This window comes from Streptomyces sp. AV19, assembly GCF_015999245.1.
GTDB lineage: Bacteria > Actinomycetota > Actinomycetes > Streptomycetales > Streptomycetaceae > Streptomyces.
The window spans coordinates 900,046-953,946 of record NZ_JAEAMR010000010.1; the positions used below are offsets into that span (position 1 = coordinate 900,046).

The 53,901-nt window shown below is 72.4% G+C and carries 44 protein-coding genes, 2 pseudogenes, 1 riboswitch and 1 other annotated feature (1 of these 48 only partly in view); of the genes and pseudogenes, 31 read left to right on the top strand and 15 right to left on the bottom strand.

Translation table 11 applies throughout. The features are described 5' to 3' along the window. Nucleotides 1-1,391, top strand: a sequence feature (most likely nonfunctional fraction of RNA operon) (it extends 3,098 nt beyond the left edge of the window). Between the two features lie 211 nt (nucleotides 1,392-1,602). The 10 genes from I5Q34_RS22525 (at nucleotide 1,603) to I5Q34_RS22570 (ending at nucleotide 11,719) form a co-directional block, all read left to right on the top strand. Then, a complete protein-coding gene (locus I5Q34_RS22525) occupies nucleotides 1,603-2,220 on the top strand; it encodes a CDP-alcohol phosphatidyltransferase family protein (RefSeq protein WP_199894105.1) in 618 nt (205 codons plus the stop codon). Between the two features lie 75 nt (nucleotides 2,221-2,295). Next, nucleotides 2,296-4,791: a mannose-1-phosphate guanyltransferase gene (locus I5Q34_RS22530; RefSeq protein ID WP_199894106.1), complete on the top strand. Its 2,496-nt coding sequence runs from the start codon at nucleotides 2,296-2,298 to the stop codon at nucleotides 4,789-4,791. A 98-nt stretch (nucleotides 4,792-4,889) separates the two neighbouring features. Further along, on the top strand, nucleotides 4,890-5,807 hold the full coding sequence (locus tag I5Q34_RS22535) for a DUF881 domain-containing protein (protein WP_199894107.1): 918 nt from the start codon (nucleotides 4,890-4,892) through the stop codon (nucleotides 5,805-5,807). Beyond that, complete coding sequence (locus I5Q34_RS22540; protein WP_049715989.1) at nucleotides 5,804-6,136, top strand: small basic family protein; 333 nt, start codon at nucleotides 5,804-5,806, stop codon at nucleotides 6,134-6,136. Before I5Q34_RS22535 ends, I5Q34_RS22540 begins: the two co-directional genes overlap by 4 nt. A gap of 5 nt (nucleotides 6,137-6,141) precedes the next feature. Further along, complete coding sequence (locus I5Q34_RS22545; RefSeq protein WP_199894108.1) at nucleotides 6,142-6,999, top strand: DUF881 domain-containing protein; 858 nt, start codon at nucleotides 6,142-6,144, stop codon at nucleotides 6,997-6,999. A 130-nt stretch (nucleotides 7,000-7,129) separates the two neighbouring features. Continuing rightward, nucleotides 7,130-7,942, top strand: a complete 813-nt coding sequence (locus tag I5Q34_RS22550; protein WP_374193046.1) for an FHA domain-containing protein — start codon at nucleotides 7,130-7,132, stop codon at nucleotides 7,940-7,942. Between the two features lie 18 nt (nucleotides 7,943-7,960). Beyond that, nucleotides 7,961-8,725 carry a MerR family transcriptional regulator gene (locus I5Q34_RS22555; RefSeq protein ID WP_199894109.1) on the top strand — a complete coding sequence of 255 codons (765 nt, stop codon included), beginning with the start codon at nucleotides 7,961-7,963 and terminating at the stop codon, nucleotides 8,723-8,725. 51 nt (nucleotides 8,726-8,776) lie between these two features. Then, nucleotides 8,777-9,250 (top strand): bifunctional nuclease family protein, encoded by a 474-nt coding sequence (locus I5Q34_RS22560; RefSeq protein ID WP_049715992.1) that lies wholly within the window; start codon nucleotides 8,777-8,779, stop codon nucleotides 9,248-9,250. A gap of 215 nt (nucleotides 9,251-9,465) precedes the next feature. Next, nucleotides 9,466-10,155, top strand: a complete 690-nt coding sequence (locus tag I5Q34_RS22565; protein ID WP_199894110.1) for a MerR family transcriptional regulator — start codon at nucleotides 9,466-9,468, stop codon at nucleotides 10,153-10,155. 79 nt (nucleotides 10,156-10,234) lie between these two features. After that, entirely contained in the window at nucleotides 10,235-11,719 is a 1,485-nt protein-coding gene (locus I5Q34_RS22570; RefSeq protein WP_199894111.1) for a DNA polymerase IV, read from the top strand. A gap of 453 nt (nucleotides 11,720-12,172) precedes the next feature. Here the strand turns inward: I5Q34_RS22570 and I5Q34_RS22575 are convergent, their stop codons facing one another. Next, nucleotides 12,173-12,520, bottom strand: a complete 348-nt coding sequence (locus I5Q34_RS22575; RefSeq protein WP_199894112.1) for a PRC-barrel domain-containing protein — start codon at nucleotides 12,518-12,520, stop codon at nucleotides 12,173-12,175. A 173-nt stretch (nucleotides 12,521-12,693) separates the two neighbouring features. Beyond that, nucleotides 12,694-12,816: riboswitch (glycine riboswitch) on the top strand. A gap of 187 nt (nucleotides 12,817-13,003) precedes the next feature. Between I5Q34_RS22575 and gcvP the strand changes: the two genes are divergently transcribed. Continuing rightward, entirely contained in the window at nucleotides 13,004-15,889 is a 2,886-nt protein-coding gene (gcvP, locus tag I5Q34_RS22580; RefSeq protein WP_199894113.1) for an aminomethyl-transferring glycine dehydrogenase, read from the top strand. An 86-nt stretch (nucleotides 15,890-15,975) separates the two neighbouring features. Here the strand turns inward: gcvP and I5Q34_RS22585 are convergent, their stop codons facing one another. Both I5Q34_RS22585 and I5Q34_RS22590 read right to left on the bottom strand, forming a co-directional pair. Continuing rightward, nucleotides 15,976-16,182 carry a DUF5999 family protein gene (locus I5Q34_RS22585; RefSeq protein WP_199894114.1) on the bottom strand — a complete coding sequence of 69 codons (207 nt, stop codon included), beginning with the start codon at nucleotides 16,180-16,182 and terminating at the stop codon, nucleotides 15,976-15,978. 304 nt (nucleotides 16,183-16,486) lie between these two features. Further along, on the bottom strand, nucleotides 16,487-17,074 hold the full coding sequence (locus tag I5Q34_RS22590) for a hypothetical protein (protein ID WP_199894115.1): 588 nt from the start codon (nucleotides 17,072-17,074) through the stop codon (nucleotides 16,487-16,489). Nucleotides 17,075-17,551: 477 nt separating this feature from the next. Between I5Q34_RS22590 and I5Q34_RS22595 the strand changes: the two genes are divergently transcribed. Next, on the top strand, nucleotides 17,552-19,048 hold the full coding sequence (locus I5Q34_RS22595) for a glutamate--cysteine ligase (RefSeq protein WP_199894116.1): 1,497 nt from the start codon (nucleotides 17,552-17,554) through the stop codon (nucleotides 19,046-19,048). A gap of 158 nt (nucleotides 19,049-19,206) precedes the next feature. Next, entirely contained in the window at nucleotides 19,207-19,959 is a 753-nt protein-coding gene (locus tag I5Q34_RS22600; protein ID WP_199894325.1) for a CPBP family intramembrane glutamic endopeptidase, read from the top strand. Nucleotides 19,960-20,118: 159 nt separating this feature from the next. On the opposite strand, the gene I5Q34_RS22605 is transcribed toward I5Q34_RS22600, so the two are convergent. Further along, nucleotides 20,119-20,934 (bottom strand): PhzF family phenazine biosynthesis protein, encoded by an 816-nt coding sequence (locus I5Q34_RS22605; protein ID WP_199894117.1) that lies wholly within the window; start codon nucleotides 20,932-20,934, stop codon nucleotides 20,119-20,121. 179 nt (nucleotides 20,935-21,113) lie between these two features. Between I5Q34_RS22605 and I5Q34_RS22610 the strand changes: the two genes are divergently transcribed. The 4 genes from I5Q34_RS22610 (at nucleotide 21,114) to I5Q34_RS22625 (ending at nucleotide 24,660) form a co-directional block, all read left to right on the top strand. Further along, nucleotides 21,114-21,698 (top strand): PadR family transcriptional regulator, encoded by a 585-nt coding sequence (locus tag I5Q34_RS22610; RefSeq protein WP_199894118.1) that lies wholly within the window; start codon nucleotides 21,114-21,116, stop codon nucleotides 21,696-21,698. A 178-nt stretch (nucleotides 21,699-21,876) separates the two neighbouring features. Beyond that, nucleotides 21,877-22,398, top strand: a complete 522-nt coding sequence (locus I5Q34_RS22615; RefSeq protein WP_199894119.1) for a Clp protease N-terminal domain-containing protein — start codon at nucleotides 21,877-21,879, stop codon at nucleotides 22,396-22,398. Between the two features lie 63 nt (nucleotides 22,399-22,461). Beyond that, the gene (locus I5Q34_RS22620) at nucleotides 22,462-23,463 is read left to right on the top strand and encodes a DMT family transporter (protein ID WP_199894120.1); all 1,002 of its coding nucleotides are present in this window, start codon (nucleotides 22,462-22,464) and stop codon (nucleotides 23,461-23,463) included. Between the two features lie 174 nt (nucleotides 23,464-23,637). Then, entirely contained in the window at nucleotides 23,638-24,660 is a 1,023-nt protein-coding gene (locus tag I5Q34_RS22625; protein WP_199894121.1) for a DMT family transporter, read from the top strand. Nucleotides 24,661-24,890: 230 nt separating this feature from the next. On the opposite strand, the gene I5Q34_RS22630 is transcribed toward I5Q34_RS22625, so the two are convergent. Next, entirely contained in the window at nucleotides 24,891-25,898 is a 1,008-nt protein-coding gene (locus tag I5Q34_RS22630) for a DMT family transporter (protein ID WP_199894122.1), read from the bottom strand. A gap of 94 nt (nucleotides 25,899-25,992) precedes the next feature. Between I5Q34_RS22630 and I5Q34_RS22635 the strand changes: the two are divergent. The 6 genes and pseudogenes from I5Q34_RS22635 (at nucleotide 25,993) to I5Q34_RS22660 (ending at nucleotide 30,796) form a co-directional block, all read left to right on the top strand. After that, a pseudogene (locus tag I5Q34_RS22635) lies at nucleotides 25,993-26,942 on the top strand (LysR substrate-binding domain-containing protein). A gap of 9 nt (nucleotides 26,943-26,951) precedes the next feature. Further along, nucleotides 26,952-27,776, top strand: coding sequence for a HipA family kinase (locus I5Q34_RS22640; RefSeq protein WP_199894123.1), 825 nt, complete (start codon nucleotides 26,952-26,954; stop codon nucleotides 27,774-27,776). A gap of 62 nt (nucleotides 27,777-27,838) precedes the next feature. Beyond that, nucleotides 27,839-28,228 (top strand): DUF3037 domain-containing protein, encoded by a 390-nt coding sequence (locus I5Q34_RS22645; protein WP_199894326.1) that lies wholly within the window; start codon nucleotides 27,839-27,841, stop codon nucleotides 28,226-28,228. A gap of 164 nt (nucleotides 28,229-28,392) precedes the next feature. Beyond that, nucleotides 28,393-29,154 carry a 3-oxoacyl-ACP reductase FabG gene (fabG, locus tag I5Q34_RS22650; protein WP_199894124.1) on the top strand — a complete coding sequence of 254 codons (762 nt, stop codon included), beginning with the start codon at nucleotides 28,393-28,395 and terminating at the stop codon, nucleotides 29,152-29,154. A gap of 28 nt (nucleotides 29,155-29,182) precedes the next feature. Beyond that, nucleotides 29,183-29,944, top strand: coding sequence for an SDR family oxidoreductase (locus I5Q34_RS22655; RefSeq protein WP_199894125.1), 762 nt, complete (start codon nucleotides 29,183-29,185; stop codon nucleotides 29,942-29,944). 123 nt (nucleotides 29,945-30,067) lie between these two features. Further along, a complete protein-coding gene (locus I5Q34_RS22660) occupies nucleotides 30,068-30,796 on the top strand; it encodes a uracil-DNA glycosylase (RefSeq protein ID WP_199894126.1) in 729 nt (242 codons plus the stop codon). Nucleotides 30,797-30,801: 5 nt separating this feature from the next. Here I5Q34_RS22660 and I5Q34_RS22665 read toward each other — a convergent pair whose 3' ends face one another. Continuing rightward, complete coding sequence (locus I5Q34_RS22665) at nucleotides 30,802-31,227, bottom strand: DUF3224 domain-containing protein (protein ID WP_307811718.1); 426 nt, start codon at nucleotides 31,225-31,227, stop codon at nucleotides 30,802-30,804. Between the two features lie 104 nt (nucleotides 31,228-31,331). Between I5Q34_RS22665 and I5Q34_RS22670 the strand changes: the two genes are divergently transcribed. Further along, entirely contained in the window at nucleotides 31,332-32,315 is a 984-nt protein-coding gene (locus I5Q34_RS22670; RefSeq protein WP_199894127.1) for a YafY family protein, read from the top strand. Here the strand turns inward: I5Q34_RS22670 and I5Q34_RS22675 are convergent. Further along, a complete protein-coding gene (locus I5Q34_RS22675; RefSeq protein ID WP_199894128.1) occupies nucleotides 32,297-32,989 on the bottom strand; it encodes a hypothetical protein in 693 nt (230 codons plus the stop codon). The genes I5Q34_RS22670 and I5Q34_RS22675 overlap by 19 nt on opposite strands. Nucleotides 32,990-34,272: 1,283 nt before the next feature. Between I5Q34_RS22675 and I5Q34_RS22680 the strand changes: the two genes are divergently transcribed. Next, nucleotides 34,273-35,178, top strand: a complete 906-nt coding sequence (locus I5Q34_RS22680; protein WP_199894129.1) for a Gfo/Idh/MocA family protein — start codon at nucleotides 34,273-34,275, stop codon at nucleotides 35,176-35,178. Here the strand turns inward: I5Q34_RS22680 and lnt are convergent. Beyond that, the gene (lnt, locus tag I5Q34_RS22685; protein ID WP_199894130.1) at nucleotides 35,150-36,694 is read right to left on the bottom strand and encodes an apolipoprotein N-acyltransferase; all 1,545 of its coding nucleotides are present in this window, start codon (nucleotides 36,692-36,694) and stop codon (nucleotides 35,150-35,152) included. The genes I5Q34_RS22680 and lnt overlap by 29 nt on opposite strands. 575 nt (nucleotides 36,695-37,269) lie before the next feature. Here lnt and I5Q34_RS22690 point away from each other — a divergent pair. Continuing rightward, nucleotides 37,270-38,178: a class I SAM-dependent methyltransferase gene (locus I5Q34_RS22690; protein ID WP_199894131.1), complete on the top strand. Its 909-nt coding sequence runs from the start codon at nucleotides 37,270-37,272 to the stop codon at nucleotides 38,176-38,178. Between the two features lie 277 nt (nucleotides 38,179-38,455). Then, nucleotides 38,456-39,076: pseudogene (locus I5Q34_RS34955) on the top strand (terpene synthase family protein); the annotation flags it as partial. Nucleotides 39,077-39,357: 281 nt separating this feature from the next. Here I5Q34_RS34955 and I5Q34_RS22695 read toward each other — a convergent pair. The 5 genes from I5Q34_RS22695 to I5Q34_RS22715 are packed head-to-tail and all read right to left on the bottom strand — an operon-like array spanning nucleotide 39,358 to nucleotide 43,659. Continuing rightward, nucleotides 39,358-40,809, bottom strand: a complete 1,452-nt coding sequence (locus I5Q34_RS22695; protein WP_199894132.1) for a cytochrome P450 — start codon at nucleotides 40,807-40,809, stop codon at nucleotides 39,358-39,360. Beyond that, nucleotides 40,806-41,429 carry an ATP/GTP-binding protein gene (locus tag I5Q34_RS22700; protein ID WP_199894133.1) on the bottom strand — a complete coding sequence of 208 codons (624 nt, stop codon included), beginning with the start codon at nucleotides 41,427-41,429 and terminating at the stop codon, nucleotides 40,806-40,808. Before I5Q34_RS22700 ends, I5Q34_RS22695 begins: the two co-directional genes overlap by 4 nt. After that, nucleotides 41,410-41,772, bottom strand: a complete 363-nt coding sequence (locus I5Q34_RS22705) for a DUF742 domain-containing protein (RefSeq protein ID WP_199894134.1) — start codon at nucleotides 41,770-41,772, stop codon at nucleotides 41,410-41,412. The genes I5Q34_RS22700 and I5Q34_RS22705 overlap by 20 nt, the downstream gene beginning before the upstream one ends. Beyond that, nucleotides 41,769-42,176 (bottom strand): roadblock/LC7 domain-containing protein, encoded by a 408-nt coding sequence (locus I5Q34_RS22710; protein WP_199894135.1) that lies wholly within the window; start codon nucleotides 42,174-42,176, stop codon nucleotides 41,769-41,771. Before I5Q34_RS22710 ends, I5Q34_RS22705 begins: the two co-directional genes overlap by 4 nt. 4 nt (nucleotides 42,177-42,180) lie before the next feature. Continuing rightward, a complete protein-coding gene (locus tag I5Q34_RS22715) occupies nucleotides 42,181-43,659 on the bottom strand; it encodes an ATP-binding protein (protein ID WP_234429198.1) in 1,479 nt (492 codons plus the stop codon). Nucleotides 43,660-44,114: 455 nt separating this feature from the next. Between I5Q34_RS22715 and I5Q34_RS22720 the strand changes: the two genes are divergently transcribed. The 3 genes from I5Q34_RS22720 to ligD all read left to right on the top strand — a co-directional run bounded on the left by I5Q34_RS22720 (nucleotide 44,115) and on the right by ligD (nucleotide 48,829). Next, nucleotides 44,115-46,808, top strand: a complete 2,694-nt coding sequence (locus I5Q34_RS22720; RefSeq protein WP_199894137.1) for an AAA family ATPase — start codon at nucleotides 44,115-44,117, stop codon at nucleotides 46,806-46,808. 123 nt (nucleotides 46,809-46,931) lie between these two features. Further along, nucleotides 46,932-47,912, top strand: a complete 981-nt coding sequence (locus tag I5Q34_RS22725; protein WP_199894138.1) for a Ku protein — start codon at nucleotides 46,932-46,934, stop codon at nucleotides 47,910-47,912. 29 nt (nucleotides 47,913-47,941) lie between these two features. Then, complete coding sequence (gene ligD / locus I5Q34_RS22730; RefSeq protein ID WP_277965401.1) at nucleotides 47,942-48,829, top strand: non-homologous end-joining DNA ligase; 888 nt, start codon at nucleotides 47,942-47,944, stop codon at nucleotides 48,827-48,829. A 381-nt stretch (nucleotides 48,830-49,210) separates the two neighbouring features. On the opposite strand, the gene I5Q34_RS22735 is transcribed toward ligD, so the two are convergent. Together I5Q34_RS22735 and I5Q34_RS22740 are read right to left on the bottom strand one after the other, a co-directional pair. Continuing rightward, nucleotides 49,211-50,221 carry a PHP domain-containing protein gene (locus I5Q34_RS22735; RefSeq protein ID WP_199894139.1) on the bottom strand — a complete coding sequence of 337 codons (1,011 nt, stop codon included), beginning with the start codon at nucleotides 50,219-50,221 and terminating at the stop codon, nucleotides 49,211-49,213. Further along, complete coding sequence (locus I5Q34_RS22740; protein ID WP_199894140.1) at nucleotides 50,221-51,651, bottom strand: lipase maturation factor family protein; 1,431 nt, start codon at nucleotides 51,649-51,651, stop codon at nucleotides 50,221-50,223. The genes I5Q34_RS22735 and I5Q34_RS22740 overlap by 1 nt, the downstream gene beginning before the upstream one ends. An 89-nt stretch (nucleotides 51,652-51,740) precedes the next feature. Here I5Q34_RS22740 and I5Q34_RS22745 point away from each other — a divergent pair, with 89 nt between their 5' ends. Then, a complete protein-coding gene (locus I5Q34_RS22745) occupies nucleotides 51,741-53,807 on the top strand; it encodes a SpoIIE family protein phosphatase (RefSeq protein ID WP_199894141.1) in 2,067 nt (688 codons plus the stop codon). The last annotated feature ends 94 nt before the right edge of the window (nucleotides 53,808-53,901 follow it).

Consider the following 53,901-nt stretch of genomic DNA (forward strand, 5'->3'; position numbering starts at 1 on the left):
TGAGACCTGATGCCGAGCCGATTGTGGTGAAGTGGATGATCCTATGCTGTCGAGAAAAGCCTCTAGCGAGTTTCATGGCGGCCCGTACCCTAAACCGACTCAGGTGGTCAGGTAGAGAATACCGAGGCGTTCGGGTGAACTATGGTTAAGGAACTCGGCAAAATGCCCCCGTAACTTCGGGAGAAGGGGGGCCATGTCCGGTGATGGAATTTACTTCCTGAGCTGGGTGTGGCCGCAGAGACCAGCGAGAAGCGACTGTTTACTAAAAACACAGGTCCGTGCGAAGCCGTAAGGCGATGTATACGGACTGACGCCTGCCCGGTGCTGGAACGTTAAGGGGACCGGTTAGCTCCATTTCGGTGGGGCGAAGCTGAGAACTTAAGCGCCAGTAAACGGCGGTGGTAACTATAACCATCCTAAGGTAGCGAAATTCCTTGTCGGGTAAGTTCCGACCTGCACGAATGGCGTAACGACTTCTCGACTGTCTCAACCATAGGCCCGGTGAAATTGCACTACGAGTAAAGATGCTCGTTTCGCGCAGCAGGACGGAAAGACCCCGGGACCTTTACTATAGCTTGATATTGGTGTTCGGTTCGGCTTGTGTAGGATAGGTGGGAGACTGTGAAGCATGCACGCCAGTGTGTGTGGAGTCGTCGTTGAAATACCACTCTGGTCGTGCTGGATGTCTAACCTGGGTCCGTGATCCGGATCAGGGACAGTGTCTGGTGGGTAGTTTAACTGGGGCGGTTGCCTCCTAAAGAGTAACGGAGGCGCCCAAAGGTTCCCTCAGCCTGGTTGGCAATCAGGTGTTGAGTGTAAGTGCACAAGGGAGCTTGACTGTGAGACCGACGGGTCGAGCAGGGACGAAAGTCGGGACTAGTGATCCGGCGGTGGCTTGTGGAAGCGCCGTCGCTCAACGGATAAAAGGTACCCCGGGGATAACAGGCTGATCTTCCCCAAGAGTCCATATCGACGGGATGGTTTGGCACCTCGATGTCGGCTCGTCGCATCCTGGGGCTGGAGTCGGTCCCAAGGGTTGGGCTGTTCGCCCATTAAAGCGGTACGCGAGCTGGGTTTAGAACGTCGTGAGACAGTTCGGTCCCTATCCGCTGTGCGCGTAGGAGTCTTGAGAAGGGCTGTCCCTAGTACGAGAGGACCGGGACGGACGAACCTCTGGTGTGCCAGTTGTTCTGCCAAGGGCATGGCTGGTTGGCTACGTTCGGGAGGGATAACCGCTGAAAGCATCTAAGCGGGAAGCCTGCTTCGAGATGAGGACTCCCACCCACTTGATGGGGTAAGGCTCCCAGTAGACGACTGGGTTGATAGGCCAGATATGGAAGACCGGTAACGGTTGGAGTTGACTGGTACTAATAGGCCGAGGGCTTGTCCTCAGTTGCTCGCGTCCACTGTGTTGGTACTGCATGGGGGACCGTGTGGGAGAGTAGGACGCCGCCGAACTATCATTCAGTAAGCCCTGGTGGGAATTCGTTCCCACCAGGGCTTATTTGCGTTTACCCACCCCCCCTCCGCACATCCCTTCCGGAGTTACCGGTAAGGTCAAGAGGGCATCAAACAAGTACGTTCCCCACAGGAGGCTCCCGGGTGGAGGTCCAGGAGACGCGCGTCCAGACCGACCGCGTCCTCACCATCCCCAACATCCTCAGCATGGCGCGCCTGGTCGGCGTACCCGTCTTCCTGTGGCTGATCCTCCAGCCCGTCTTCGGCGGACCGAAGAGCGACGGTTGGGCGCTGCTGGTACTGGCCCTGAGCGGGGTCAGCGACTACCTCGACGGCAAGCTGGCCAGGCGTTGGAACCAGATCAGCAGTCTCGGCCGGCTCCTCGACCCGGCCGCCGACCGGCTCTACATCCTCTCCACCCTGGCCGGCCTCACCTGGCGCGGGATCCTGCCGCTCTGGCTGACCGCGGCCCTGTTGGCCCGTGAGGCGATGCTCCTGGTCATGGTGTGGATTCTGAGGCGGCACGGCTATCCGCCGCCGCAGGTGAACTTCCTCGGCAAGGCCGCGACGTTCAACCTGATGTACGCCTTCCCGCTGCTGCTTCTCAGTGACAGCGGTACCTGGCTGGATACACCGGCCACCGTTTTCGGATGGGCGTTCGCCGGATGGGGTACAACCCTCTATTGGTGGGCAGGGATCCTCTACGTGGTTCAGGTCCGCCGACTGGTCAAGGCGGATACCGCGGATACCACGGCCGACTGATCCCCGTGTAAGTCCCACGTTCAACCGGGCGTTTTGGTCGGCGGTCCGTCATCTCTCGAGGAGGACGCTTCCGACATGAAGGCCGTCGTGATGGCCGGTGGCGAAGGCACTCGCCTTCGCCCCATGACCTCAAGCATGCCCAAGCCGCTCCTGCCGGTGGCCAATCGCCCGATCATGGAGCATGTCCTCCGGCTGCTCAAGCGGCACGGGCTCACCGAGACGGTGGTGACCGTCCAGTTCCTCGCCTCCCTGGTGAAAAACTACTTCGGCGACGGCGAGGAGCTCGGAATGGAGCTCACCTATGCCAACGAGGAAAAGCCACTCGGCACCGCCGGCAGCGTCAAGAATGCTGAAGAGGCCCTCAAGGACGACACCTTTTTGGTCATCTCCGGTGACGCCCTGACCGATTTCGACCTGACCGATCTGATCCGGTTCCACCGGGAAAAGGGTGCCTTGGTCACGGTCTGCCTCACCCGGGTCCCCAATCCGCTGGAATTCGGCATCACCATCGTGGACGAGGCGGGCCGGGTGGAGCGCTTCCTGGAGAAGCCCACCTGGGGCCAGGTCTTCTCCGACACCGTGAATACGGGCATCTACGTCATGGAGCCCGAGGTCTTCCAGTACGTCGCCCCCGACGTCCCCGTCGACTGGTCGGGGGACGTCTTCCCCCAGCTGATGAAGGAGGGCAAGCCGGTCTACGGCTATGTCGCCGAGGGCTACTGGGAGGACGTCGGCACCCACGAGAGCTACGTCAAGGCCCAGGCCGACGTCCTCGAACGCAAGGTGGACGTCGAGATGGACGGTTTCGAGATCTCACCCGGCGTCTGGGTCGCCGAGGGAGCCGAGGTCCACCCCGACGCCGTCCTCCGCGGCCCGCTCTACATCGGCGACTACGCGAAGGTCGAGGCCGCCGCGGAGATCCGCGAGCACACGGTCGTCGGCTCCAACGTCGTCGTCAAGAGCGGCGCCTTCCTCCACAAGGCCGTCGTCCACGACAACGTCTACATCGGCCAGCAGAGCAATCTGCGCGGCTGCGTCATCGGCAAGAACACCGACGTGATGCGTGCCTCCCGGATCGAGGACGGGGCCGTCATCGGCGACGAGTGTCTCATCGGTGAGGAATCGATCATCCAGGGGAACGTCCGGGTCTATCCCTTCAAGACCATCGAGGCCGGCGCCTTCGTCAACACCTCGGTGATCTGGGAGTCCCGCGGCCAGGCCCACCTCTTCGGCGCGCGGGGGGTGTCCGGCATCCTCAATGTGGAGATCACCCCCGAGCTGGCCGTACGGCTCGCGGGTGCGTATGCCACGACGCTCAAGAAGGGCGCGACCGTCACCACGGCGCGCGACCACTCGCGCGGCGCGCGCGCCCTCAAGCGGGCGGTGATCTCGGCCCTGCAGGCCAGCGCGATCGAGGTGCGCGACCTGGAGAACGTACCGCTGCCGGTGGCCCGTCAGCAGACCGCCCGGGGAAGCGCCGGCGGCATCATGATCCGTACCACTCCGGGTGTGCCGGACTCGGTCGACATCATGTTCTTCGACGAGCGCGGGGCGGACCTCTCGCAGGCGGGCCAGCGGAAGCTGGACCGGGTGTACGCCCGCCAGGAGTACCGGCGCGCGTTCCCCGGGGAGATCGGAGATCTCTCCTTCCCCTCCAGCGTCTACGACTCCTACTCGGGCGCGTTGCTGCGGTCCATCGACACTTCCGGCGTCGCCGAGGCCGGGCTCAAGGTCGTCGTCGACGCCTCCAACGGCAGCGCCGGCCTCGTGCTGCCCAGCCTCCTCGGCCGGCTCGGCGTGGAGGCGCTCACCATCAACTCCGGGCTCGACGAGGCGCGTCCGACCGAGACCGCCGACACCCGCCGTTCGGGGCTCGTGCGGCTCGGGGAGATCGTCGCCTCCGCGCGGGCGGCGTTCGGCGTGCGCTTCGACCCGGTGGGGGAGCGGATCTCCCTGGTGGACGAGCGCGGCCGCATCGTCGAGGACGACCGGGCCCTGCTGGTGCTGCTCGACCTGGTCGCCGCCGAGCGCCGCAGCGGCCGGGTGGCCCTGCCGGTGACCACCACCCGCATCGCCGAGCAGGTCGCGGCCTACCACGGTACGCAGGTGGAGTGGACGACGACGTCGCCGGACGACCTGACCCGGGTGGGCCGGGCCGATTCGACGATCTTCGGCGGGGACGGGCGGGGCGGGTTCATCGTGCCGGAGTCCAGCAGCGTGTTCGACGGTACGGCGGCCTTCGTCCGGCTGACCGGTCTGGTGGCCCGCACCCAGCTCACGCTCAGTCAGATCGACGCGCGCATTCCCCGGGCCCACGTCCTGCGCCGCGACCTGGCGACGCCCTGGGCGGTCAAGGGGCTGGTGATGCGGCAGGTGGTCGAGGCGGCCGGTGACCGCTTCGTCGACACGACCGACGGCGTGCGGGTGGTGGAGGCCGACGGGCGGTGGGTGATGGTGCTGCCCGACCCCGCGGAGGCGGTGACGCACCTGTGGGCCGAGGGGCCTGACGACGCGTCCGCCCAGGCCCTGCTGGACGAGTGGTCGGCGGTCGTGGACGGTGCCGGCCGCTGAGTCCGTACGCGCCGTGAGGCGCCGTCTTCCCGGTCCGGATCCGGCACGCCGGTGGGGCCATTGGGAGACGGCGCCTCCGACGTGCGACGATGTGCGGCATGTCGCAGCAGCCCCCCGTTCGGAGCACTTCCGCGCCGCCCCCGCGCCCCGATGCCTCCATGTCGCTGCTGACCAACGTGATGGACCACAGCCTGGACGAGGGGTACGCGGAGGCGGCGGCCCGGCGGGCCGAGGGCGGTACGGGGCTGCCGGGCCGGCTGCGGGCCAAGCTGGGGCTCGCCGCGGGGCTGTTGCTGGCCGCGGTCGTGGTGACGCTCGGGGCGGCGCAGGCGCGGATATCGGCACCGACGCTGGCCAAGGAGCGCGAGCAGCTCATCAACCGCATCGAGTCGGAGACCTCGGCGGCGGACTCGTTGCAGAAGAACGTCGACGCCCTGCGGGAGACCGTCGGCGACCGGCAGCGCGAGGCCCTGGAGGAACACGGCGGGGACAAGGCCGAGTTGGTCTCCCTGCTCGCCGGCGCGACTCCGGTGCGGGGCCAGGGGCTCAAGGTGGTCGTCGACGACGCCAAGCAGGCCAAGACCGGTGGCGGCGGCCCCCGGGAGAGCAGCGGCTTCTCGGACACCGGCCGGGTGCGCGACCGTGACATGCAACGCATCGTCAACGGGCTGTGGCAGGCGGGTGCGGAGGCCGTCGCCATCAACGATCAGCGCCTGACGTCGTTGTCGGCGATCCGGGCGGCCGGGGACGCCATACTGGTCGACAACAAGCCGCTGGTTCCGCCGTACACGGTGCTGGCGATCGGCGACGGCAAGCGGATGAGCACGGCGTTCCAGGACAGTGTGGACGGTCAGTACCTGCACGTCCTCCAGCAGAACTACGGGGTCAGGGCGAACATCTCCGTCGAGGAGGACGTCCGGCTGCCGGCCGCGCCGAGCCTGATCGTCCGTACCGCACGACCGCAGGATGGCGGTGCGGCCGGCCGCACCGCCGACACAGGGAAGGGCACATCGTGATCGCCGTATTGGGCCTCGTCGTGGGAGTGGTGGTGGGACTGGTCGTCCGCCCCGTGGTGCCGACGGCGGTCGAGCCCTACCTGCCCATCGCCGTGGTGGCCGCGCTGGACGCCGTGTTCGGCGGGTTGCGGGCGATGCTGGACGGGATCTTCGACGACAAGGTCTTCGTGGTGTCGTTCCTGTCCAACGTCGTCGTGGCGGCCCTGATCGTCTTCCTGGGCGACAAGCTGGGCGTCGGGGCGCAGCTGTCGACGGGTGTGGTGGTCGTCCTGGGCATCCGCATCTTCTCCAACGCCGCCGCGATCCGGCGGCACGTCTTCCGGGCGTGAGGCCGATGAGCACCGACGACACGCCCGAGGAGCCGAAGGGTTCCGGTCCCGGGCGCCCGGAAGAGCCGGAGGGGCCGAAGGGGCCTGAGGGGCCCGAGAAACCGGTGGAGGCGGCGCGGGAGGCGGAACCCCCGCCCCCGTCCGTGACGGGGCGTCAGCGGCTGCTGCACGCGCTCTGGCCGCCCCGGTTCACCCGGGCGCAGCTGACGATGGCGGTGCTGTTGTGTGTGCTGGGGCTGGCCCTGGCGATCCAGGTGCGGTCCAACAGCGAGAGCAGCGTGCTGCGCGGGGCGCGCCAGGAGGATCTGGTGCGGATCCTGGACGAGTTGGACAACCGCACCAAGCGTCTGGAGGATGAGAAGCGGCGGTTGGAGAGCCAGCGCACGGAGCTGGAGAGCAGTTCCAACCAGGCCGCCGAGGCCCGCAAGCAGACGGAGCAGAAGGAGCAGCAGCTCGGCGTGCTGGCGGGTACGGTGGCTGCCCAGGGGCCGGGCATCGTGCTCACGGTGAGCGACCCCAAGGGAGCGGTCGAGCCGGACTCGCTGCTGGACGCCATCCAGGAGCTGCGTGCCGCGGGGGCCGAGGCGATCCAGATCAACGATGTCCGCGTGGTCGCCGGCACATACTTCTCGGGTGGTGCGGGGAAGGTGGAGATCGACGGCAAGAAGATCTCCCAGCCGTACAAGTTCAAGGTCATCGGCAAGCCCGACGATCTGAGGCCGGCGCTCAACATCCCCGGCGGTGTGGTGCAGACTCTGCAGAAGGAACAGGCGGGGGTGGACATCTCCCGGTCTGAGAAGATCACTGTTGACGCCTTGCGTCCGGCGAAGCGGCCTGACTACGCTCGGTCGTCATCGCAGTGAGACAGGCGCACGCAGGAGCTCTGCGGGGAGGGCGGGAAGTTGCGGGGGGTCGGCGCACCAAGAACGGGGTGCGTGATGGAAACTGTCTGTTGGCCTTGGACGTTGTAAGGATGTCCAGGTCGGACGGTGTGTGCATCGAGGGTTTGTCCTGCCCCACGGGCGGGTCTGTTTCGGTCAAGGGGAATCGCCCGTGAAGTTGTTTGCGAAGTTGTTCGGCAAGAGCGCACGCCAGAGCGGCGGCAGTGGTGCCGCCCGCCACCGGGCCGCGGGTCCGGTGGAAGGCGAGGAGCGGGGCCAGGAAGGCCGCCCTCTGTTCCGCGACCAGACGGGCGGTCCGGGAGTCGCTCCCGAGGACCCCTCGGCGACGGGTCGCATAGGTTTCGGCACTCCGCCGGGAGCGGGGGAAGGCGCCGGGCAGGTCTGTACCAGGTGCGGCCACCGGAACGGTGAGAACAGCCGGTTCTGCTCCAACTGCGGCGCGCCGCTGCGGCCCGGTGCCGTGGCCGAGCGGGCCTCGGAGACCACCTCCACCATCTCGATCTCGGGTCTTGAGGCGTACGACTCGGAGACCACCGGGCAGACCCCCATCCCGTCGCTCTCCCCGGAGGCCCAGGCCGCGGTGGAGGCGCTGCCGGCGGGGTCGGCACTGCTGGTTGTCCGGCGCGGCCCGAACTCGGGCAGCCGCTTCCTGCTGGACGGCGAGGTGACCACCGCGGGCCGGCACCCGCAGAGCGACATCTTCCTCGACGACGTGACCGTCTCCCGGCGGCACGTGGAGTTCCGCCGCGGCCAGGACGGCAGCTTCACCGTCACGGACGTCGGCAGCCTCAACGGCACGTACGTGAACCGGGAGCAGATCGACTCCGTGGTGCTGGCGAACGGCGACGAGGTGCAGATCGGCAAGTATCGCCTGGTCTTCTTCGGCAGCCAGCGGGGCATCTGACCCACCCCAGGAAGGGCCATGCTTCAGACACCGTCGGGCGGCGCCGGATCCTCCGGCACCGCCGGTGCGGAGGGCCGGCCGGTGAGCATCGGCACGGTGCTCACCGTGCTGCGCGAGGAGTTCCCCGAGGTCACCATCTCCAAGATCCGTTTCCTGGAGGCGGAGGGCCTGGTGGAGCCGCAGCGCACGCCGTCCGGCTACCGGAAGTTCAGCCCGGCGGACGTGGAGCGGCTCGCCCAGGTGCTGCGGATGCAGCGCGACCACTATCTGCCGCTGAAGGTCATCCGGGAGCACCTGGACGCGCTGGAGCGGGGCGAGCGCGTACCGCTCCCGTCCCCGGGGCAGCCCCGGGACGCCCTCGATCTGCCCGAGGACGCTGTCGAGGCGGTGGAGGCCGGTGACGTTCCCGCGCCTTCTTCGCGAGTCGGCCGGGCCGAGCTGCTGACCGCCGCCGGGGCGACCGAGGCGGAGCTGGTGGAATGGGAGTCCTACGGGCTGGTCGCGCCCCACTCGGACGGCGCATTTGCCGCCGATTCCGTGGCTGTCGCCCGGCTCGTCGCCGACCTGGGGCGATTTGGTCTGGAGCCGCGTCACCTGCGGGCCATGAAGGCCGCCGCCGACCGCGAGGCCGGCCTGGTCGAACAGGTGGTCGCACCACTGCGCAGGCACCGCAACCCACAGACCAGGGCGCACGCCGAGGCGACCGCGCGGGAGCTGGCCGGACTTTCCGTACGGCTGCACGCGGCCTTGGTGCAGTCCGCGCTGCAGCAGCGCGGACAGTGAGCGGGACGTCCCGACTACCCAAACCCGGCGGGCACGTCCTAGGGTTGCTGTGTGAACGAGCTCGATGTCGTGGGTGTCCGGGTGGAAATGCCGTCCAACCAGCCGATCGTGCTCCTGCGCGAAGTGGGAGGCGACCGCTACCTCCCTATCTGGATCGGCCCGGGGGAGGCGACGGCCATTGCCTTCGCCCAGCAGGGCATGGCCCCGGCCCGGCCGCTGACCCATGACCTGTTCAAGGACGTGCTGGACGCGGTCGGCCAGCAGCTCGCCGAGGTCCGGATCACGGACCTGCGCGAGGGCGTGTTCTACGCGGAGCTCGTCTTCGCCAGCGGGGTGGAGGTCAGCGCGCGGCCGTCCGACGCCATAGCGCTGGCGCTGCGCACCGGTACGCCGATCTACGGCAGCGACGGTGTGCTGGACGACGCGGGCATCGCGATTCCGGACGAGCAGGAGGACGAGGTGGAGAAGTTCCGCGAGTTCCTCGACCAGATCTCGCCGGAGGACTTCGGCACCAGCAATCAGTGAGGGCCCGTCGAGCGGCGGCCGTGGGCGGCCGGCGAGGCGCGGTCCCGGGCCGGAAAAAGGGCGGTCCGGGCGCATTCGAGTAGCCTTTCCCCTTATGGGGATACGTAAAACCACTCTCAGGGTGATTATCACTCGGCGTGCCGAGTGTGGCGATCGTTGACGCACCCCGAGCGACTGCCTACCGTCGAGAAGGCAGGTCAAGGACGGAGGTCGGCGTGAGAAGCACGGGCGACGGTACAGCGGTCGGCAGTCCGTATCCGCTGCATGGGGGAACGGTCGAACCGGTGACCCGCCCCCACAGCCTCAACGGCATGGGGGGTACCCCCGTCCCCACCGCGGCGGCGGTCACCTCGCAGCGGGGGCACCGGGCCGGCACGGAGACGGAGACCGGGGGGGACGCCACGACCGGCACCGACACCATTGGTTACCGGGGGCCGACCGCGTGCGCGGCGGCCGGCATCACCTATCGACAGCTCGACTACTGGGCGCGCACCGGGCTGGTCGAGCCCAGCGTGCGGCCCGCCTACGGCTCGGGCAGCCAGCGGCTCTACAGCTTCCGGGACGTCGTCGTCCTGAAGATCGTCAAACGGCTGCTGGACACCGGGGTCTCCCTGCAGAACATCCGCACCGCCGTCCAGCACCTGCGCTCGCGCGGCATGGCCGACCTCGCGCAGATGACGCTGATGAGCGACGGGGCCACGGTGTACGAATGCTCCTCGCCCGACGAGGTCGTCGGGCTGCTCCAGGGCGGGCAGGGCGTCTTCGGCATCGCCGTCGGGGTGGTGTGGCGCGACGTCGAGAGCGCGCTGGCCCAGCTGCACGGGGAGCGGGTGGACACGGGGGAGACGCTCGTCGGGCACAACCCGGCAGACGAGCTGGCGCGCCGCCGCAACCGGGCCGGCTGAGGGGCTCGCGGGCGCCGCCACCGACACCCTGCGTCGCACATCGGTGCGATTGTCAGTGGTGTGCGGCACCATCTGTCATGTGAGAGGTTCGCCGACGATCCTGCATCTGGACATGGACGCCTTCTACGCCTCGGTGGAGCAGGCGGCCAAGCCCAGCCTGCGCGGAAAGCCGGTGGTGGTGGGCGGCGTGGGCCCCCGTGGCGTGGTGGCCACGGCCTCGTACGAGGCGCGGGTCTTCGGCGTCCACTCGGCCATGGCGACGGCCCAGGCACGCAGGCTCTGCCCCAACGCCGCGTATCTGCACCCGCGGTTCACCCTCTACCGGCAGATCAGCGACATCGTCATGGAGCTGCTCGGCCGGCTGTCGCCGCTGGTCGAGCCGCTCAGCCTCGACGAGGCGTTCGTGGACCTGGAGGCGGGCGGCGTCGAGTGCTCCTCGGCGGCGGTCCGGGCCGTGGGCGAGCAACTGCGCAGGGACATCCGGGCGGCGACCGGGGTCAGCGGATCGGTGGGGCTCGCCGGGTCCAAGATGCTCGCGAAGATCGCCTCGGAGCAGGCGAAGCCGGACGGTCTCGTCGTCATCGAGCCCGGTACGGAGCTGGAGCTGCTGGGGCCGATGCCGGTGCGGACCATCCCGGGCGTCGGGCCCGCCACGGCGGAGGCGCTGCGGCGGGCCGGCATCCACACCGTGGCCGAGACGGGCGAGGCCGGCGAGGCGGAGCTGGTACGGCTGCTCGGCAAGGCCCACGGGGCGTCCCTGCACGCGCTGGCGACCGGTCACGACGACCGTCCCGTGGTGGCGGAGCGGGACGCGAAGTCCGTCTCGGTGGAGGACACCTTCGCCGAGGACCTCACCGACCGGACCCGCGTGCAGCTGGAGCTCGCGCGCCTGGCGGACCGGTGCGTGCGGCGGCTGCGGGATGCCGGGCGGTCCGGGCGCACGGTCGTCATCAAGGTCCGCCGTTACGACTTCTCGACCCTGACCCGCTCGGAGACCTTGCGGGGGCCGACGGACGACCCCGCCGTCGTGCGGGAGGCCGCTGCCCGGCTGCTGGAGGGGGTGGACACCTCGGAGGGCGTCCGGCTGCTCGGCGTGGGGGTCAGCGGGCTGGCCGACTACACGCAGGAGGACCTTTTCGCGTTCGCGCGGGCGCGGGCGGAGGAGGAGGCGGGGGCGGGAGCGGATGTGGGGGCCAGGGCCGGGGAGGCTGAGGGGGACGATCGGGGGGAGGACGAGGAGCGGGCGGATGCCGGGGGGCGGCCGCGGCAGTGGTTCCCGGGGCTGGATGTGGTCCACGCGGAGTTCGGTCGGGGCTGGGTTCAGGGGAGTGGGCTCGGGCGGGTCACCGTGCGGTTCGAGGAGCCCTGGTCGGAGGTGCCGGGGCGGGTGCGGACGTTTGCTGCGGATGATGTGGCGTTGGAGCCGGCTGATCCTGTGCCGTTGTTGCGGCCGTCCTGTGTGGAGGGGGCGGAGGGGGAGTGTTCTGGTGGGGGCCGTGGGGGCGGTGGGGGTGCGCGGGCTTCGGCGGTGTTGGGGGGAGGAGGGGGCGTCAGTGCCGCCTGATTTTGGTTTGCCCCAGCCCCGCCCTTTCACCGTTTCTTCCGGGGCTCCGCCCCGGGGCCCGGGCGGGGCTTCGCCGCGCGCAGGGCGGGGGCTGCGCCCCCTGCACCCCGCCGGGGGCTTCGCCCCCTGGACCCCCGCCTGGGGCTCCGCCCTCGGACCCCTACCTGGGGCTCCGCCACTGGAACCCGTTTCGGGGCTCGCCCCGGACCCCGCAACCGCGCTTCGCGCGGTTGTCCTCAAACTCCCCGGAGGGGGCAACCCCCAGACGGGCTGGTGCGGGGCTCAGCACCCAAGGCCCGCGATGCGGCCGCGTCGTGTGCGCGGTGGAGGAGCAGCTGGACGGCGTCCGCGTTCGTCCTCAAGTGCCGGGCGGGCTGGGATCGCTCCCCGCGTTGGTGTCTGGATCCGGATATCGGGAGGTGAAGCCCGGGCGCACAGCTCGGCCTCGTCGGTTCAAGGCTCGTGGGTCGGGTCGATGGGGGATTCCGGTGGCAGGCTCAGGCGGTAGTGGTGGTAGAGCCGGAGTTCCTGTTCGGGGGAGAGATGGCGGCCTACGCCCAGGTCGGGGGCTTCCCTGATGAGTGAGCGCTCGTAGGGGATGCGCAGCACCCCGTCGACGACCTCGCTCGGCTTCAGCGGGACGAACGCGTCGCGGCCGAAGAGCCCGGTGCGCACCGCCGCCCACTCCGGCGTGCCCGTCGCGTCGTCCAGGTACACCTCGTCCACGGTGCCGATCCTCGCGCCGTCGCGGTCGTAGGCCCTGCGCCCGATGAGGCTCCGGGGGTCGATGTCGGTCTGCACGGTTCCTCCCGTGGGCTGCGCCCCCTGGGTCACGTCCGTCCCGCCGGGTTCCCCTGGAAGCTCATCACAAAGCCCATGAAAACCCGTGAGGGGCATGAAATGCCACATAGGAGGAAGGGGCTCTCGGGAGATCCTCCCGCGGCATCGCCGCTGGTAGTCTGGCGATTGGCCGCTGACCCCGCGCGGGAGAGTCCCTCAGGGACCCGGACAGGCATTGACCTGGAAGGGTTCGACGGGGGCGCCGAAGGAGCAAATCCTCCCCGGAATCTCTCAGGCACACGTACCGCGCGGACGAGGTCACTCTGGAAAGCAGGGCGGGCCCCGGTCCTCGTACCATGCCGAGCCCCCCTCACCGACGGTGAAAGCCGGGCTGCCCGCATGGGCCCGGTGAAGCTCTCAGGTCCAGTTGACAGAGGGGGAGGCCGTCCGGGTACCCGCGCCGTGGTACCCCTCGCAGGTCGTATGACCAGGAGGCCCCCGCAGATGACTGCCCACCGCATCGCCCTCTCCGACCTGGAGCGCGGCACTCCCTTCGCGAACCGCCACATAGGCCCCGACACCGGGGCCCAGGCGAAGATGCTGGCCCAGGTCGGCTTCGGCTCGCTCGACGAACTCACGGCCGCCGCCGTACCGGACGTGATCAAGAGCGCCGAGGCGCTCCGGCTGCCCGGGGCCCGCGGCGAGGCCGAGGTGATCGCCGAGCTGCGCTCGCTCGCCGACCGCAACCAGGTGCTCGTCCCCATGATCGGCCTGGGCTACCACGGCACGTTCACCCCGCCCGTGATCCTGCGCAATGTCCTGGAGAACCCGGCCTGGTACACGGCCTACACGCCGTACCAGCCGGAGATCTCCCAGGGCCGCCTGGAGGCCCTCCTCAACTTCCAGACCGCCGTCGCCGACCTCACCGGGCTGCCGACCTCCGGTGCCTCGCTCCTCGACGAGGGCACCGCGGCGGCCGAGGCGATGGCGCTCTCCCGCCGTATCGGCAAGGTCAAGGACGGCGTCTTCCTCGTCGACGCCGACGCCCTGCCGCAGACCGTGGCGGTCATCGAGACCCGCGCCGAGCCGACCGGGGTCGAGGTCGTCGTCGCCGACCTCTCCGCCGGCATCCCTGACGAGATCGCCGGGCGCGGCGTCTTCGGCGTGCTGCTCCAGTACCCCGGTGCCTCCGGTGAGGTCCGCGACCTGCGGCCGGTCATCGAGCGGGCGCACGAGCTGGGCGCGGTCGTCACCGTCGCCGCCGACCTGCTCGCGCTCACCCTGTTGACCCCGCCCGGCGAGCTCGGCGCGGACATCGCGGTCGGCACCACCCAGCGCTTCGGCGTCCCCATGGGCTTCGGCGGCCCGCACGCCGGATACATGGCCGTCCGCGAGAAGTTCGCCCGCAGCCTCCCCGGCCGTCTCGTCGGCGTCTCCGTGGACGCGGACGGCGACAAGGCGTACCGCCTGGCGCTGCAGACCCGTGAGCAGCACATCCGCCGCGAGAAGGCCACCAGCAACATCTGCACCGCGCAGGTCCTGCTCGCCGTGATGGCCGGCATGTACGCCGTCTACCACGGCCCCGAGGGCCTGACGGCCATCGCCCGCCGGGCCCACCGCTACGCCGCGCTGCTCGCCGCGGGGCTGCGCGCGGGCGGCGTCGAGGTCGTGCACGGCACGCACTTCGACACCGTGACCGCCCGCGTCCCCGGCCGGGCCGACGCGGTCCTCGCGGCCGCCCTGGAGCGCGGCGTCAACCTTCGCAAGGCGGACGCCGACACCGTCGGCATCGCCTGCGACGAGACCACCACCCGCGAGCACCTGGCCGCCGTGTGGGCCGCGTTCGGAGTGGACGCCGACGTGGAGGCGCTCGACACCACCACCCCCGACGCGCTCCCCGAGGAACTGCTGCGCCGCTCCGCCTTCCTCGCCCACCCGGTCTTCCACCAGCACCGCTCCGAGACGTCGATGCTGCGCTACCTGCGCCGTCTCGCCGACCGGGACTACGCGCTGGACCGGGGCATGATCCCGCTCGGGTCCTGCACGATGAAGCTCAACGCCACCACGGAGATGGAGCCCATCACCTGGCCCGAGTTCGGCGCGCTGCACCCCTTCGCCCCGGAGGAGCAGGCCGCGGGCTACCTCACGCTGATCCGCGAGCTGGAGGAGCGGCTGGCCGAGGTCACCGGCTACGACAAGGTCTCCCTCCAGCCCAACGCCGGTTCGCAGGGCGAGCTGGCGGGCCTGCTCGCCGTCCGGGCCTACCACCGTGCCAACGGGGACGAGCAGCGCACGGTGTGCCTCATCCCGTCCTCCGCGCACGGCACCAACGCGGCCAGCGCCGTGATGGCCGGCATGCGGGTGGTCGTCGTCAGGACCGGTGACGACGGCGAGGTCGACGCCGCGGACCTGCGCGCCAAGATCGAGCAGTACCGCGACGAGCTGGCCGTGCTGATGGTCACCTACCCGTCCACGCACGGCGTGTTCGAGGAGCACATCAGCGACATCTGCGCGCTGGTGCACGAGGCGGGCGGCCAGGTCTACGTGGACGGCGCCAACCTCAACGCCCTGGTGGGGGTGGCGAAGCCGGGCAAGTTCGGCGGCGACGTCTCGCACCTGAACCTGCACAAGACCTTCTGCATCCCGCACGGCGGCGGCGGTCCGGGCGTCGGCCCGGTCGGCGTCCGCGCGCACCTGGCGCCGTACCTGCCCAACCACCCGCTGCAGCCGTCGGCCGGACCGGAGACGGGCGTCGGCCCGGTCTCGGCGGCGCCCTGGGGCTCGGCCGGCATCCTGCCGATCTCCTGGGCGTACGTCCGGCTCATGGGCGGCGAGGGCCTCAAGAAGGCCACCCAGGTCGCGGTGCTGGGCGCCAACTACGTCGCCAAGCGCCTGGAGCCGCACTACCCCGTGCTCTACACGGGCCCGAACGGCCTGGTCGCGCACGAGTGCATCATCGACCTGCGGCCGCTCACCAAGGCGACCGGCGTGTCCGTGGACGACGTCGCCAAGCGCCTGATCGACTACGGCTTCCACGCGCCCACCATGTCGTTCCCGGTGGCCGGCACCCTGATGATCGAGCCGACCGAGAGCGAGGACCTCGTCGAGCTGGATCGTTTCTGTGAGGCGATGATCGCCATTCGCGCCGAGATCGAGAAGGTCGGCTCGGGCGAGTGGGACAAGGACGACAACCCGCTGCGCAACGCCCCGCACACCGCCGCCTCGGTCGCCGGCGAGTGGGAGCGCCCCTACAGCCGCGAGGAGGCGGTCTTCCCGGCCGGGGTCGTGGCCGCCGACAAGTACTGGCCGCCGGTGCGCCGGATCGACGGCGCGTTCGGCGACCGCAACCTGGTCTGCTCGTGCCCGCCGCTGGACGAGTACGAGGGCTAGTCGCACCTCGCACAGGAGAAGGGCCGGTCCGGCGGTGCGCCGGACCGGCCCCTTTCGCGTCGTCCTCCGGTGTGCCGGACGCCCCGTCAGGCGGCGGTCACGATCTGCTCGGTGCCGAGCGGCCGGTGCGGGGCGATGATCTGCCCGTCGGGCAGGAGCTCACCGGTGTCCTCGAAGACGAGGACGCCGTTGCACAGCAGGCTCCAGCCCTGCTGCGGGAAGTGGGCCACGAGATGCGCGGCTTCCCGGTCGGCTGAGTCGGCTGACGGGCACGCGGGCTGGTGCTGGCACATGGGAGGGTTCTTTCGCTGGGATGTCGGTGATGCTGATGCTGTGCTGCGGCTCGATGCGGTGGTCATGCCGCCCCCCGTTGCGATTCGGTCGGTCGGTCCCAGTGTTGCCCTACGGGCGTGATTCCGCAGGGATTTCATGGCAGCGGTCCTCTGTGGAGGAGGACGCGTCACCCATGCGGACGGTTGCTGTCAACAAGGCTGTCGCTTCGGTCGATTCGGGTCGGCGCCGGCGAGGTTCACCCGAGTGGGTGAGGGCTCGCGCGGCGCCCCGCGAGCCGGGCGCGGGGCGCCGCGAAGGGGCGCGTCAGGCGGACTTCTGCAGCAGCGGCGCGGCCGTCAGCCGGAGGGTGAGGACCGGCAGCAGGTCGGCGAAGCGGTGCGGGCGGTGCGCGGCGATGCCCGGTGGCGCGGGGGCGAGCGGCACCAGCAGGTCGCCGGGGGCCGGCAGGCCCGACTCGGCGTCGGCCGTGACGTCGCCGTGCAGCCAGAGGGTGCACATGTAGAGGCCGGGGACGGTCAGCAGCCGGGGCTGGTACGGGGCGGACAGCGACTCGGCCTGGCGCAGCGCCAGTTCGGTGGAGGCGACGTACGGCCCCTCGAAGAAGTGCGAGAACGCCCATCCGTCCGGGGTCAGCATCGTCTCGCCCGCGGCGATCGCGCGCTCGTCCTCCTTGATGAGGAAGCGCCAGCCCGTCAACCGGGTGCGCGGTGCGCCGCCGGCCGGCAGGACCGGCTCCAGCACGTGGACGGGCAGGGTGAGTTCGTAGCTGAGGGAGCCCTGCGCGGCCTTCAGGGACGGGGTACGGGTCTCGCGGACGGCGGTGGGGGAGCCGAGGGCCGTGCGGATGCTGCGGAGGGCAGGCGCGGGTGCTGGGGGGACATGCAGGGGCATGACGGTTCGCCTCTCACTTCGGAGACACGCGGTGCTGGGCAGTGACGACGCTGTCGGTGTGCGGGGTCAGAGGGGGAGCCGGGACCGACTGCCGGGGCCTACTCTCTGCCTCAACCCGAGTTTATACGACACGTGTTCACATGGTGTTTCGGGTAGCTGTCGCCGGTATTTCCGGCAAGGAGATATCAGGGCCGCCTGCGGGGTGGATTTCGGTGATTTCGTTCCGAGCCGCACACGCCTGACCTCGGTTTCTTTCCCGAGGACGGTAGGCCGAAACTCGCCGGTGTTTATGACCCGCGCAATCCCCGGTGCCGGGAGCTGCCGTCATGCCAAGGGAATGTGCCGGAGTGCACTCAGCCTCCAGCCTACCGGTTATGCGGTCGGCACGAGGCGTTTCGATCGCGCCGCCTGGGCATCATCGTCCGTGACGACGGCGGCCGGCGCCGCGGCGGCCCGCTTGAGGAGGGAAGGGCTTCCATGGGTGAGAAGGTCGCGGTCGTGGGGTTCGACCTGGCCGACCGGCAGCGCCACCGGGACAAGCTCCGGCAGTGTCTGCAAGCGCTGGCGAGGTTACTCGGGGAGCGGCGTTTCGACCGTCCCCGCAACCTTATGGGGCTGGAGATCGAGTTGAATCTGGCGGGCCCCGACGGCATGCCGAGCATGATGAATGCCAAGGTGCTGGAGCGGATCGCGAGCCATGATTTCCAGACCGAACTCGGGCAGTTCAACCTCGAAGTGAACATTGTCCCGCACCGGTTGTCTGGGGCCGTTCTCGACCAGCTCGCCGAGGAGTTGCGCACCGGCCTCTCCTATGCCGACCGAAAGGCCCGGGAAGTCGGTTCCCGAATAGTGATGATCGGCATTCTGCCGACGCTCGGCCAGGCCGACCTGGTCCCCGCGAACTTCTCCGCCGCCGACCGCTACGCCCTGCTCAACGCCCAGTTGGTGGCGGCGCGCGGCGAGGACTTCACCATCGACATCGACGGCGTCGAACGGCTGGCGTGCACCGCGGGCTCCATCTGTCCCGAGGCCGCCTGCACCTCCGTCCAGCTGCACCTCCAGGTCACCCCGGGCCGGTTCGCCGCCGTGTGGAACGCGGCCCAGGCCATCGCCGCCGCGCAGATCGCCGTGGGCGCCAACTCGCCCTTCCTCTTCGGCCGCGAGCTGTGGCGCGAGTCCCGGCCGCCGCTGTTCGTCCAGTCCACCGACACCCGCCCGCCGGAGCTCAAGGCGCAAGGGGTGCGGCCACGCACCTGGTTCGGCGAGCGCTGGATCGACTCCGCCTACGAACTCTTCGAGGAGAACCTGCGGTTCTACCCGCCGATCCTGCCCATCAGCGGCGACGAGGACCCGCTGCGCGTCCTGGACGAAGGCGGGGTGCCGCGGCTGGACGAACTCACGCTGCACAACGGCACGATCTACCGCTGGAACCGTCCCGTCTACGGCATCGCCGACGGCGTCCCCCACCTGCGGGTGGAGAACCGGGTGCTGCCCGCCGGTCCGACCGTCGCCGACGTCCTGGCCAACACCGCGTTCTACTACGGCCTGGTCCGGGCCCTCGCCGAGGAGCCGCGGCCGGTGTGGACGCGGCTGCCCTTCGCGGTGGCCGCCGACAACTTCGACACCGCCTGCCGGCACGGCATCGACGCCGTGCTGCGCTGGCCGAAGGCGGGCCGCGGCGGCGTCGCCCCGGTGCCGGCCGTCCGCCTGGTCCGCGAGGAACTGCTGCCGCTGGCCGCCGCCGGGCTGGACGCCTGGGGCGTCGAACCGGCCGACCGCGACCGCTACCTGGGGATCATCGAGGGCCGCTGCCGGTGGCGGGCCAACGGGGCGTCCTGGCAGGCGGCCACCTACCACGCGGCGCGGGACAAGGGCCTGGACCGGCACGCCGCGCTGGCCGCCACCACGCGCCGCTACTGCGAACTGATGGCCACCGGGGAGCCGGTGCACACCTGGCCCGTCGGCACCGGCTGACACGGCCGACCCCCTGTCGTCCGGCCACCGGGCCGTCGGGCAAGCTGTGACGGACCGAACGGCCGGACGACGGATGCGGGAGTGGTGGAGTGCGGCAGAACGCCCGGGACACGGCGAGGACCCCGGCGGCCGGGCCGGGACGGACGGCCGGGCCCGGGCTGTCGCGGCGCACGCTGGGCACCGAGACCCTGCTGGTGCTCGCCCTGTCGCTGGGCGCCAGCGCGGTCTCCGCGCTGATCAGCTTCATCGGTGCCGCGACCCGGCCGGGCGGGCTGAAGGACCAGGCCGCCCGGCTCAACGCCTCGCACGCGCCCGGCCGGCCCTGGCTGGACCTGGCCTGGCAGGTCTTCGGCATCGCCACCGCGCTGGTGCCCGTGTTCCTCGTCGTCCACCTGCTGCTGCGCGAGGGGGCCGGCCCGCGGACGATCGGCCTCGACCGCCGCCGGCCCGGCTCCGACCTGGCCCGCGGCACCGCCGTCGCGGCGGTGGTCGGCGGCACCGGCCTGCTCCTCTACCTCGGGGCCCGGGCCGCCGGCGGCAACCTGACCGTGGTGCCGGAGTCCCTGCCGGACGTCTGGTGGAAGTTCCCGGTGCTGATCGCCTCCGCCGTGCAGAACGCGGTCCTGGAGGAGGTCGTGGTCGTCGGCTACCTGCTGCGCCGGCTCGGGCAGCTGGGCTGGTCGCCGGCGGCCGCGCTGGCCGCGAGCGCGGTGCTGCGCGGCTCGTACCACCTCTACCAGGGCATCGGCGGCCTCGTCGGGAACATGGCGATGGGCGTGCTCTTCGTCCTCCTCTACCGGCGCTGGGGCCGGGTGGGCCCGCTGGTGGCCGCGCACGCCCTGATCGACGTCGTGGCCTTCGTCGGCTACGCGCTGCTCGCCGGACATGTGAGCTGGCTGCCGACGGGCTGACGGGCGTCCGGTTCAAGGCCTGTCCGACGGCTCTTGGACCGCCGCCAGGCAGGCCGCCCCTGCCGCGTGGCGCGACTCGTGAGCTGCCGACCGCCTTACAGGGAGCACCTGCACCTGCGAGGCGGCGGTCTCAAGAGCCGTCGGGCACGGCTTGGTGGCCTAGACGAGCAGCTCGCCGTCGATGACGGTGACGGCGTCGCCGGTCAGCAGGGCCCGCTCCCCGCGCAGGGATACCCGTACCCGGCCCTGCCGGGCCCCGCCCTGCAGCCCCGTCAGCTCCGTGCGCCCCAGGCGCGCGGACCAGAACGGGGCCAGCGCGGTGTGCGCGCTGCCGGTGACGGGGTCCTCGTCGATGCCCGCGTTCGGGAAGAAGCCGCGCGAGACGAAGTCGTAGCCGCGCGTGGGGTCCTCGGCGGGCGCGGTGACGATGACGCCGCGGCGGGACCGCTCGGCCAGGGCCCGCGGGTCGGGGGCCAGGGCATGGACGGTCTTCTCGTCGGCCAGCTCCACCAGCAGGTCGCCGAGGTGGCGGCTGGTGTCGTGCACGCCCAGCAGCCGGGCGCCCAGGATGCCGGCCAGCCCGTCCGGAGCGGCGACGGGGGTGAGCGGGGAGGTCGGGAAGTCCAGGGTGATCGAGCCGTCCCCGCCCGCCGTCGTGGTCAGGGCGCCGCAGCGGGCGGCGAACCGCACGGTTCCCGTGGCCGTCCCGGTGGTGTGCAGGACGTGCGCGGTGGCGAGCGTGGCGTGCCCGCACATGTCCACCTCGGTCGTCGGGGTGAACCAGCGCAGCGCCCAGTCCGCCTCCGCGGCGGCGCCCAGCGGGTGGGCGAACGCCGTCTCGGACAGGTTGACCTCGGTGGCGATCTTCTGGAGCCGCTCGTCGTCGGGGAAACCCTCGGGTCCGAAGAGCAGGACGCCCGCGGGGTTGCCGGCGAAGGGGCGGTCGGTGAAAGCGTCGACGATTCGGATGCGCATGGCGCGACCGTAGGCGCGGCGGCGGGTCGGCGTACACGGCCAATGGGGGAGAAGTGGACCCGGGGCCCGGGGCGGGTGCGCCCTTCCGGAGGGGAGGAATCGCAGTCGGGGTCTTGTCGTCCGAACGTTACCGATATATCGTCGAAGCATCGTGAACGATCGATGACTGGAGGAACGACATGTATACCCACCACGAACACGAGCACCAGGGCCCCCGTCGGCGCGGATGGGGCGAGCGCGGCGGGCGGCGCGCCTTCGGGCCGTTCGGTCCTCCGTTCGGCGGGCCGCCCTTCGGCGGGCGCGGGCGGGGCGGACGCGGCGGCCGGGCGCGCCGCGGCGACGTGCGGGCCTCGATCCTGGCGCTGCTCCTGGACCGGCCGATGCACGGCTACGAGATGATCCGCGAGATCGCCGAGCGCAGCGGCGGGGCCTGGAAGCCCAGCCCGGGGTCGGTGTACCCGACCCTGCAACTGCTGGAGGACGAGGGCCTGATCAGCAGCGCGAGCGAGGGCGGCAAGAAGCTGTTCACCCTCACCGACGAGGGGCGCGCCGAGGCCGAGGCGGGGTCGCCGGCCCCCTGGGAAGAGGTCGGCGGCGGCATCGACCTGGAGGCGATGCAGGAGATCCGCCGGGCCGGCTTCGGGCTCATGGAGGCCCTGGGCCAGGTCTGGCGCACCGGCAGCCCCGAGCAGCGGGAGGAGGCCCTCGCCGTCCTCAACGAATCCCGCAAGAAGCTCTACCTGATCCTCGCGGAGGAGCGGTGAGCCGTCGGGGAGGAGTAGGCCCTCGGAGGGGCCGGAACCGGGGCGCGACCCCGAGAGGGCGCGCTCCCGTCTCCTCCTCAAGGAGGAGCGCGTGTTCGAGCGCGCCCAACTCGCGTCGGATGCGCGAATGCTTCCCCCCGGGGATGCCGTCGAGGCCCGGGACTGATGGGGTGGGAGGGTGTACAGCCGGACACCTGACCACAGCGCCGCGGACGACAGACCGCTGAGCACGGAGCTGGCCGCGGCGGTCGCGGGCGCCCGCAGACGGGCGCAGCGCGACGGTGACCGGCAGATCGACACCGCCCACCTCCTGCACTCCCTGCTGGAGGCCGACCCCGACGCCCGTCACGCCCTGCCCGGGGGGCCGCCCCAGGTCGCCAGGCTCCTCGGCTACCTCGTCCAGCGCTCCATCGGCTACGGACTGCGCTGGTCCGCCACGGTGGAGGACTCCCAGGCCCTGCCCCGGCTGCCGGACGGCGGGGCGCCCGGCCGGTCGCCCGCCGCAGCCACCGCCCTGACCGCGGCCTCCGCCCGGGCGGCCGCCCGCGGCGCCCGCCGCGTCGAGGGCACCGATCTGCTCGCCGCCCTCGCCCACGACCCCCGGTGCCGCGCCGTGGACGTGCTGCGGCGGGCCGGGGTCGACCTCATGGCCCTGGACGCCCGGCTCGGGCCCGCGGTCCGCCATGCGCAAAGCGGTTGACGCTCCTGACGGTTTCTCCGGAATCGGCTTCTCGTCGTGGCGGTGCCTTGGCATGATGCAGCGATGCAGACGTCTCAGGGGAGGGGCGCGGGGCTGGGGCTCGCCCTGGTCTCCGCACTCGCGTTCGGCGGATCGGGAGTCGCGGCCAAGCCGCTGATCGAGGCGGGGCTGGATCCGCTGCACGTGGTCTGGCTGCGGGCGGCCGGCGCCGCGCTCGTCCTGCTGCCCGTCGCCTGGCGGCACCGCGCCCTGGTGCGCCGCCGTCCCGCCCTGCTCGCCGGCTTCGGGCTGCTGGCCGTCGCGGGCGTCCAGGCCTGCTACTTCGCGGCCATATCCCGGATTCCCGTCGGGGTCGCCCTGCTCGTCGAGTACCTCGGTCCCGCGCTGCTGCTCGGCTGGGTGCGGTTCGTACAGCGGCGGCCGGTGAGCCGGGCGGCCGCGGCCGGGGTGGTGCTGGCCGTCGGCGGGCTCGCCTGCGTCGTCGAGGTGTGGTCCGGGCTGCGCTTCGACGTCCTGGGCCTGGTCATCGCGCTGGGCGCGGCCTGCTGCCAGGCCGGTTACTTCGTCCTGGCCGATCACGGCTCCGACGGCCGGGACCCCGCGGACCCGGTGGGCGTCACCGCCTACGGGCTGCTCGTCGGGGCCCTTGTCCTCACCGCCGTCGCCCGGCCCTGGACCATGGACTGGCACCTGCTCGCCGGGCGCGCGCGGATGGACGGCACCGCCGTCCCCGCCGGGCTGCTGCTCGCCTGGCTCGTGCTGATCGCCACCGTCGCCGCCTACCTCACCGGGGTGGTCGCGGTGCGCCGGCTCTCCTCCCAGGTGGCCTGCGTCGTCGCCTTCCTGGAGGCGGTCGTCGCCGTCGTGCTGGCCTGGGTGCTGCTCGGCGAGGGGCTGTCCGCGCCGCAGGCGGCCGGCGGCGCCCTGGTGCTGGTCGGCGCCTTCATCGCCCAGACGTCCACGCCCCGGGCCGCCCGTCCGGAGCCGGTCGCCCAGGGAGGCGCCCAGGGGGACGGAACGGTGGACGGGCGACGGGAGTTGTCCGACGGGTCGCTCCAGGCATAGGGTCCGATCATGCCCACGACCGCTGTTCTTCCGCCTCCCGCCGCGTAACGCGGGCGGCCGCCGCTTTCCCTGAGAACGTGCCCCGGCACGCGCTGTGACGCGCCCCGGGGACGATCGCCGCTGCCCGCACAGAGGACCACGCGATCCCTTCACGTCTTCTGCGGGAGAACAGTCATGTCCGACTCCACCCTTGCCCCGTCCTGCCCCGCGCAGGACAACTCCGCGATATCCGCGGCCCCTTCCGCCGCACGCGGGCTGCTCTATGTCACCTTCACCGCCCTCACCTGGGGCACCACCGGTGCCACCGCCACCCTGGCCATCGCCAGCAGCGGGCTCGGGCCCGTCGCGCTCACCTTCTGGCGCGGCGCGGGCGGCTTCGCGCTGTTGCTGGCCGTACGGCTCCTCGCGCCCTCGCACCGGCGGGCGCGCCGCGGCCGTCGCCGGCAGGGTCCGCTGCGCGGGCGGATCGTGCCCGCCCTCGTCAACGGCGTGGGCCTGACCGTCTTCAACGCCGCCTTCTTCGCGGCGGTCGATGCCACCGGCACCGCCGTCGGCACGGTCGTCACCCTGGGGGCGGCGCCCGTGCTGGCGGCGGCCGGCGGGCGGCTGCTGCTGGGCGAACGGCTCGGCGCCGGCGGCCGGTTGGCGGTCGTCGGGGCGGTCGCCGGGCTGGCGGTCCTCGTCCTCGGCGGCGACGGCGACGGCGCGGGCGCGGTGCGGCCGGCGGGGGTGGCGCTCGCCCTGCTGTCGGGCGCGGGGTACGCGCTGTTCACCGTCTACACGCGGTACCTCGGCCGGACGGGCCGGGCCGCGGACCCGTTCGGCGCGACGCTGACGTCCTTCGGCGTGTGCACGGTGGCCCTCCTGCCGCTCGCCGCGGCGGACGGACTGCTGCCGCACACCCGTGAACTGGGCGTCACCCTGGGGCTGATGGCGTACCTGGTGACCGTGCCGACGGCGCTGGCGTACGCCCTCTTCTTCACCGGGCTGCAGTCGGTGCGGGCCACCACCGCCACGGTGATCACGCTCCTGGAGCCGGTCACGGCGGCGGTCATCGCCGTCACCCTGCTCGGGGAGCGGCTGACCGCGGCGACCGTGGCGGGCACGGGCGTGCTGATGGGGGCGGTGGGTGCGTTGGCGCTCGCGGAGGCTCGTGGGGCGGGGGCGTCTGCTTCCGCCGTGGGTGGTGGGCGGTGAGGCAGCCCGTTCCGGGGGGCCAGGTGGGGGAGTTCGCCCCTGGCCCTCCCCCGGAGGGGGCACCCCCCCAGTTCACCGTTTCTTCCGGGGCTCCGCCCCCTCGGCCCGGCACCGCGCTCCGCGCGGTGAGCGGGGGATCCGCCCCTGCACGCCGCCGGGGGGCTTCGCCCCCTGGACCCCTGAAGCGCCCTTCGGGCGCTGTCCTCAAACGCCGGACCGGCTGAATGGTGCTAGCGGACGAGGGGCTCGCCCTCCGGTCGTTTGCCGGTCGGCGCGGCGTTGGCCCGGGGCTTTGCGGAGCGGGGGCCCCGGGTCTGGGTGAGGGCCGCTCCGGCCAGTACCACGGCCGCGCCCACGGGGGTGTTCCAGCTGAGCTGTTCGTCCAGCAGGGCCGCCCCGGCCGCCGTCGCCACCACCGGGATGAAGTACGTGCTCAGCGCCGCGGTCGTGGGGCCGACCTCGGCCACCAGGCCGTACTGGACGAGCATGGCCAGACCCGTGCCCAGCGCGCCCAGCGCGGCGATCGCCAGCACCGGCACGAGGTGGAAGGAGGACGGCAGCGGTGCGGCCAGGGGCGCGACCACTGCCAGTTGGACGGTTCCTATCAGCAACTGGCCGGTGGACAGGGAGAGGTGGGATTCGCCCGTGCCCGAGAGCGTGCGTCTCACATAGATCCAGCCGACCGCGTAACTGGCGGAGGCCGTCAGCGCCATCGCGGTGCCCCGGGGGTCCTGCCCGGAGAACCCCTTCCAGGCGCCGAGCACGATGAGCACCCCGGCGAAGCCCAGGACGAGGCCCGCGAACCGGCGTCGCGTCGGCCGGTCCTCGGAGAGCGCCACGAGCGAGAGCACCATGCCCCACAGCGGGGTGGTGGCGTTGCAGATGCCCGCGAGCGAGGAGGGGATCGTCAGTTCCGAGTAGGCGAACAACGAGAAGGGCAGGGCGTTGAGCAGGAACGCCGCGACCGTCAGGTGCGCCCAGGTGCGCCGGGCCCGGGGCAGCCGCTCCCGGCGGAGGGCGAGGAACAGGGCGAGCACCGCCGTGCCGAAGAGCATGCGGCCGAGGGAGACGAAGAGCGGGGCGTAGCCGTCCGTCCCCAGCCTCATGAACAGGAAGCTGAAGCCCCAGACGAGGGCCAGCGCGCCGAAGCGGATGCGCCAGTCCACGGTGGACGAGCGCGGGGTGGTGGCGGAAGAGACAGATGGGGCGGTGGAGGAGCGTGGGGTGACGGTCGTCATGATCACACAAGATCTCGCGCCCATCCCCTTAGGACAAGCAAATAATGGTCGGGGCAATCGATTAGCATCGCTGAGGTGTTGAAGTATCGCTGAGGTGTTGAACCTCGAACGCCTGCGGACCCTCGACGCCGTCGCACGCTACGGCTCGGTCGGCAGGGCGGCCGACGGACTGCACGTCACCACCTCCGCCGTCTCCCGGCAACTGGCCGAGCTGGAACGGGAGACCGGCCAGAAGCTGCTGGCCAAGCAGGGCCGCGGGTGCGCCTCACCGACGCGGGACGGCTGCTCGCCGCCCATGCGGCGCGCATCCTCACCCAGGTCGGGTTCGCCCGGGCGGACCTGGAGGCGCAGCGCGGCCAGGCCATCGGCGAGCTGCTGCTCGGCGCCTTCCCGACGGCCGCCCGTGGGGTGCTGCCGACGGCACTCGCCCGGCTGCGCGCCGAACACCCCCGGCTGACCGTCGGCCTGGAGGAGATGCGGCCCGAGGAGGCCGTGCGCCGGGTGGAGCGCGGCGACCTCGACCTGGCCGTCGTCCTCGACTGGGACAACCGGCCGACGACCCTGCCCGCCGGGCTGTCGAAGGCCGCGATCCTCGACGACCCCGTCGACGTGGCGGTGCCGGACGGCCACCTGCTCGCCGACCGCGACGACGTCGTCCTGGAGGACTTCGCGGGCGGCGAGTGGGTCTCCTGGCCCAAGGGCGAGTTCTGCCACGACTGGCTGCTGTGCACCCTGCGGGGCAAGGGCATCGAGCCCCGGATCTCGCACATGGCCGACGAGCACCACACCCGGCTCGCCCTGGTCGCCGCCGGCTTCGGGGTCGTCGTCTCGCCCCGGCTGGGCCGCGGACCCGTCCCCGACGGGGTGCGCATGGTGCCCGTGCGGCACGCGATGTGCCGTCACGTCTTCGCCGTCTGGCGCACCGGCGCCGGTGACCGGCCCTCGGTGCGGGCCGCCGTCGCGGCGCTGTGCGAGGCCGGCCGGGCGGCCGCCGGGCAGGGCCCGCGGCCGGGGGCGCGCGGAACCCCCGCGCCCCCGCAGTAACCTGGGGCGATGCTCCCCGAAGTCACCGCCATCCGCTACGTCACGCCCTTGCGTGAGGGCGGCTCGCTGCCGGGCATCGTCGAGGCCGACGATCTCGGGACCTACGTCATGAAGTTCACCGGGGCCGGGCAGGGCCGCAAGACCCTCGTCGCCGAGGTGATCTGCGGACAACTGGCCAGGGCGCTCGGCCTGCGCGTCCCGGACCTGGTGGGCATCTGGCTGGACCCGGTCATCGGCCGCGCCGAGCCCGACCCGGAGGTGCAGGGGCTGCTCAAGGCGAGCGGCGGGCTCAACCTCGGCATGGACTACCTCCCCGGCGCCCTCGGTTTCGACCCGCTCGCCTTCGAGACGGACGCCGTCGAGGCCGGACGCGTGGTGTGGTTCGACGCGCTGGTGGGCAACGTCGACCGCTCCTGGCGCAACCCCAACCTCCTGGTGTGGCACGGCGCGCTGTGGCTCATCGACCACGGCGCGACGATGATCTGGCACCACAACTGGCCGTCCGCGCCGGCCACCGCGGCCAAGGCGTACGACGCCTCCGACCACGTCCTGGCCACCTTCGGCCCGGACCTCGCCGGGGCCGCCGCCGAGCTGGCCCCGCGGGTGACCGAGGAGCTGCTGACCGAGGTCGTCGCCGACGTCCCGGACGAATGGCTGGCCGACGAGCCGGGCTTCACCGGCCCGGACGCCGTGCGCCGGGCCTACGTCGAGGTGTTGCGGGACCGCGCCGCCACCATCGGCGAGCGGATCGCCATCGGTGAGCGCAGCGCGGACGGGCCCTCGCAGGCGCCCGAGTGGGTGCGGGTCAGGTTGGACAGGAAGGCCGGGAAGTGACGAACCGCATGAACCACCAGGGCAACGTGGGGCCCAAGGGCGGCATGGACCCCAAGGGCGGCATGGATCCCAAAGAACGTGAAGTCTTCGAGTACGCGCTGCTGCGCGTCGTCCCCCGCGTCGAGCGCGGGGAGCAGATCAACGCCGGCGTCGTCGTCTACTGCCAGGCGGAGTCCTTCGTCGAGGCCCGCGTCCATCTGGACGAGCGGCGCCTGCTCGCCCTCGACCCGACGGCCGACGTGGCGGGCGTCCGGGCCGCGCTGCACGCCGTCGAGGGGATCTGCGCCGGCGGGGAGCGCGCGGGCCAGGCCGCGTGCGACGACGCCGGACGGCGTTTCCGCTGGCTGATCGCGCCGCGCAGCACGGTCGTCCAGCCCGGTCCGGTGCACACCGGGCTGACCTGCGACCCCCGGGCGGAACCGGAGCGTCTGCTCGACCTGCTGGTGAGGTAGGACTCCCGTGGCGTACAGAGGCGTTGACAGCCGGTGGCCGGGCTTCTAGCGTCTGATCGGCCGAAGCTACTAAGCGGTTGCTCACCCGCTGTTCCCCGTGGTCCGTCCGTACGGACCCACCGGTCCCGGGCGGGGGAGCCGCCATCGAGGTGAGGAGAAACGGCATGACCACCACCGAGCGACGGGTGGCCGTCGTCACCGGCGCGGCCCGGGGCATCGGCGCCGCGACGGCCCTGCGCCTGGCCCGGGACGGGTACGCGGTCGCCGTCCTCGACCTCGACGAGGCGGCCTGCGCCGGCACCGTGGAGCGCATCACCGAGGCCGGCGGCACGGCCCTCGCCGTCGGCTGCGACGTCTCCGACGCCGACCAGGTCGCCGCCGCCGTCGCCCGGGTGGCGGACGGACTCGGCGCACCCGCCGTGCTCGTCAACAACGCCGGCGTGCTCCGCGACAACCTGCTGTTCAAGATGAGCGACAGCGACTGGGACACGGTCATGAACGTGCACCTGCGCGGCGCGTTCCTGATGGCGCGCGCCTGCCAGAAGCACATGGTGGACGCCGGCTGGGGCCGCATCGTCAACCTCTCCAGCAGTTCCGCCCTCGGCAACCGCGGCCAGGCCAACTACTCCGCCGCGAAGGCCGGTCTGCAGGGCTTCACCAAGACCCTCGCCAAGGAGCTCGGCAAGTTCGGCGTCACCGTCAACGCCGTCGCCCCCGGCTTCATCGCCACCGACATGACCGCCTCCACCGCGGCGCGCATCGGCGTGGGCTTCGAGGACCTCCAGGCCGCCGCGGCCAAGGAGATCCCGGTCGGCCGGGTGGGCCGGCCCGAGGACGTCGCCGAGGCCATCGCCTTCTTCGCCGGGGAGAGCGCCGGCTTCGTCTCCGGCCAGGTCCTGTACGTGGCCGGCGGGCCGCTCGACTGAATCTGCCCTACTGAACGGGAGCAGCAGCATGACCGCACAGGAGCCCGCCGGCACCGGCCGGGTGGCGCTGATCACCGGGGCGAGCCGCGGCATCGGCCACGCCATCGCCGAGGCCCTCGTCGCCCGCGGCGACAGCGTCGTCATCACCGGCCGCAACGAGGAGGCGCTGAAGGACGCCGTCGCCTCGCTCGGCGCCGGCCGGGCGCTCGGCGTGCCCGGCAAGGCGCACGACGAGGCCCATCAGGCCGCCGCGGTCGACGCCGCGATGGAACGCTTCGGCCGCGTCGACTACCTCGTCAACAACGCGGGGACGAACCCGGTGTTCGGCCCCATCGCCGACACCGACCTCGCCGTCGCCCGCAAGGTCTTCGAGACCAACGTCGTCTCCGCGCTCGGCTTCGCCCAGCGCACCTGGCACGCCTGGCAGAAGGAGAACGGCGGGGCGATCGTCAACGTCACCTCCATCGCCGGCCTCGCCGCCTCCCCCTTCGTCGGCGTCTACGGCATGAGCAAGGCCGCCATGGCCAACCTCACCCTCCAGCTCGCCCACGAGATGGCCCCGAAGGTGCGCGTCAACTCCATCGCGCCCGCCGTGGTGAAGACGAAGTTCGCCGCCGCCCTCTACGAGGGACGCGAGGCGGAGGCCACCGCGTCCTACCCGCTGGGCCGCCTCGGCGTCCCGGAGGACGTGGCCGGGGCGGCCGCGTTCCTGCTCTCGGACGCCGCCGGGTGGGTCACCGGACAGACGCTCGTCGTGGACGGGGGGCTGTTCCTGAACGCCGGGGTCTGAGGCCCTTCGTCCGGGCTTCTTCGTCCGAGCTTCTTCGTCCGAGCTTCTTCGCTTCTTGGTCCGAGCCTCTTGGTCCGAGCCTCTTCGTCGGGCGCGGGACCGTCGTTGTCAGTGGCCCCCGGTATGTTCTCCCCGAGTTCAAGAACAACCCCGGAGGTTGCTGACGTGACGGTCACCGACGTGCTGCCCGAGTCCTGGCGCGCAGTCCTCGGCGAGGAGCTGGAGAAGCCCTATTTCAGGGAGCTCACCGACTTCGTCGAGGAGGAGCGGACGAAGGCCCCGGTGTACCCGCCGCGCGGCGAGGTCTTCGCCGCGCTGGAGGCCACCCCCTACGAGCGGGTCAAGGTCCTCGTCCTCGGCCAGGACCCCTACCACGGCGCCGGCCAGGGGCACGGGCTGTCCTTCTCGGTCCGCCCCGGCGTCAGGACGCCGCCCTCCCTGCGCAACATCTACAAGGAGATGCGCGAGGAGCTCGGCTACGACATCCCCGACAACGGCTATCTGCTGCCCTGGGCCCAGCAGGGAGTCCTGCTGCTCAACGCGGTGCTGACGGTCCGTGGCGGGGAGCCCAACTCCCACAAGGGCAAGGGCTGGGAGAAGTTCACCGACGCGGTGATCCGCGCCGTCGTCTCCCGGCCCGACCCGGCCGTCTTCGTCCTCTGGGGCAACTACGCCCAGAAGAAGCTGCCGTTGATCGACGAGTCGCGGCACACCGTCGTCAAGGGCGCCCACCCCTCGCCGCTGTCGGCCAAGCGCTTCTTCGGCAGCCGCCCCTTCTCCCAGATCAACGAGGCGATCCAGGCCCAGGGCCACGAGCCGGTCGACTGGCGGATCCCGGACCTGGAGGTCTGAGCGGCTCAGGCCGGTGCGTGCGCGAAGCGGTAGGGCACGGCCTTGACGCCGTGCTCCGCCGTGAACTCCCCGCCGCCCGTCAGACCGGCCAGCTCGCCGCCGCCCGAGCCGGCCACCACCTCGAACGAGCAGCGCACCGCGCCCCGTTCGTCGAAGGTGCCGCTCTCGCGCACCACGAAGGAGCCGCGCCGGCCGCCGACCGAGCCGTCGAACTGCTGATGGCCGGTGAACGAGCCCGTCCCGTCCGGGTGGTAGACGATCGTGTACGCGCAGTGGGTGCCGGCCGCCTCGATGGCGCCGGTGTAGGTGTTGCGCACCGCGGCCCGGGCGAGGCGGGTTCCGTCCGGGGTCCGGGCGAGTTCCTCCTCGTCCCAGCCGTCGAAGGTGAAGGTACCGGTGGTGGCGGTGGCGGTGGTGGTGTGCATGGTCATGACGGGGCCTTTCGGTGGTGCCGGTTTGGCGACGCCCACCACCCTGTCGCCCGTACCTGACACCTTCTGTCAGGTACGGGCGGGGGATGCTGAAGAATGCCGGGGTGCGTGCCGACCGACTGCTCTCGTTGCTTCTGTTGCTTCAGAACCGGGGGCGCATGACCGCTCCCGAACTCGCGGCGGAGCTGGAGGTCTCCGTCCGCACGGTCTACCGGGACGTCGAGGCGCTCGGCGCCTCCGGCGTCCCCGTCCGCGCCGACCGAGGCCCCGACGGCGGGTACTCCCTGCTCGACGGTTACCGCACCCGGCTGACCGGCCTCACCGAGGACGAGGCCGGCTCCCTCGCCCTGGCCACCGTGCCCGGCGCCGCCGCCGAACTGGGGCTGGGCGCCGACCTCGCCGCCGCGCGCCTGAAGCTGGAAGCGGCGCTGCCCGCCGGGCTCGGCGACCGGGCCCGCCGGGTCCAGGAACGCTTCCACCTCGACGCCGACGCGTGGTTCCGGGACCCCGAGCCCGTACCGCACCTGGCGACCCTCGCCGAGGGGGTGTGGCGGCAGCGCGTGCTGCGCCTGCACTACCGGCGCTGGAAGGGCGAAGTGCGCAGGGAGCTGGAGCCGTTGGGGCTCGTGCTCAAGGGCGGCATCTGGTACCTCGTGGCCCGGTCGGGTTCGGGGGAGGACGTCGTCCGTACGTACCGGGTCGGCCGGGTCCTCGCCGCGGAACTGCTGGACGGGCGCTTCGAGCGGCCGGCCGGCTTCGAGCTCGCCGACCACTGGCGCCGGTCCGCGCGGCGGCTGGAGGACGCGCGCCTCCAGGGCGAGGCCCTGCTGCGCCTCGCCCCGGCCGGACTCGCGCTGCTGCCCATGAAGTTCGGGGCCGAGGGGAGGCGGGCCGTGGAAGGGGCGGGTGCGCCGGACGCGGAGGGGCGGGTGACGGTGACGCTGCCCGTCGAGACGCTGCGGGTGGCCGTCCACGACGTGCTGGGGCTCGGGGCGGAGGCGGAGGTGCTGGGGCCGGCGGAGTTGCGGGCGGCGGTCGGGGAGGCGGTCGCCGCGCTCGCCGGCCGGTATCAACGTCCGTACACCTGACGGCAGATGCGCGAGGCGTCGCTGCCCGGCTGCCAGCGGCCGTAGCGCTCGCCGAGCGCGCAGGTGCCGGAACGCGCCGGGGGCGGTGCGGGAGGGGCGGCGGGCGGTGCGGGTGCCGGGCGGCGCGGCGGGTCGGGGGCGGGGTGCCGGGGTTCCGGGGCGGGGTCGGCGTGGCGTGAGGGTGGGGGTGGGGGAGCGGGGGCTTCCCGTGGTGGGGGAGGGGGTGGTGGAGGTGGGGGTGCGGCCGAGGTAGGGGGTGGAGGGGCGTCCGAGTGGCGGTCGGGGGGTGGGGGGTGGCGAGGGCGGTGTGGTTCGTCGGGTGGGTCGGTGTCGGGGTCGGTGTCCGTGTCGGTGCTGGGGTTTGTGGTGGTGTCGGTGAAGTCCCGGGTGTGGGAGGGGTCGGTGGGGTCGGTGGGGGTGTCCGGGAAGGGGCCCGGGGACCGGTGGCCTTCCTCGGCGGGGGCCGGGGCGCCGGGGGCGGTCGGGTCGTGTGATGTCCCCGGGCCGGTGTCGACCAGGGATTCGCGGTTTCGTCCCGGGACGATGGCGTTCTGGTCGGCGGTGTGGGGTGTGCCGGGGCGGTGGGGCGGGTGGGGGGAGAGGGAGACACAGCCGGTGGTGGGGGTGAGGGTGGCCAGCGCCATGAGGAGGGTGGCTGCGGGGAGTTTGCGCATCCCACCAACGCTGGTCTTTGTGGGGGGTGTTGGGAACTCCCCGTGGGGGTGATGGTGGGGTGGGGGGTGGGTGGGGGCGCGGTGGGGTGCGCCTCTGCGCCGTGGTGCGGGTGGGGGAGTTTTCCCCAGCCCCGCCCTTTCACCGTTTCCGCAGGGGCTGCGCCCCTTCGTAACCCCGCGTGGCGCGGGCCGCGCCGATCCGCGCTCCGCGCGGTGGGCGGGGGCTCCGCCCCCTGCACCCCTGCGGGGCTCCGCCCCTGCACCCCACCGGGGCTTCGCCCCTGGCCCCCGGAGGGGGCGCGCCCGCGATCTCGACGGGCTGCACTTCGGACGCTCCGCCCCCGCACCTCGGGCGCTCCGCCCCTGGACCCCGGAGGGGGCCATGCCTGGCCTCCGGAGGGGGGCGTACCTGGGCCTCCGGAGAGGGGCGTACCTGGGCCTCCGGAGAGGGGCGTGCCTGGGCTCCGGAGGGGGCTGTGCCCGGGCTTCGGAGGGGGTCGTGTCCTTCACCCCCTGTGCCCCGGTTCGGGGCTCCGCCCCGGGCCCCGCAAAGCGGCTGCTGTTTTGTCCTCAGGCTCCCCGGAGGGCACCCCCGGACAGGCTGGTTGCGGGCTCCGCCCCGGATCCTGCAACCGCGCTTCGCGCGGTGGTCCTCAAACGCCGGACGGGCTGGATCGGGGATCCGCCCCGGCTTGTCAACGCCGCTGCGTTTCTTGGCAGTTCCCCATCGCGCAGGGGCAACGCGGCTTCGCCGCGAGGTCCTCAGGCTCTCCCGGAAGGAGGAGCAGCGGCGGGCCGGGCGGGCCCCCCCCCCCGCGCGGGGGGGCCCCCCCCCCCCCCCCCGGGGGGGGCGCCCGCCCCCCCCCCCGCCCCCCCCCCGCGCCCGGGGCCCCCCCCCCCCGCCCCGCCCCCCCCCCCAACGCCGCTGCGTTTCTTGGCAGTCCCCCATCGCGCAGGGGCAACGCGGCTTCGCCGCGAGGTCCTCAGGCTCTCCCGGAAGGAGGAGCAGCGCCGGACGGGCCGGACAGCCCGTCCGGCGCTTGAGGACCACCGCGCGAAGCGCGGTTGCGGCAGCCGGCCGGCACCGGAGCCTCGCAAGGGCGCAGGGGCCCACCGCGCGGAGCGCGTCCCCGCGTCCCCGCGTCCCCGCGTCCCCGCGTCCCCGCGGGTTCCGAAGGGGCGCAGCCCCTGCGGAAACGGCGAAAGGGCCGGGTCGGGGCTACAGCCGTCCCCGTCCCCACCCGCACGTATGCTGCACGGACGGACACCACCAAGGAGGACCCGTGAAGGTCGGCTGCATCGGACTCGGCGACATCGCGCAGAAGGCGTACCTGCCCGTGCTCGGCACCCGGCCCGGCGTCGAACTGCACCTGCAGACCCGTACGCAGAGCACCCTCACCCGCGTCGCGGACGCCCACCGCGTCCCCCCGGAGCGGCGGCACGCCGACCTGGACTCCCTCCTGTCCGCCGGCCTCGACGCGGCGTTCGTGCACGCCCCGACGGCCGCCCACCCGGAGATCGTCACCCGGCTGCTGGAGGCCGGGGTCCCGGTCCACGTGGACAAGCCCCTTGCCGCCGAACTGGCCGTGTGCGAGCGCCTGGTGCGGCTGGCCCGGGAGCGGGGCGTCCCGCTGGCCGTCGGGTTCAACCGCCGTCACGCGCCCGGCTACGTCCAGTGCCTGGACCACCCGCGCGACCTGATCCTCCTGCAGAAGAACCGGCTGGGGCTGGCGGAGGAGGCCCGGACCCTGGTCTACGACGACTTCATTCACGTCGTCGATACCCTGAGGTTCCTCGTTCCCGGGCCTGTCGAGCACGTGGACGTGCGCGGGCGGGGGCGCGACGGGCTCGTCGAGCACGTCGTCCTCCAGCTCTCCGGCGACGGCTTCACCGCCCTCGGCGTCATGAACCGGGCGAGCGGCTCGACCGAGGAGGTCCTGGAGGTCTCGGGGCAGGACTCCAAACGGCAGGTGGTCAACCTCGCCGAGGTCATCGACCACAAGGGACAGCCCACCGTGCGCCGACGCGGCGACTGGGTCCCCGTCGCCCGCCAGCGGGGGATCGAGCAGTGCGTCGACGTCTTCCTCGAAGCGGTGCGCACCGGCAAGACGCCCGACGTCGAGGACGCCCTGCGCACCCACGAGCTGTGCGAGCGCGTCGTCAACGCCCTGGAGGAGCAGGCTTCCTGAGTGCCAGGACGGGGGCGGAGAGGAGCAGCGTCGCCAGCGCGGCCCAGACCGGCCAGTCGCCGAATCGCGCGTACGGGCTCGTGCCCTCGGCCAGCGGCACGTCGTAGACGACCGCGGCGGAGCGGTCGGTGCCCACCCACCGGCCGACCGTGCGGCCGCGCGCGTCCGCGACCGCGCTGACGCCGGTCAGTGTCGCGTGCACCACCGGCCGCCAGGTCTCCGCGGCCCGCAGCGCGGCGAGGGAGGCGTGCTGCTCCGGGGCCCAGCTGTGCTGGAAGGTGGATGTCGCGGACTGCGCGACGATCAACTGGGCGCCGTCACGGGCCAGTTGACGGCTCATGTCGGGGAAGGCGGACTCGAAGCACACCAACGGGCCGACCCGCAGCCCGGCGCCCGCCCCCGACGGCAGCCGCATCACCACCGGCCGCTCGCCCCGCCCTCGGTCCTCGCCCGCCGCCTTGCCCACGGAGGTGGCCCAGCCGAGCAGCGAACGGAAGGGGACGTACTCGCCGAAGGGCACCAGCCGCATCTTGTCGTAGCGGTCGCCGGTGGGTCCGTCCGGACCGATCAGTACGGAGCTCTTGAAGATCCCGGGGTGGTCGGAGCGCCGCGCGTCCACGTTGACCAGCAGGTCGGCGCCGACGGTCCGGGAGAGCGCGGCGAGTCTGGCGCGCAGGCCGGCGTCCCGGGCCAGGTCCGTGCCGACGCTGCTCTCGCCCCACACCACCAGATCGACCCGCCGCCCGGCCAGTTCGCGGGTGAGCGCCTCCTCGCGGTCGAAGCGCCGCCACGCCCCGTCGCCGGCCGCCGGGACCACGCCCGGCTGCACGATCGCGACCCGTACCGACCCGGCCGTCCGCGGCACCGGCGCCCACCACCACACCCCCGCCACCAGCGCGGCGCACGCCAGCAGCCCCGCCCCGGCGGCCCGGCGGGCGCCGGGGGCCGAAACGAGTGCTGCCAGCGCGGTGTTGACGGCGACCACCAGCAGGCCGACCAGCCAGACGCCGCCCACCGACGCGAGCCGGAGCGCCGCCGGAACCTGCCACTGGCTCGCGCCCAGCAGCGCCCAGGGCCCGCCCAAGTACTCCCAGGAGCGGATGAGTTCGGCCAGCAGCCAGCCCGCCGGAACGACGACGAGCGCCGCAGCGGTACGACGGGGCCCCGGGGCCCCGCCCAGCAGCCGCCATACCAGCAGCCCCCAGGGAACCCACAACAGCCCCAGCAGCGCCGCCAGTACCAGAATGAAGATGTGCAGGTTCGGCAGCAGCCAGTGGTGGATGGCCAGCAGGAAACCGGCGCCTCCCAGCCATCCCTCCAGCGCGGCGCGGCGCGGGGAGCGCGCCGAACGCACCAGCAGCAGCCAGGGGACGAGGGCCCCGTACGCCAGCCACCACAGAGCGGGTTCGGGGAAGGTCAGTGCAGGCAGCGCGCCCGCGGCCACCGCCGCGGGGGCCCGCCAGCGGGGTGCGGCGGCGGTCGGCCCGGACACCTTCGCCGGTGACGTCGGCGTCATCACACTCTCCCTCGTCAGGTCCCTTCCGGGCCGCGGTCCGGCCGGATTCCAGTGTGCGCGAGGCCCCGGGACACGCCCGGACCGGTGCGGGTGCGACACACTGGGATGTGCTGGAAACAGGAGGACGCCGTGAAAGGGCGCATGGGCACAAGTGCTAGCGCCCCCTTCGATCGCCTGCACACCACACGCATGAGCGGGATCCGGCCATCCGCCGGGCGTCCGGTTATCGGTCTGCGCCGAGGCCAAAACCCCGACAACAGCGCGCAATTTTCAGCCTTTCTGGTCGCTACGCAGTGCAGAAACGGTTCTATGTGTTCCGAAACGAACGGAAGTGATCCATGGGTGGAGCGCCAGAAAGGCGCACAGCGGTACGTATCGCGGGTTATCGCTGTCCCGCCCTGGGCAGGTACCGGGCAAAACTGGACAGGAACGCTGGTTGCTTGTTGCTGGGGGGCGGCATGACTCGCGCATGTGATCGAATGGCAATCCAGTCGTCACCGGAGGAGAAGGAACCCTTCCGGGACACGGCTCCCCGTCCATCCATCCATCGACAGCCGATGTCTCGGAGGGGTCCCATGGACAATCTTGTTGCGGAAGTGACCGCTGCTGCTGATGCGGTGTGTGAAGAGACCCCGGTGCCCTCCTACTACTCCAGGAAGACCGCCGAGATCCTTCACAAGTACGGCCCCGGTCCCCGGATCCACTTCCATGTGGGCATGTTCGAGCCCGGCCTCAGTCCCAACACCACGGTCTCGCAGCGCGTCCTGCGCAACCGGCTCAAGGCCTCGCAGGAAGCCGCCCTCGACCACGCCGCCCGCGCCTGGGGGGTGGCGGAGAACCCGCCGGAGCAGCTCTTCGACATCGGCTGCGGCATCGGCGGCGGCTCCATCTACTGGGCCCAGGAGTACGGCTGCAACGTCACCGCGATCACGGTCACGGCCAAGCACGTGCCCGTGATGGCCGACCTCGTCCGCGAGGCCGGCGTGGAGGATCTGGTCACCCCCGTCCTCGGGGACATCCACGACCTGCGCGAGGAGACCGCCTACGACGCGGCCGTGGCGATCGAGAGCTCCGGGTACATGGACCGCGAGCGGCTCTTCGCCGTCGTGGCCAAGGCGCTCAGGCCCGGCGGCTGGTTCGGCATCCAGGAGCACTTCCTGTGCCGGCCCGAGTGGACCACGTTCATCGACGGCTACTACAAGACGCGCCTGGGCACCCTCGCCGAGTACATCGCGGCCGCCCGCGCCGCCGGCTTCGAGCTGGAGCAGGACGAGGACATCACCGACCGCGTCGCGGAGTTCTGGGTGCAGTCGATGGCCTGGACCACGGCCGAGCTGGACAAGGTGCACCGCACCGGCGCCCCATCCCCGATCGCCGCGGACCGGCTGCTCGAATCGGCGCTCACGCACGGCAAGTTGTTCCGCGCCTGGCGGGACCACGCGGTCGAGACCCGCATGCTGCTGTTCCGCATGGAGGGCGACTGAGATGGCCCTCACCACCCCCGAGACGCCCCTCACCACCCCCGGGACGCCCGTTGCCGCTCCGGAGACGTCCCTCCCCGCCGCCGGAGCGGCGTCCCGGGCCCCGGCCATCGGCTGGCGGCTGCCGCCCTTCTACTGCCCGATCGAACCGGCCGTCCACCCCCGCCGCGCGGAGCTGGAGCGGCGGGCGGTCGCCTGGCTGGACCGCAGCGGCATCTTCCGCGACGCCACCGACCGGGCCTGGAGCATCGCCACCCACAGCACCGACTTCAGCTGCCGGATGATCCCCCACGGGCACGACGAACCCCTGCTGCTGTTCATCGAGTGGAACCACTGGGCCTTCGCCCTCGACGACATCTGCCACGACACCGGCGCCGCCGACATCAACACGGCCCGGATCGTCGACCTCAACGCCCGGATATCCCGCTGCCTGGAGGCGCCGGGCTCCGCGATGCTCGGCACCTCCCCCTTCGACCGCGCGCTGGAGGACCTCGCGGCCCGGACCCGCGCCGTGGCCCGCCCCGTCCAGCTCCGCCGGGTGGCCGAGGGGATGCGCGACTGGCTCTTCGGCGCCGCGTGGCAGGTCAGCAACATCGAACGGGGCGTCATGCCCACGCTCTCCGACTACGTCGCCCTGCGTCCGTCGATCAACGGGACGCGCTTCTCGCTGGCCTGGAACGAGATCGCCAGCGGCGCCGAGGTCCCGGACGAGGAGCTCTCCGCGCCCGCCGTCCAGGCCCTCACCGAGGCCGCCGGCTTCATCGTGAGCTGCGACAACGACCTGTTCTCCTACGCCAAGGAGGACGACCACGAGACCACCGACCAGAACCTCGTCAACGTGCTCGCCCACCACAACGGCACCTCCACGGCCCGGGCCCTGGAGGAGGCCGTCGCCATACGGGACCGCGCCATGACCCTCTTCCTGACCCTGCGCGGCCGGATCGCCCGCACCGCCGGCCCCCGGCTGGCCCGCTACCTGGAGGCGCTGGGCCACTACATCGCCGGCTGCATCCGGTGGATGAACGACGCCCCGCGCTACGCCAGCCCCCGCAACCGCCACGCGCTGCCGGTCCCGGGGGCGACGTACGGGATCACCTGGCGGGACACCCCCAGCGATCCCCGGACCGACCCGCTGCCCATACCGTCCGCGGCGTGGTGGTGGGAGCAGCTCGATCCGCCGGTTCACTCACCGCGGAACCACCGGGTCAGCGACCGCCACCAGGAGGCGCGCGGGCGCGGCCCCGAGGGCGGGGGCGCCGGGACCGCGGCCGCCCGGTCGTCGGCCGGCGTCCGGGCGTCGTCGGCGTCCTCCGCGGGCGGGGCGGCGACGGCCGGCACCAGCGGCGCGGGCGGCTGCGGGGCGCCGGGGGTGAACGCCACCGGCAGCGCGATCAGATGACGTGACATCAGGGCCGAGACCCAGCGCAGCTCCGACTCGGCCACCGCCAGGCGGACGTCGGGGAGGCGGGTCATCAGCGCGTCGATGCCCGTGTCCGCGATGGCCCGGCCGATGTCCTGGCCGGGGCACTCGTGGGCGCCGCCGCTGAAGGCCAGGTGGGAGCGGTTGCCGTGGACGGGGGTGGTCGGGTCGGGGCGGACGGCGGTGTCCACGTTGGCCGCCGCGAGCCCGAGGACGAGCGCGTCCCCGGCCTTGATCTTCTGGCCGGCCAGCTCGGTGTCCTGGGTGGCCCAGCGGCCGAGGATGGTGGTGAACGGGGGCTCGTCCCACAGGGTCTGCTCGACCGCGTCGGGCAGGGTCATATGGCCGCCGGCCAGGTTGGCCCGGCACCGGGGGTCGGTCAGCACCATCCGCAGCGTGTTGGCGATGAGGTTGGCGGTGGTCTCGAAGGCGGCGATGAGCACCAGCCGCAGGTGCTGCTGGACCTCGTCGTCGGAGAGCTCGGACGGGTGCTCCAGCAGCCAGCTGGTGAAGTCCGGCCCGGGGTCCTTGTGCTTGCGGGCCACCGTCCTGGCCAGCGACTCCTGGACGAAGGCGTTGCTGGCGACCGCGGTCTCCGTGCCCTTGATCATGTCACGGGCGGCCTGCACGAGCCGGGGACTGTACTCCTCGTGCATGCCCAGGAGTTGGGTCATCACCATCATGGGCAGCGGCTCGGCGAAGGCGTGCACCAGGTCGGCGCCGCCGGAGGCGCAGAACTCGTCGACCAGCTGGTTGGCGAAGCGGGTGATGTGCCGGCGGACCCCGCGCCGGTCGAACCGGCCCATGGAGTCGTTGATGGCGCCGCGCCAGCGCTCGTGCGCGGCGCCGTCGGCCATCGAGCAGATCGGCTGCCAGGTGGAGATCGGCGCCAGCTGGTGGGTGGGGCCGATCTCGCCGTTCTGGATGGCGTGCCAGTTGCGCGAGTCGCGGGAGAAGCGCGAGGGGGTGCGGGTGACGTCCAGATTCTCCCGGTAGCCGAGGACCAGCCAGGCCGGGACGTCGCCGCTGAGCAGCACGGGGGCGACGGCGCCGTGCCGCTCGCGCAGCTGCTCGTACAGCCCCATGGGGTCGGCCTCCGCGGCCTGCCCGTACAGCCGGGCGACGCCGCCGGAACCGTAGGCGTGGGCCGGGCACTCGGGTGGGGGAGCGGCCTGCGCGGAGTCGGCGCGGGTGTGCTCGTCGGGTGGGGTCACTGTGGCTCCGGGGTGGTGTGTGCGAGGCGGTACAGGTAGCGCATGAGGGTCATCAGGGCGTCGCGGCAGGACGCGCGGTCCCGGGCGTCGCAGGCGAAGATGGGCACGGACTCGGGCAGGTCCATGGCGGCCCGCAGCTCCGGGATGGGGTGGACCGGGGCACCGGGGAAGGTGTTGACGGCGACGACGAAGGGCACGCCGCGCTCCTCCAGGATGCCCACGACCTCGTAACTGACCTCCAGGCGGCGGGTGTCGAGCAGCACCACCGCGCCCAGGGCGCCCTCGAAGAGACCGTCCCACAGGAACCAGAACCGCTCCTGCCCGGGGGTCCCGAACAGGTACAGCACCAACTGCTCGTTGATGCTGATGCGGCCGAAGTCCATGGCCACGGTGGTCTCGATCTTCTGCTCGATCCCGGCGATGTCGTCCACGCCGACGCCGGCCTGGGTCATCGTCTCCTCGGTGGTAAGCGGTCTGATCTCGCTCACCGTGCCGACCAGGGTGGTCTTGCCCACCCCGAACCCGCCCACGATGACGACCTTCACCGCCGCCGCGGCGGTGGCCGGGAGGATGTCCTCCCTCCTGGGACCGGTGTGGGGGTCAGAGGTTTTGTAGTCCATGCATCACCGCCTCCAGGAGGCTTACGTCAGGAAGGGCAGCGACCGGGACCGGAGGCCTGGCCTCCACGTGACCCCGCGAGAGCAGGTCGTCGAGCAGGACGGTCACGGTGCTGACGGGCAGCGTGAGATAAGCGGATATCTCGGCGACGGACAGCGGGTAGTCGCACATGCGGACGATCGTCCCGTGCTCGGGCTGGAGGCCGGGGTCGGTCTCCGTGCGGGCGACGATGAGGGTCACCAGGTCGAGCCCGGTGGTGCTCTTCTCCGCCTCCCCGCCGCCCTTGGTGACGATGTACAGCCGGTCCGGATTGCCGGGATCCCATGCCCGTTCGGGTTTGCTCATGCCACCGGCCCGCTGACGCGCGGCGGGCTGGTGAGGTGCTCGCCGATGCGCGCCACCAGGTCGCGCATCCGCTGGCCCATCAGCCCGGCGTCCACATCGTCGTCGGCCAGCACCGCCAGATACGCGCCGGCGCCGGCCGCCATGAGGTAGAAGAAGCCGCCGTCCACCTCGATCACGACCAGCCTCATCTGGCCGTCGCCGTGCGGGAATTCGGCGGCGATCGCGGTGGACAGGCTCTGCAGTCCCGCGCAGGCGGCGGCCAGCCGGTCCGCGGCGTCCGTGTCCGTGCCGTGCTGCGCCATGCGCAGGCCGTCCGAGGACAGCACGATCACGTGGCGGGTCTGAGGAACACTGGATGCCAGGTCCTTGAGCATCCAGTCCATGTTGAACCGCTGCTGCGTCACTTGACTACTCTTTCTCGTCTGACGGGTCATCAGTGGTCGGTCCCCGGTCGCCCGCCGGAGCGTCGCCCTTGAGGGCGTTGGTGAAGGCGGCCAGCCAGATGCCCGGCTGGGTGGGCTCGGCCTCCGGCTCGGGGGTCCGGGCGGCCTCGGCCGGGGCGACGGCCGCCGCCCGGGCGGCCATGCCCAGCGCGCGCCGCCGGCGCTGCGGAAGTCCCTGGGCGGTGTGCTCGGCCATGGACGGGGACGGCATCTGGGGCGGGTCCGGCAGCGGACGTCCGGGCTTCTTCCTGGCCTTGGGGGGCGGCAGGGTGGCGGCGCGGGCGATCTCGCCGCCGGGGGTGGCGCTGGCGGTCACCAGCCGGGACGGAATGATCAGTACGGCCCGCACGCCGCCGTAGGCCGAGGGGCGCAGCGACACCCGGAACTCGTAGGTCCGGGCGAGCCGGCTGACCACGGCCAGGCCCAGGCGGGGTGTCTCGCCCAGGTCGTTGAGGTCGAGGCCGCGGTCCGCCAGCTCCAGCACCTGCTCGGTGCGGCGCCGGGTCTCGTCGGTGAGCCCGACGCCCGCGTCCTCGATCTCGATGGCGACGCCGGACTGGATCTCCACCGCGGTCAGGTGCACCCGGGTCTCCGGCGGGGAGTAGCGGGTGGCGTTGTCCAGCAGCTCCGCGGCGGCGTGGATCACCGGCTCGACGCCGGGGCCGGTCACCGCGACGTCCGCGACCGAGTGGAGGTCGACCCTGCGGTAGTCCATGATCCGCGACATGGCGCCGCGCAGCACGTTGTAGAGCGGGATCGGGTTCTTCCACTGGCGGCCGGGCCGGGAGCCGCCGAGCACGGCGATGCTGTCGGCCAGGCGGCCGATCAGCGCGGTCCCGTGGTCCAGGTGCAGCAAGTCGCTGAAGACCTCGGGGTTGTTGCCGTGCCGGTCCTCCATCTCCCGCAGGTCGGTGGCCTGTTGGTGGACGATGGCCTGGACGCGGCGGGCGATGTTGACGAAGGCGCGGTGCGCGGAGTCGCGCAGGCCCTCCTCGGCCTGCACCGCCTCCACCACGTTCTGGAGCACGGAGCGGTGTTCCGCCGCGAACGAGGAGCCGTTCGAGGGGGACGGGGCGACTTCGCGGAGCACCTCGTCGGTGGACGCGCCCTGCTGGAGCATCCTGAACGCGGTGGGCAGCAGTTCGCGCGCCAACCGGCGGGTCTCCGCCTCCTGTTGGGCCAGCCGGTGCCGGAGCGCCGCCTCCTGCTGTTCGCACCGGTGGCGCAGCGCGTGGATCACACGGCCCCGGCGGGCCACCTCCGAGGTGGTGAGGGCGACGGTGGCGGTGGCCACCGTTCCGCACCAGAGCGCCGGGGTGCGGGCCTCGGGGGGTGCGAAGAAGGCGGCGGCGACGGTGCAGACCGCCAGCACCACAGGTGGAACCAGCCATATGAGGGAGGAGGCGGGCCGCCTGACGTGAGGTGACGATCCAGTACCAACCATCGAGTTCCTCGGGGCTTGGGGGATGAGGGGCTTGGGGACGGTTCGGGGGCGACGTGGGGGCGGGGCGCCGCCGGTGCGCGAAGGGAGATCGCGGCGCGGGGTTCCCGGACTTCCCCGGGGTGTCCCCGGGTTGGCCGGGAATCTCCGGTCGCGTCGGCGCGGCGGTGGGCGGCAGCGTGCCGCAGTCGCCACGACCCGCTGCGGGGAAGGAGCGTAGCCGGTCGCGCGCTCCTCCGGCGCGAAGTTGTCATATTCGCGAAAAGGGCTGACGAGCGAATTCGAAAGGCATCACAATGCCCCCGCGTCACGTTTATCGAAAAGATTTTTGAAGGCCCGGGTCGGGTTCGGGACGACCGACGGGTCATGCTCGCGGGTGGTCTGTCCGACGAACCCTTCCCCCGCCCTCCGCGCATGCGGCTAGGCTCGCCCCACCACACTCATACGGGAGACACGTCATGACGGGGCAACAGCACGAACGGCGCCCGTACACCGCCCTGTTCGAGCGCGAGCAGGAGGTCGCCGCGGCGGAGCGGGCCGTTGAGGCCCTGTGCGGCGGGGCCGACGGGAACGGCCCCGCGACCGGAGGGCTCCTGCTGTTCAGCGGCGAAGCGGGCGTCGGGAAAACGGCGTTGCTCGGCGAGGCGCGCCGCCTGGCCGCCGAGCGCGACGGCTGTACGGCGCTCTCCGCGCGCGGCAGCGAGCAGACCCGGTCCCTTCCCTTCCACGTCGTGCGGCAGTTGCTGCAACCCGCCCTGGCCCCCATGGCGGAGCAGGAGCGGCGACGGATGCTCGGCGACTGGTACGGCATCGCCGGTCCCGCCCTCGGCATCGCGCCGCCGTCCGGTCCGCAGGCCGACCCCCAGGGCGTCCGCGACGGAATCGACTGGCTCGTCATGCAGTTGGCGATGGCCCGCGGCCGGCTGCTCCTCGTCGTCGACGACGCGCACTGGGTGGACGCGGCGTCGCTGTCCTGGCTGACCTCCTTCGCGCTGCGCCTGGCCGACCTGCCGATCCTCCTCGTCGTCGCCTACCGGCCGGAGGAACTCCCCGATCACTCACCGGCGTTCCGCGACCTGGTCGGCAGCCGCGGCAACCGCCCGGTCACGCTCCACCCGCTGACCCCGGGCGCCGTCGCCGAGATGGTGCGCACCGCCATGGGCCGCGACGCCGACGACCCGTTCTGCCGCGAGGTCTGGGCCGTCACCGGAGGCAACCCCTACGAGGCGGTCGAGCTCGTCGCCAAGGCCCGGGACCGCAGCCTGGCCCCGCTGGAGGAGTCCGCCGCCCTGCTGCGCGAGCTCGGCGCCGCCGCGCGCGGCAGCGGCCTGGTCGCCCGGCTGGAGCGGCTGGGCAACGCCACCACCCGCTTCGCCTGGGGCGCCTCCGTGCTCGGCACCGAGATCGCGGTCCGGGTGGCCGCCATGCTCGCCGGGATGAGCCCGGCCGAGGGCGCCGTGTGCGCCGACCGGCTGCGCGAGGCCCGCATCCTCACCGGCGCCGCCGACCTCGAGTTCGTCCACCCGCTCATCGCCACCGCCATCTACCAGGCCGTCCCGTCCGCCGCCCGCACCGCCATGCACGGACTGGCCGCCTGGGCCGTCACCAACGCGGGCCAGGGGGCGGCCGCCGCCTCCCGGCACCTGCTGGAGGTGCACCCCGAGGGCGACGCCGACCTCGTACGGCAGTTGCGGGACGCCGCGCGCGAACACCTCGCCGTCGGCGCCCCGGAGGCCGCCCAGCGCTGTCTCGAACGGGCGCTGGCCGAGCCGCCCCCGGAGGAGGAGCGGGCCGCCGTCCTCTACGAGCTGGGCTGCTCGGCCCTGTTGACCTCGCCGCCCACCACCATCAACCATCTGCGCTCGGCCCTCTCCCTCACCGGGCTCCCCAAGGAGCTGCGGGTGGACGCCACCTACCGGCTCTCCCAGGCGTACGCGCACAACAGCCAGCTCAGCGAGGCCGCCAAGGTGGTCGCCGAGCACGCCGTCCGCACCCCGGACGGGCCCGGCCGGATGCGGCTCCAGGCCGCCCACTACCTCTGGAAGGGCATCCAGCTGGAGGAGGAGGGCGCCCACGAGCGGTACCGCGAGGTCGCCGAGCTCACCGAGCACCTCGCCGGGCGGGACAACGCCGAGCGCGCCCTGCTCGCCCTCCGCGCCTTCGACGCCATGATCCACGCCGAGGACGCCATCGAGGTCACCGAACTGGCCGACCGCGCCCTGGTGGACGGCCGCCTCGCCGGCGGCATGGGCTGGACCAACACCGAGTGGGGCTTCGAGCTGCCCAGCATCATCGGCATCACCTACGCCTACACCGACCGGCTCGACCGGGCCGAGGAGCTCTTCACCGAGGCCGTCCGGGAGTTCGAGGTCTCCGGCTGGCGCGGCGGACACCTCGCCTTCGCCCACGAGTTCCTCGGCCTCGTCCACCGCCGCCGCGGCGACCTCGAGCGCGCCGAGGGCTTCCTGCGCGAGGGGCTGCGGCTCGCCGACCGGCTGGGGCCGGGCGTGCCCATCCAGTGGGACGGCACCTGTCTGCTCATCGACACCCTGCTCGCCCGGGGCCGCCTCGACGAGGCCCAGGCCGTGGCCGAGAAATATTCCTTCGGCCCGCCCTATCCCCCGGCCATGGTCATGCCCGACGCCGCCTGCGTGGTCGGCCGGCTGCTGCTCGCCCTCGGCCGCACCAAGGAGGCCGTCGCCGAGCTGGAGGCCGCGGGCCACCGCCTGGAGGAGCGCGGCCGGCACAACACCCTCTGGGCGCCCTGGGCCCTGGACCTGGCCGCCGCCGTCGCCCCCGAGGAGCCCGGGCGCGCCCGCGAGCTCGCCGAGCGGGCCGTGCGCTACGCCCACCGGTTCGGTACCGAGACCGCCATCGGCGAGGCGCTGCGGCGTGCGGCGCCCCTCGCGGAGCCGGAGGAGGGGCTGTCCCGGCTGGAGCGGGCGGTCCGGCACCTGGCCGGCTCCCCGTGCCGCCACGAGTACGCCCTGGCGCTGGTCGACCGGGGGCAGGCCCTGGAGCGGGCCGGGCGCGGCGCCGAGGGCGTCGAGTCGCTGCGCGAGGGCCTGCGGATCGCCGGGGAGTGCGGCGCGGAGGGGCTCGCGGACCGGGCGCGCGAGACGTTGGCCCTGGTGGGCGCGGCCGGGGCCTGAGTGGGCGGGGCCTGAGCGGGCGGGTTCTGAGGGGGCGGACGCCGTCCGCGCCGGGGGCCGCTCCGGGATGCGATCTCCGCCGCACCGGGGTGCCATGGAAGGAACCACTGGGCGGAGGACGTCATGGCGCATGCGGTGTGGAGCGGTGCCCTCTCCTTCGGGCTGGTCACCCTTCCGGTGCAGATGTTCGCCGCGACGGAGAGCCACACGATCCGGTTCAACCAGCTCCAGCGCGGCACCTCGGACCGGGTGCGCAACCGGCGCGTCAACGAGCGCACGGGCGAGGAGGTCCCGCTCTCCGAGGTCGTCAAGGGCTACGACATGGGGGACGACTACGTCGTCGTCGAGCCGGGCGAGCTGGAGGACCTCGCACCGGGCCGATCCAAGTCGCTGGAGATCAGCGGGTTCGTGGACCTGGACGCCATCGACCCGATCTACTTCGACAAGACCTACTACCTCGGCCCGAAGAGCAAGGAGTACGCCAAGGTCTACGCCCTGCTGCACGAGGCCCTGACGCAGTCCCGCCGGGCCGGGATCGCCACCTTCGTGATGCGCAACCGGGAGTACCTCGTCGTGGTGAAGGCGGAGGGCGACATCCTGACGCTGCACACCCTGCACTGGGCCGACGAGATCCGCGATCCGCGCACCGAGGTCGGCACGCTGCCGGAGCGGAAGAAGGTCGCCGAGCGCGAACTGGCCACCGCCGTCCAGCTGGTGGAGGCGCTCAGCGTGGACTGGGACCCCGAGACCTACCACGACACGTTCCAGGAGAAGGTCCTCGACCTCGTCCAGGCCAAGCGGGCCGGGGGGACAGTCGAGAAGAGCGAGCCGGCGCCGCGGTCGACCAACGTCATCGATCTCATGGGGGCGTTGCAGGCGAGCATCGACAAGGCGAAGGGGAAAGGGAAGGCCGAGCCGTCGGGGAGGAAGGTGCGCCCCCCGACGCAGATCAGGGAAGCGGCCAAGAAGCGGGCGGCCAAGGCGGGCGAGCTGGAGGAGCTCACCAAGAACGAGCTCTACCGGCGGGCCACCGACGCGGGCGTCCCCGGCCGTTCCCACATGACCCGTGACGAGCTGGTCAAGGCGCTGAAGAGGGCGTCCTGAACGGGGGACCGGCGGGCGGCCGGCAGACCGTGGACATCGAGGGTCACCGGCTGTCGTTGTCCCACCTCGATCGGGTGCTCTTCCCGGGTTCCGGCCACACCAAGGCCCAAGTGCTGCACTACTACGCGCAGATCGCGCCCGTGATGCTGCCGCACGTCGCCGGCCGCCCCGCGTCCTTCGTGCGAGCGCCCGAGGGGCCGGCGGGCGAGAGCTGGATCGCCAAGAACCCGCCGGCCGGGGCGCCGGACTGGGTGCCGGTGGTGCCGGTCGAGCACCGCGACGGGGCGACCGAGCAGGTCGTCATCGATTCGACGGCCGCACTGATCGCGATGGTGAACCTGGGCGCGTATGAGGTGCACGTCCCGCAGTGGCCGGCCGCGGCCGGGCGGGACGCGCACGACCGCCTCGTCCTGGACCTCGACCCCGGGCCCGGCACGGACCTCGTCGTCTGCTGCCGCGTCGCGGAACGGCTGCGGCAGCTCCTGGACGAGGACGGGCTCACGGCCTGCCCGGTCCTCTCCGGCTCGAAGGGCCTGCACCTGTACGCCCCGATCCGTCCCGCGTCCGGGCGCGCGGTCAGCGCGTACGCGAAGGGGCTGGCGGAGCGGCTGACCGGGGAGCACCCGGGGCTGGTGGTGGCGTCGATGGCGAAGCTGGAGCGGCGGGGGCGGGTGCTGATCGACTGGAGCCAGAACGCGTCGGCGAAGACGACGGCGGCGCCTTATACCGTGCGGTTGCGGGAGAGGGCCCAGGGGCCGGGGGTGGCGGCCCCTGTGACCTGGGACGAGGTGGCGGCGTGCCGGTCGCCGGGAGATCTGGTGTTCACGCCGGAGGCGGTGGTGGAGCGGGCCGCTGATCGCGGGGATTTGCTGGGGGCGTTGCTGAGCGGGGACGGGGTGCGGGGGCCGGTGCCGTAGCCTGCGGCGGGCCGGTGCGGGGGAGGGTGCCCCCGGCCCGCCCTTTCTCCCCCAGAGGGGGTGCCCCCAGTTTCTTCCGGGGCTGCGCCCCTCGGCCCGGCACCGCGCTCCGCGCGGTGAGGCGGGGGCTGCGCCCCTTGCACCCCGCTTCGGGGCTCCGCCCCGGGCCCCGCAAAGCGGCTGCGCCGCTTTGGTCCTCAAGCGCCGGACAGGCTGAAGTGCGCGCCCGGGCACGAATCCAGCCCGTCCGGCGCTTGAGGACAGCGCCCGGAGGGCGCTTCGGGGGTGCAGGGGGCGCAGCCCCCGCCCATACCGCGCGGAGCGCGGTGCCGGGCCGAGGGGCGCAGCCCCGGAAGAAACGGTGAAAGGGCGGGGTAGGGCTCACTTCTCCGCGGTCCACGACCGCAACCGGTCCACCCCCCACGCCGTCACCACCCGCTCCACCGGCACCCCGCACTCCTCCGCCCGTGCGCAGCCCAGGAGCTGCCACTCCAGCTGGCCCGGCGCGTGCGCGTCGCTGTCGATCGCGAACAGCACCCCCGCCTCGACCGCCAGTCGCAGCAACCGCCGCGGCGGGTCCAGCCGGTCCGGCCGGCTGTTGATCTCCACGGCCGTGCCGAAGCGGGCGCACGCGGCGAAGACGAGTTCCGCGTCGAAGGCCGACTCCGGCCGCTTTCCGCCGACGAGGCGGCCGGTGCAGTGGCCGAGGACGTCCACCAGGGGGTTGGCGACCGCGGTGACCAGCCGCCGCGTCATGCTCTCCGCGTCCATGCGCAGCTTGGAGTGGACGGAGGCGACGACGACGTCGAGCCGTTCCAGGAGCGGCTCCTCCTGGTCGAGCGAGCCGTCCGGCAGGATGTCGCACTCGATGCCGGTGAGGAGCCGGAAGCCGTCCCCCAGCGCGGAGTCGACCTCGGCGACGACGTCGAGCTGCCGCCGCAGCCGGTCGGCCGACAGGCCGTTCGCGATGGTCAGCCGGGGGGAGTGGTCGGTGAGCACGGCCCACTCGTGGCCGAGCGACGCCGCCGCGCGGGCCATCGCCTCGATCGGGCTGCCGCCGTCCGACCAGTCGGAGTGCAGGTGGCAGTCGCCGCGCAGGGCGGCCCGCAGCTCGTGCCCGTCGTCCACCGGCGGCCAGTCGGAGGCGTCCTCCAGCCGTGCCAGATAGCCCGGCACCTCGCCCCGCAGCGCCTCGGCGATCACCGCCGCCGTCTTGGGCCCGATGCCCTTGCGGTCGGTGAGGGAGCCGGACTCCGAGCGGCGGCGCACCTCGTCCTCGGGCATCGCGGAGACGACGGAGGCAGCGGTGCGGAACGCCTGGACGCGGTAGGTGGGCGCCCGGTCGCGTTCGAGGAGGAAGGCGATGCGTTCCAGCGCGTCGACGGGATCCATCAGGGCCTCCGGAGGGCGGCCGGCGGCAGGTACTCGCGGACCAGGGTGCGGTGCCACCACGCCCCGGTGGCGCGCAGCTCCCGCCAGGTGGTGAAGCGGTAGAGGTAGAGCCGGGCGCGGACGTGGGCGGGCGGGGCGTCGGGGAAGGGGTTGTGGCGCAGCAGCCGCAGGGTGTCACGGTCGCCGAGGAGCAGGCGTTCGACGAAGGGGCCGAACCAGTCGCGCGCGTAGGCGGGGGAGATCCCGGCGAACCACATGAGCCAGTCCAGGCGCAGGTGCCAGGGGGCGAACTGGCGCGGCGTGCGCCGTACGTCGCCGGGCTTGCCCTTGAAGCCGTACTCCTTCCACACGGTCGCCGGGCCGATCACGGTGTCCTCGGTGCCCTCGACGACGACCTCGTAGCGGCTGCGGTTGACGCTGCCGAAGGCGCCGTAGGTGTTGACGAGGTGGAAGGCGTTGAAGGACATGTTCATGCGCTGGCCGCTGGAGAGCAGGTTGCGCACGGGCCACCAGCTGAGCGCGGCGACGAGGGCGGTCGCGGCGAGGACCAGGACGACGTACCACAGGGGCGCGGAGGGCGCGGAGGGGTGCGCGGGCAGGCCGAGGAGGGAGGCCATGGCGTCGCCGTCCACGGCGGAGAAGGCGAGGACGACGGTGAGCCAGTTGAGCCAGGCGAAGTTGCCGGAGGCGACCAGCCAGAGCTGGGTGACGATCACCAGCCCGGCGGCGACGCTCGCCACCGGCTGCGGGGCGAAGAGCCCGAAGGGGACGACGAGCTGGGCGAAGTGGTTGGCGGCGGTCTCCACCCGGTGCAGCGGCCGGGGCAGGCGGTGGAAGAACCAGCTGAGCGGGCCGGGCATGGGCTGGGTCTCGTGGTGGTAGTAGAGGCAGGTCAGATCGCGCCAGCAGGCGTCGCCGCGCATTTTGATCAGTCCGGCGCCGAATTCGACCCGGAAGAGCAGCCAGCGCATCAGGAAGAGCACCAGGACGGGCGGGCCGGTGCGCGCGTTGCCCAGGAAGACGGCGAGGAACCCGGCCTCCAGCAGCAGGGACTCCCAGCCGAAGCCGTACCAGGTCTGCCCCACGTTGACGATCGACAGGTAGAGCGCCCAGAGCACCGCCCACCAGGCCATGGCGACGCCCAGGGGCACCTCGTCGGCGGCCCCCGCCAGGATCCCCGCCGCGAGCAGCGCCCCCGACCAGGCGCACAGGGCGAAGAAGCGGTCCGAGTAGTGCAGCCGGAAGAGGGTCGGCGCCCGCCTGGCGGGGACGTACGCCAGGAAGCGGGGGACGGGCAGCATGCCGCGCTCCCCGATCAGGGCGCGGAACTGGAGGGCGGCGGAGAGGAACGCGACCAGGTAGAGGGCGGCCAGCCCGCGCTGGACGACCAGCCTGCTCAGCCAGTACCCGGAAGCCGTGAACCACTCCACCCGGGTATCTGTACCCCCAGTCGTCCCGGGGCCCCGCTGCTGTGGTGAAAGAAATCGAAGAAACGGGCAAAAGGTGGCAGAGTGGATCCGTGGTTGATCGGGGAGCGACGCCTGCCTCCGGAGCGCTGCCGGACGACTGGCCCGCTCGCCCGGAGCCCATCCTCGTCCGCAACCGGGTCGGGACCTTCGACTGGGACCTCATCAGCGGACGCCTGCACCTGGACGCCACGGCCCTGGGCATCCTCGGCATGCCGCCTGAGGAGTTCCGGGGGCGCATCGGCGACCTGGCGGGCCGGGTGCCGCGCTCCGACGGGGCGCGGCTCGACACCCTGGTCGCCCGGGCGCTGAAGGACGGCAGCGAGAGCTACGGCGCCTACCACCGGGTACGCCGCGAGGACGGCTCCCTGCACTGGGCCTACACCCAGGGCCACATCGAGCGTGACGGGGCCGGGCGGCCCTGCCGCATCCTCGGCCTGCTGCGGGACGCCGACGCGGAGCTCGCCCTCGCCGACCGGCCCGGCGAGAGCGACGGCGAGCGCCGCCACCAGACCACCGTGGTGGAGGCCATCACCGCCGCCCTGGCCCACGCCAGGACCGTTCAGGACGTGATCGACTTCTTCAAGGACGTCCGGGCCGTCGAGCACCTCGGCTCCGACCTGCTCGTCCTCGGCCTGATCGAGTCCGGCCGCATCCACCTGGTCGCGGAGGGCCCGTCCGAGCACTTCATCCCCGGCACCCGCTACACGCGGATCGACGACAACTTCCCCATGAGCGAGGTCATCCGCACCCTCACCCCCCGGTTCATCGAGTCCCGCGAGGAGTTCGCCCGCTGCTACCCCTGGCTGTGGGAGCACATCGAGGACATCGGCATCGCCTCCGCCGCCTACCTCCCGCTGATCGCCCAGGCCAAGCCCATCGGCGCGCTCGGCCTGCTCTACCGCGAGGCCCGCGGCTTCAGCCGGCAGGAGCGCAACCTCTTCATCGCGCTGGGCAGCAGCCTGGCGCAGAGCATCGCCCGAGCGATGCTCTTCGACCAGGAGCACGACCTCGCCGAGGGGCTCCAGCAGTCCATGCTCCCGCGGCGCATCCCCGACGTGCCCGGGGCGCAGATCGCCGTCCGCTACCGGTCCGCCCGCCTGGGCCGGGACATCGGCGGCGACTGGTACGACGTGATCCCGCTGCCCGGCGGCCGGGTCGGGGCCGTCATCGGCGACGTCCAGGGCCACGACACGCACGCCGCCGCCGTGATGGGGCAGCTGCGGATCGTCCTGCGCGCCTACGCGACCGAGGGCCACGCCCCGGCCACCGTCATGGCCCGCGCCTCGGCCTTCCTCCACGAGCTGGACACCGACCGCTTCGCCACCTGCTCCTACGCCGAGGCCGACCTGTCGACCGGCGTGGTGCAACTGGTCCGCGCCGGGCACATCGACCCCCTGCTGCGGCACACCGACGGCACTTCCCGCCGGCTGCCCGTGGCGGGCGGGCTCCCGCTGGGCCTGTCCGCCGAGTTCGGGCGGCTCGACTACCCGGTGACCAGCGTGGAACTGGACGCGGGGGAGACGCTGCTGCTGTTCACCGACGGCCTGGTGGAGCAGCCGGGCTCCGACCTGGACGAGGGTGTGGGGCAGCTCTCGGAGGTGATCGTCACGGGGCCGGAGGACCTGCACGAGCTCGCCGACCGGCTGTGCGACATGGTCACGGAGCGCGTCGGCGAGGACGACATGGCCGTCCTGCTGCTGCGCCGCCAGGGCGTGCCCACGCGCCCGGGCGGACGCCTCCAGCAGCACATCGCCCCCGCGGACCCCGAGGCCCTCTCCGCCGCCCGGCACATGATCCGCACCGCCGTGCGGGCCTGGGGCGCGCGCGAGCGCTCCGACGAAATCGAGCTGGCGGCCGACGAGTTGGCGACCAACGCGCTGCTGCACACCGACGGGGCGGCGGTGGTGACGATCCGGATGCTCGCCGGTCCCGAGCGGCGGCTGCGGGTGGAGGTGGAGGACCGTTCCAGCGCGCTGCCCCGGCGCAGGGAGCCGGGGGAGATGGGGGTGTCGGGGCGGGGGCTGCTGCTGGTGGACCGGCTGGCGGATGTGTGGGGGGTGGAGCCGCGGGGTGGGGGGAAGTCGGTGTGGTGCGAGTTTGTTCTGGGTGGGGAGTGAGCCCCGGTCCCGCCCCTTCACCGTTTCTTCCGGGCTCCGCCCGGGCCCGCAACGCGGCTTCGCCGCGTTGACCGGGGGCTTCGCCCCCTGGACC

Bases quoted from the DNA above. Each gene is read 5' to 3' on its own strand.
- I5Q34_RS22705 (WP_199894134.1), bottom strand. From the start codon at position 41,772: ATGAGCAAACCCGAACGGGCATGGGATCCCGGCAATCCGGACCGGCTG.
- I5Q34_RS22690 (WP_199894131.1), top strand. From the start codon at position 37,270: ATGGACAATCTTGTTGCGGAAGTGACCGCTGCTGCTGATGCGGTGTGT.
- I5Q34_RS22725 (WP_199894138.1), top strand. From the start codon at position 46,932: ATGGCGCATGCGGTGTGGAGCGGTGCCCTCTCCTTCGGGCTGGTCACC.
- I5Q34_RS22625 (WP_199894121.1), top strand. From the start codon at position 23,638: ATGTCCGACTCCACCCTTGCCCCGTCCTGCCCCGCGCAGGACAACTCC.
- I5Q34_RS22640 (WP_199894123.1), top strand. From the start codon at position 26,952: ATGCTCCCCGAAGTCACCGCCATCCGCTACGTCACGCCCTTGCGTGAG.
- I5Q34_RS22545 (WP_199894108.1), top strand. From the start codon at position 6,142: ATGAGCACCGACGACACGCCCGAGGAGCCGAAGGGTTCCGGTCCCGGG.
- I5Q34_RS22700 (WP_199894133.1), bottom strand. From the start codon at position 41,429: ATGGACTACAAAACCTCTGACCCCCACACCGGTCCCAGGAGGGAGGAC.
- I5Q34_RS22665 (WP_307811718.1), bottom strand. From the start codon at position 31,227: ATGACCATGCACACCACCACCGCCACCGCCACCACCGGTACCTTCACC.
- I5Q34_RS22675 (WP_199894128.1), bottom strand. From the start codon at position 32,989: ATGCGCAAACTCCCCGCAGCCACCCTCCTCATGGCGCTGGCCACCCTC.
- gcvP (WP_199894113.1), top strand. From the start codon at position 13,004: ATGACTGCCCACCGCATCGCCCTCTCCGACCTGGAGCGCGGCACTCCC.
- I5Q34_RS22585 (WP_199894114.1), bottom strand. From the start codon at position 16,182: ATGTGCCAGCACCAGCCCGCGTGCCCGTCAGCCGACTCAGCCGACCGG.
- I5Q34_RS22620 (WP_199894120.1), top strand. From the start codon at position 22,462: ATGCAGACGTCTCAGGGGAGGGGCGCGGGGCTGGGGCTCGCCCTGGTC.
- I5Q34_RS22590 (WP_199894115.1), bottom strand. From the start codon at position 17,074: ATGCCCCTGCATGTCCCCCCAGCACCCGCGCCTGCCCTCCGCAGCATC.
- I5Q34_RS22645 (WP_199894326.1), top strand. From the start codon at position 27,839: ATGGATCCCAAAGAACGTGAAGTCTTCGAGTACGCGCTGCTGCGCGTC.
- I5Q34_RS22595 (WP_199894116.1), top strand. From the start codon at position 17,552: ATGGGTGAGAAGGTCGCGGTCGTGGGGTTCGACCTGGCCGACCGGCAG.
- lnt (WP_199894130.1), bottom strand. From the start codon at position 36,694: ATGACGCCGACGTCACCGGCGAAGGTGTCCGGGCCGACCGCCGCCGCA.
- I5Q34_RS22630 (WP_199894122.1), bottom strand. From the start codon at position 25,898: ATGACGACCGTCACCCCACGCTCCTCCACCGCCCCATCTGTCTCTTCC.
- I5Q34_RS22720 (WP_199894137.1), top strand. From the start codon at position 44,115: ATGACGGGGCAACAGCACGAACGGCGCCCGTACACCGCCCTGTTCGAG.
- I5Q34_RS22535 (WP_199894107.1), top strand. From the start codon at position 4,890: ATGTCGCAGCAGCCCCCCGTTCGGAGCACTTCCGCGCCGCCCCCGCGC.
- I5Q34_RS22735 (WP_199894139.1), bottom strand. From the start codon at position 50,221: ATGGATCCCGTCGACGCGCTGGAACGCATCGCCTTCCTCCTCGAACGC.
- I5Q34_RS22555 (WP_199894109.1), top strand. From the start codon at position 7,961: ATGCTTCAGACACCGTCGGGCGGCGCCGGATCCTCCGGCACCGCCGGT.
- I5Q34_RS22715 (WP_234429198.1), bottom strand. From the start codon at position 43,659: ATGGTTGGTACTGGATCGTCACCTCACGTCAGGCGGCCCGCCTCCTCC.
- I5Q34_RS22660 (WP_199894126.1), top strand. From the start codon at position 30,068: ATGTTCTCCCCGAGTTCAAGAACAACCCCGGAGGTTGCTGACGTGACG.
- I5Q34_RS22610 (WP_199894118.1), top strand. From the start codon at position 21,114: ATGTATACCCACCACGAACACGAGCACCAGGGCCCCCGTCGGCGCGGA.
- I5Q34_RS22605 (WP_199894117.1), bottom strand. From the start codon at position 20,934: ATGCGCATCCGAATCGTCGACGCTTTCACCGACCGCCCCTTCGCCGGC.
- I5Q34_RS22655 (WP_199894125.1), top strand. From the start codon at position 29,183: ATGACCGCACAGGAGCCCGCCGGCACCGGCCGGGTGGCGCTGATCACC.
- fabG (WP_199894124.1), top strand. From the start codon at position 28,393: ATGACCACCACCGAGCGACGGGTGGCCGTCGTCACCGGCGCGGCCCGG.
- I5Q34_RS22530 (WP_199894106.1), top strand. From the start codon at position 2,296: ATGAAGGCCGTCGTGATGGCCGGTGGCGAAGGCACTCGCCTTCGCCCC.